General features: G+C 69.9%; 54 protein-coding genes (1 of these 54 cut by a window edge). 28 read left to right on the forward strand and 26 right to left on the reverse strand.

The genetic code is table 11. The features are described from left to right. Positions 1-101 precede the first annotated feature (101 nt). Genes ACFOYW_RS17845 through ACFOYW_RS17865 form a run of 5 tightly spaced genes read right to left on the reverse strand, consistent with a single transcriptional unit; the run spans position 102 to position 5,431 of the window. Entirely contained in the window at positions 102-1,514 is a 1,413-nt protein-coding gene (locus ACFOYW_RS17845; protein WP_390232208.1) for a DUF58 domain-containing protein, read from the reverse strand. A 35-nt stretch (positions 1,515-1,549) separates the two neighbouring features. Continuing rightward, positions 1,550-2,512: an AAA family ATPase gene (locus tag ACFOYW_RS17850; RefSeq protein WP_390232211.1), complete on the reverse strand. Its 963-nt coding sequence runs from the start codon at positions 2,510-2,512 to the stop codon at positions 1,550-1,552. After that, on the reverse strand, positions 2,509-3,612 hold the full coding sequence (locus ACFOYW_RS17855; protein WP_390232214.1) for a hypothetical protein: 1,104 nt from the start codon (positions 3,610-3,612) through the stop codon (positions 2,509-2,511). The genes ACFOYW_RS17850 and ACFOYW_RS17855 overlap by 4 nt, the downstream gene beginning before the upstream one ends. After that, positions 3,609-4,274 (reverse strand): DUF4129 domain-containing protein, encoded by a 666-nt coding sequence (locus tag ACFOYW_RS17860; RefSeq protein ID WP_390232216.1) that lies wholly within the window; start codon positions 4,272-4,274, stop codon positions 3,609-3,611. Before ACFOYW_RS17860 ends, ACFOYW_RS17855 begins: the two co-directional genes overlap by 4 nt. Next, positions 4,271-5,431: a hypothetical protein gene (locus tag ACFOYW_RS17865; protein WP_390232219.1), complete on the reverse strand. Its 1,161-nt coding sequence runs from the start codon at positions 5,429-5,431 to the stop codon at positions 4,271-4,273. The genes ACFOYW_RS17860 and ACFOYW_RS17865 overlap by 4 nt, the downstream gene beginning before the upstream one ends. A 60-nt stretch (positions 5,432-5,491) precedes the next feature. Here ACFOYW_RS17865 and mtrA point away from each other — a divergent pair, with 60 nt between their 5' ends. The 6 genes from mtrA (at position 5,492) to secA (ending at position 14,147) form a co-directional block, all read left to right on the forward strand. Continuing rightward, a complete protein-coding gene (gene mtrA / locus ACFOYW_RS17870) occupies positions 5,492-6,175 on the forward strand; it encodes an MtrAB system response regulator MtrA (protein ID WP_390232222.1) in 684 nt (227 codons plus the stop codon). 30 nt (positions 6,176-6,205) lie between these two features. After that, a complete protein-coding gene (gene mtrB, locus ACFOYW_RS17875) occupies positions 6,206-7,831 on the forward strand; it encodes an MtrAB system histidine kinase MtrB (RefSeq protein WP_390232225.1) in 1,626 nt (541 codons plus the stop codon). Continuing rightward, positions 7,828-9,537 (forward strand): GerMN domain-containing protein, encoded by a 1,710-nt coding sequence (locus ACFOYW_RS17880; protein WP_390232228.1) that lies wholly within the window; start codon positions 7,828-7,830, stop codon positions 9,535-9,537. Before mtrB ends, ACFOYW_RS17880 begins: the two co-directional genes overlap by 4 nt. Before the next feature lie 90 nt (positions 9,538-9,627). After that, positions 9,628-10,338: a ComF family protein gene (locus ACFOYW_RS17885; RefSeq protein ID WP_390232230.1), complete on the forward strand. Its 711-nt coding sequence runs from the start codon at positions 9,628-9,630 to the stop codon at positions 10,336-10,338. Between the two features lie 110 nt (positions 10,339-10,448). Beyond that, on the forward strand, positions 10,449-11,156 hold the full coding sequence (gene hpf, locus ACFOYW_RS17890; RefSeq protein WP_390232233.1) for a ribosome hibernation-promoting factor, HPF/YfiA family: 708 nt from the start codon (positions 10,449-10,451) through the stop codon (positions 11,154-11,156). 180 nt (positions 11,157-11,336) lie between these two features. Then, positions 11,337-14,147 carry a preprotein translocase subunit SecA gene (gene secA / locus ACFOYW_RS17895; protein WP_390232236.1) on the forward strand — a complete coding sequence of 937 codons (2,811 nt, stop codon included), beginning with the start codon at positions 11,337-11,339 and terminating at the stop codon, positions 14,145-14,147. A gap of 40 nt (positions 14,148-14,187) precedes the next feature. Here secA and ACFOYW_RS17900 read toward each other — a convergent pair whose 3' ends face one another. Beyond that, entirely contained in the window at positions 14,188-14,595 is a 408-nt protein-coding gene (locus ACFOYW_RS17900) for an Rv3235 family protein (protein WP_390232239.1), read from the reverse strand. An 87-nt stretch (positions 14,596-14,682) separates the two neighbouring features. On the opposite strand from ACFOYW_RS17900, the gene ACFOYW_RS17905 reads away from it, so the two are divergent. Next, on the forward strand, positions 14,683-15,321 hold the full coding sequence (locus tag ACFOYW_RS17905; RefSeq protein WP_390232241.1) for a hypothetical protein: 639 nt from the start codon (positions 14,683-14,685) through the stop codon (positions 15,319-15,321). 6 nt (positions 15,322-15,327) lie between these two features. Here the strand turns inward: ACFOYW_RS17905 and ACFOYW_RS17910 are convergent, their stop codons facing one another. Beyond that, positions 15,328-15,600 (reverse strand): helix-turn-helix domain-containing protein, encoded by a 273-nt coding sequence (locus ACFOYW_RS17910; RefSeq protein WP_390232244.1) that lies wholly within the window; start codon positions 15,598-15,600, stop codon positions 15,328-15,330. 87 nt (positions 15,601-15,687) lie between these two features. On the opposite strand from ACFOYW_RS17910, the gene ACFOYW_RS17915 reads away from it, so the two are divergent. From ACFOYW_RS17915 to ACFOYW_RS17925, 3 genes are read left to right on the forward strand one after another with little or no spacing between them, the layout of a single operon-like run. Beyond that, on the forward strand, positions 15,688-16,326 hold the full coding sequence (locus ACFOYW_RS17915; RefSeq protein ID WP_390232247.1) for a hypothetical protein: 639 nt from the start codon (positions 15,688-15,690) through the stop codon (positions 16,324-16,326). A gap of 1 nt (position 16,327) precedes the next feature. Beyond that, positions 16,328-17,623: an AAA family ATPase gene (locus tag ACFOYW_RS17920; RefSeq protein WP_390232250.1), complete on the forward strand. Its 1,296-nt coding sequence runs from the start codon at positions 16,328-16,330 to the stop codon at positions 17,621-17,623. Next, complete coding sequence (locus tag ACFOYW_RS17925; protein WP_390232251.1) at positions 17,607-19,103, forward strand: sensor histidine kinase; 1,497 nt, start codon at positions 17,607-17,609, stop codon at positions 19,101-19,103. Before ACFOYW_RS17920 ends, ACFOYW_RS17925 begins: the two co-directional genes overlap by 17 nt. 27 nt (positions 19,104-19,130) lie before the next feature. Here the strand turns inward: ACFOYW_RS17925 and ACFOYW_RS17930 are convergent, their stop codons facing one another. Then, entirely contained in the window at positions 19,131-19,379 is a 249-nt protein-coding gene (locus ACFOYW_RS17930) for a WhiB family transcriptional regulator (protein WP_390232254.1), read from the reverse strand. Between the two features lie 290 nt (positions 19,380-19,669). Here ACFOYW_RS17930 and ACFOYW_RS17935 point away from each other — a divergent pair, with 290 nt between their 5' ends. Next, a complete protein-coding gene (locus ACFOYW_RS17935; protein WP_390232256.1) occupies positions 19,670-20,002 on the forward strand; it encodes a hypothetical protein in 333 nt (110 codons plus the stop codon). Here the strand turns inward: ACFOYW_RS17935 and bcp are convergent. From bcp to aroA, 4 genes are all read right to left on the reverse strand, one after another. Beyond that, complete coding sequence (gene bcp / locus ACFOYW_RS17940; protein ID WP_390232259.1) at positions 19,999-20,490, reverse strand: thioredoxin-dependent thiol peroxidase; 492 nt, start codon at positions 20,488-20,490, stop codon at positions 19,999-20,001. The two genes, ACFOYW_RS17935 and bcp, sit on opposite strands and share 4 nt — an antisense overlap. 22 nt (positions 20,491-20,512) lie before the next feature. Then, positions 20,513-21,595, reverse strand: a complete 1,083-nt coding sequence (locus tag ACFOYW_RS17945) for a LacI family DNA-binding transcriptional regulator (RefSeq protein ID WP_390232262.1) — start codon at positions 21,593-21,595, stop codon at positions 20,513-20,515. A 136-nt stretch (positions 21,596-21,731) separates the two neighbouring features. Next, complete coding sequence (gene rsgA, locus ACFOYW_RS17950) at positions 21,732-22,823, reverse strand: ribosome small subunit-dependent GTPase A (protein WP_390232264.1); 1,092 nt, start codon at positions 22,821-22,823, stop codon at positions 21,732-21,734. After that, complete coding sequence (gene aroA, locus ACFOYW_RS17955) at positions 22,820-24,262, reverse strand: 3-phosphoshikimate 1-carboxyvinyltransferase (RefSeq protein ID WP_390232267.1); 1,443 nt, start codon at positions 24,260-24,262, stop codon at positions 22,820-22,822. Before aroA ends, rsgA begins: the two co-directional genes overlap by 4 nt. A 119-nt stretch (positions 24,263-24,381) precedes the next feature. On the opposite strand from aroA, the gene ACFOYW_RS17960 reads away from it, so the two are divergent. Both ACFOYW_RS17960 and ACFOYW_RS17965 read left to right on the forward strand, forming a co-directional pair. Then, positions 24,382-25,026, forward strand: coding sequence for a sigma-70 family RNA polymerase sigma factor (locus ACFOYW_RS17960; RefSeq protein WP_390232269.1), 645 nt, complete (start codon positions 24,382-24,384; stop codon positions 25,024-25,026). Beyond that, positions 25,023-25,262: a zf-HC2 domain-containing protein gene (locus tag ACFOYW_RS17965; RefSeq protein ID WP_390232272.1), complete on the forward strand. Its 240-nt coding sequence runs from the start codon at positions 25,023-25,025 to the stop codon at positions 25,260-25,262. The genes ACFOYW_RS17960 and ACFOYW_RS17965 overlap by 4 nt, the downstream gene beginning before the upstream one ends. A 42-nt stretch (positions 25,263-25,304) precedes the next feature. Here the strand turns inward: ACFOYW_RS17965 and ACFOYW_RS17970 are convergent, their stop codons facing one another. Next, complete coding sequence (locus ACFOYW_RS17970; protein ID WP_390232274.1) at positions 25,305-29,024, reverse strand: multifunctional oxoglutarate decarboxylase/oxoglutarate dehydrogenase thiamine pyrophosphate-binding subunit/dihydrolipoyllysine-residue succinyltransferase subunit; 3,720 nt, start codon at positions 29,022-29,024, stop codon at positions 25,305-25,307. Positions 29,025-29,177: 153 nt separating this feature from the next. Between ACFOYW_RS17970 and guaB1 the strand changes: the two genes are divergently transcribed. Beyond that, on the forward strand, positions 29,178-30,617 hold the full coding sequence (guaB1, locus tag ACFOYW_RS17975) for a GMP reductase (protein WP_390232277.1): 1,440 nt from the start codon (positions 29,178-29,180) through the stop codon (positions 30,615-30,617). 50 nt (positions 30,618-30,667) lie between these two features. Here guaB1 and ACFOYW_RS17980 read toward each other — a convergent pair whose 3' ends face one another. Further along, a complete protein-coding gene (locus ACFOYW_RS17980; protein WP_390232279.1) occupies positions 30,668-31,666 on the reverse strand; it encodes a type IV toxin-antitoxin system AbiEi family antitoxin domain-containing protein in 999 nt (332 codons plus the stop codon). 299 nt (positions 31,667-31,965) lie between these two features. Between ACFOYW_RS17980 and ACFOYW_RS17985 the strand changes: the two genes are divergently transcribed. Both ACFOYW_RS17985 and ACFOYW_RS17990 read left to right on the forward strand, forming a co-directional pair. Then, entirely contained in the window at positions 31,966-33,321 is a 1,356-nt protein-coding gene (locus ACFOYW_RS17985; RefSeq protein ID WP_390232282.1) for a hemolysin family protein, read from the forward strand. Beyond that, positions 33,314-34,381: a hemolysin family protein gene (locus ACFOYW_RS17990; RefSeq protein WP_390232285.1), complete on the forward strand. Its 1,068-nt coding sequence runs from the start codon at positions 33,314-33,316 to the stop codon at positions 34,379-34,381. Before ACFOYW_RS17985 ends, ACFOYW_RS17990 begins: the two co-directional genes overlap by 8 nt. On the opposite strand, the gene ACFOYW_RS17995 is transcribed toward ACFOYW_RS17990, so the two are convergent. Together ACFOYW_RS17995 and ACFOYW_RS18000 are read right to left on the reverse strand one after the other, a co-directional pair. Beyond that, positions 34,378-35,475 (reverse strand): NADH:flavin oxidoreductase/NADH oxidase, encoded by a 1,098-nt coding sequence (locus tag ACFOYW_RS17995; protein ID WP_390232287.1) that lies wholly within the window; start codon positions 35,473-35,475, stop codon positions 34,378-34,380. The two genes, ACFOYW_RS17990 and ACFOYW_RS17995, sit on opposite strands and share 4 nt — an antisense overlap. Further along, a complete protein-coding gene (locus ACFOYW_RS18000; protein WP_390232290.1) occupies positions 35,472-36,101 on the reverse strand; it encodes an HAD family hydrolase in 630 nt (209 codons plus the stop codon). Before ACFOYW_RS18000 ends, ACFOYW_RS17995 begins: the two co-directional genes overlap by 4 nt. Positions 36,102-36,124: 23 nt before the next feature. On the opposite strand from ACFOYW_RS18000, the gene ACFOYW_RS18005 reads away from it, so the two are divergent. From ACFOYW_RS18005 to ACFOYW_RS18040, 8 genes are all read left to right on the forward strand, one after another. After that, positions 36,125-36,985, forward strand: a complete 861-nt coding sequence (locus tag ACFOYW_RS18005; protein ID WP_390232293.1) for an ADP-dependent NAD(P)H-hydrate dehydratase — start codon at positions 36,125-36,127, stop codon at positions 36,983-36,985. Then, the gene (locus ACFOYW_RS18010; protein WP_390232296.1) at positions 36,927-37,331 is read left to right on the forward strand and encodes a copper amine oxidase; all 405 of its coding nucleotides are present in this window, start codon (positions 36,927-36,929) and stop codon (positions 37,329-37,331) included. The genes ACFOYW_RS18005 and ACFOYW_RS18010 overlap by 59 nt, the downstream gene beginning before the upstream one ends. Continuing rightward, entirely contained in the window at positions 37,315-37,800 is a 486-nt protein-coding gene (locus ACFOYW_RS18015) for a hypothetical protein (RefSeq protein ID WP_390232299.1), read from the forward strand. Before ACFOYW_RS18010 ends, ACFOYW_RS18015 begins: the two co-directional genes overlap by 17 nt. A 33-nt stretch (positions 37,801-37,833) precedes the next feature. Continuing rightward, on the forward strand, positions 37,834-39,063 hold the full coding sequence (locus ACFOYW_RS18020; protein WP_390232302.1) for a glycosyltransferase 87 family protein: 1,230 nt from the start codon (positions 37,834-37,836) through the stop codon (positions 39,061-39,063). Further along, positions 39,060-39,365 carry a thiamine-binding protein gene (locus ACFOYW_RS18025; RefSeq protein WP_390232304.1) on the forward strand — a complete coding sequence of 102 codons (306 nt, stop codon included), beginning with the start codon at positions 39,060-39,062 and terminating at the stop codon, positions 39,363-39,365. Before ACFOYW_RS18020 ends, ACFOYW_RS18025 begins: the two co-directional genes overlap by 4 nt. 3 nt (positions 39,366-39,368) lie before the next feature. Beyond that, entirely contained in the window at positions 39,369-39,875 is a 507-nt protein-coding gene (locus tag ACFOYW_RS18030; RefSeq protein ID WP_390232307.1) for a VanZ family protein, read from the forward strand. Positions 39,876-39,917: 42 nt separating this feature from the next. Continuing rightward, positions 39,918-41,189 carry an MFS transporter gene (locus ACFOYW_RS18035; protein ID WP_390232310.1) on the forward strand — a complete coding sequence of 424 codons (1,272 nt, stop codon included), beginning with the start codon at positions 39,918-39,920 and terminating at the stop codon, positions 41,187-41,189. 88 nt (positions 41,190-41,277) lie between these two features. Next, positions 41,278-41,913, forward strand: coding sequence for a DUF2510 domain-containing protein (locus ACFOYW_RS18040; protein ID WP_390232312.1), 636 nt, complete (start codon positions 41,278-41,280; stop codon positions 41,911-41,913). 199 nt (positions 41,914-42,112) lie between these two features. On the opposite strand, the gene ACFOYW_RS18045 is transcribed toward ACFOYW_RS18040, so the two are convergent. The 5 genes from ACFOYW_RS18045 to ACFOYW_RS18065 all read right to left on the reverse strand — a co-directional run bounded on the left by ACFOYW_RS18045 (position 42,113) and on the right by ACFOYW_RS18065 (position 47,887). Next, positions 42,113-42,760 carry a response regulator gene (locus ACFOYW_RS18045; protein ID WP_390232315.1) on the reverse strand — a complete coding sequence of 216 codons (648 nt, stop codon included), beginning with the start codon at positions 42,758-42,760 and terminating at the stop codon, positions 42,113-42,115. 37 nt (positions 42,761-42,797) lie between these two features. Further along, positions 42,798-43,961, reverse strand: coding sequence for a hypothetical protein (locus ACFOYW_RS18050; RefSeq protein WP_390232318.1), 1,164 nt, complete (start codon positions 43,959-43,961; stop codon positions 42,798-42,800). Beyond that, positions 43,958-45,118, reverse strand: a complete 1,161-nt coding sequence (locus ACFOYW_RS18055) for a sensor histidine kinase (RefSeq protein ID WP_390232321.1) — start codon at positions 45,116-45,118, stop codon at positions 43,958-43,960. Before ACFOYW_RS18055 ends, ACFOYW_RS18050 begins: the two co-directional genes overlap by 4 nt. Continuing rightward, the gene (gene metX, locus ACFOYW_RS18060) at positions 45,115-46,353 is read right to left on the reverse strand and encodes a homoserine O-acetyltransferase MetX (protein ID WP_390232323.1); all 1,239 of its coding nucleotides are present in this window, start codon (positions 46,351-46,353) and stop codon (positions 45,115-45,117) included. Before metX ends, ACFOYW_RS18055 begins: the two co-directional genes overlap by 4 nt. A 205-nt stretch (positions 46,354-46,558) precedes the next feature. After that, positions 46,559-47,887 (reverse strand): bifunctional o-acetylhomoserine/o-acetylserine sulfhydrylase, encoded by a 1,329-nt coding sequence (locus tag ACFOYW_RS18065; protein ID WP_390232325.1) that lies wholly within the window; start codon positions 47,885-47,887, stop codon positions 46,559-46,561. A 162-nt stretch (positions 47,888-48,049) separates the two neighbouring features. Between ACFOYW_RS18065 and ACFOYW_RS18070 the strand changes: the two genes are divergently transcribed. Next, positions 48,050-48,826: an SDR family oxidoreductase gene (locus ACFOYW_RS18070; RefSeq protein ID WP_390232328.1), complete on the forward strand. Its 777-nt coding sequence runs from the start codon at positions 48,050-48,052 to the stop codon at positions 48,824-48,826. An 82-nt stretch (positions 48,827-48,908) separates the two neighbouring features. Here ACFOYW_RS18070 and ACFOYW_RS18075 read toward each other — a convergent pair whose 3' ends face one another. Next, complete coding sequence (locus ACFOYW_RS18075) at positions 48,909-49,604, reverse strand: uracil-DNA glycosylase (RefSeq protein WP_390232331.1); 696 nt, start codon at positions 49,602-49,604, stop codon at positions 48,909-48,911. A gap of 162 nt (positions 49,605-49,766) precedes the next feature. Between ACFOYW_RS18075 and ACFOYW_RS18080 the strand changes: the two genes are divergently transcribed. Both ACFOYW_RS18080 and ACFOYW_RS18085 read left to right on the forward strand, forming a co-directional pair. Beyond that, the gene (locus ACFOYW_RS18080; RefSeq protein ID WP_390232334.1) at positions 49,767-50,936 is read left to right on the forward strand and encodes an acyl-CoA dehydrogenase family protein; all 1,170 of its coding nucleotides are present in this window, start codon (positions 49,767-49,769) and stop codon (positions 50,934-50,936) included. A gap of 84 nt (positions 50,937-51,020) precedes the next feature. Further along, positions 51,021-51,608 carry a GNAT family N-acetyltransferase gene (locus tag ACFOYW_RS18085; RefSeq protein WP_390232337.1) on the forward strand — a complete coding sequence of 196 codons (588 nt, stop codon included), beginning with the start codon at positions 51,021-51,023 and terminating at the stop codon, positions 51,606-51,608. A 45-nt stretch (positions 51,609-51,653) separates the two neighbouring features. Here the strand turns inward: ACFOYW_RS18085 and ACFOYW_RS18090 are convergent, their stop codons facing one another. Genes ACFOYW_RS18090 through ACFOYW_RS18100 form a run of 3 tightly spaced genes read right to left on the reverse strand, consistent with a single transcriptional unit; the run spans position 51,654 to position 53,787 of the window. After that, positions 51,654-52,430 carry a hypothetical protein gene (locus tag ACFOYW_RS18090; RefSeq protein ID WP_390232340.1) on the reverse strand — a complete coding sequence of 259 codons (777 nt, stop codon included), beginning with the start codon at positions 52,428-52,430 and terminating at the stop codon, positions 51,654-51,656. Then, positions 52,427-53,401, reverse strand: a complete 975-nt coding sequence (locus ACFOYW_RS18095) for an ABC transporter ATP-binding protein (protein ID WP_390232343.1) — start codon at positions 53,399-53,401, stop codon at positions 52,427-52,429. The genes ACFOYW_RS18090 and ACFOYW_RS18095 overlap by 4 nt, the downstream gene beginning before the upstream one ends. Then, positions 53,398-53,787 (reverse strand): GntR family transcriptional regulator, encoded by a 390-nt coding sequence (locus tag ACFOYW_RS18100; RefSeq protein ID WP_390232346.1) that lies wholly within the window; start codon positions 53,785-53,787, stop codon positions 53,398-53,400. Before ACFOYW_RS18100 ends, ACFOYW_RS18095 begins: the two co-directional genes overlap by 4 nt. 133 nt (positions 53,788-53,920) lie before the next feature. On the opposite strand from ACFOYW_RS18100, the gene ACFOYW_RS18105 reads away from it, so the two are divergent. Next, positions 53,921-55,147, forward strand: a complete 1,227-nt coding sequence (locus ACFOYW_RS18105; RefSeq protein WP_390232349.1) for an ROK family protein — start codon at positions 53,921-53,923, stop codon at positions 55,145-55,147. On the opposite strand, the gene ACFOYW_RS18110 is transcribed toward ACFOYW_RS18105, so the two are convergent. Continuing rightward, on the reverse strand, positions 55,130-55,609 hold the final stretch of the coding sequence (locus ACFOYW_RS18110) for an MFS transporter (protein WP_390232352.1). Its footprint extends 801 nt past the window's final position; the window shows 480 of its 1,281 coding nt (coding positions 802-1,281); its start codon lies off the right edge, out of view; its stop codon occupies positions 55,130-55,132. The two genes, ACFOYW_RS18105 and ACFOYW_RS18110, sit on opposite strands and share 18 nt — an antisense overlap.

Consider the following 55,609-nt stretch of genomic DNA (forward strand, 5'->3'; position numbering starts at 1 on the left):
TTGCCCGCCTTCATCGACCATTACAACCTAGACAGAGCCCACCTCGGCATCGAAGGCAAACCACCCATCGACCGAATCAACAACGGTCGAGGTCAGTACAGCTAGAGCCGTCCCTGCGCCTTGAGAGCGAGGTACGCGTCGGTGACGGCCGGTGGCAGTTCCTCGGGGGTGCCGGTGACGACGTGCGCGCCGAGCCCGCGCACCGCCTCGGTGAGCCGTGCCGTGTCGAGCAGTGCGCGCTCGGCCGCGGCGGCGCGGTAGACCTCTGCGCGGTCGCCGAGAGCGGTCGCCGCGGTGGCGACCGTCGGATCGGTGACGGATGCCACGAGCACGGTGTGCTTCGCGGTGAGCTGCCCGAGCACTGCGAGCATCCCCCGTGCGGCTCCGATCGAGTCGAGTGAGGTCAGCAGCACGACGAGGGAACGCTGCGCGCTCAGCTGACGGATCAGGCCAGGGACGGCCGGCCAGCCCATCTCGATCAGTTCGGGGTGAACGGATGCGAGGGCCTCGACCTCGCGGGCGAGCAGCTCGGCGCCCGACGCGCCGTGCACTCGCGCACGGACTCTGCGGTCGTAGGCGAGCAGCTCGACCCGGTCGCCCGCGCGGTCGGCGATGACCGACAGCAGCAGGGATGCCTCGATGGCCGTGTCGAGCCGCGGCTCGTCGCCGATCCGCGCAGCCGAGGTACGGCTGGAGTCGACGACGATCACGATGCGCCGGTCCCGCTCGGGGCGCCAGGTGCGCACCATCAGCTCAGGCATCGGCCGCGCCGGGGCGCCCGTGCCGTCGTCGGCCGTTCGACCGCCGACCTGCCGCGCCTGCCCAGGCGCCGGCGCGCTCGCGGGCGGCGCGATCACGGTGGCGCGACGCGCGGTCGCCCGCCAGTCGATGCTTCGCACGTCGTCGCCGCGCACGTACTCGCGCAGCGAGTCGAACTCGGTGCCCTGACCGCGGATCATCACCGCGGTGCGCCCGTCGAGCTCACGCAGCCTCGCGAGCCGCGACGGCACGTGCTTGCGAGACAGGAACGGCGGCAGTACGCGCAACCGCCCGGGCGCCGCGAGCACGGCCTGGCGTGCGGCGAGGCCCAGCGGCCCGAACGAGCGCACCGTGATCTGCTCGACGACGCGCTCGCCGCGCCGCGTCGGCGTGAGGGCGAGCGTCACTGCGCGCCGCTCGCCGCGCGGCACGCGTACCCGCTGCCGGGTCGTCGCGGCACCGGCGGACGGTTGCCACGCGTCGCGCACGGTCGCGCGGAGCATCCGCTGGCCGAGATTCGTGAGCAGCAGCGTCGCGGACACCTGTTCCCCGAGACGTACGCGCGCCGGCAGCTCGCGCGAGACCGCGAGCATGCGCGGCCGCGCCGCGAGCCCGACGTCGATGCCTGCGAGGATCGCGCACAGCACCACCCACACGGCGAGCACGCCCCAGGCCCACACGCCGGTGCGGCCGAGCACTACGAGCGGGACGAGCCCCAGGCCGACCACCAGGGCAAACCGCCCCGTCAGTGCCATTCGCCGACCCTCATCGCGACAACGGCCCGCGCCATCTAGATCGGCACCTGCACCTGCTGCAGGATCGACTGCAGAATCGCGTCGGGCGTGACCTGCTCGAGCTCGGCCTCTGGCCGCAACTGAATTCGGTGCCGCCACACGGACACCGCCATCGCCTTCACATGGTCAGGGGTGATCGCGTCGTAGCCCGACAACCACGCCCAGGACTTCGCCGCGGCGAGCAGGGCGGTCGCGCCGCGCGGACTCACCCCGAGGCGCACCGATGGCGACTGGCGCGTGGCGCGGGCGAGATCGACGACGTAGCCGAGCACGTCGTCGCGAGCACCGACGCGGGTGACGGAGGCGCGGGCCGCCGCGATCTCGGCCGCGCCGATCACGGCGGTCACGCCGGCGGCGCCGAGAGCGCGCGGATCGAACCCGGCCGAGTGCCGGCGCAGCACCTCGAGCTCGGTGTCGCGCTCGGGCAGCGGCAACGTCACCTTGAGCAGGAAGCGATCGAGCTGCGCCTCGGGCAGCGGGTACGTGCCCTCGTATTCGATCGGGTTCTGCGTCGCCGCGACGATGAACGGCTCGGGCAGCCGGTGCGAGACGCCGTCGACGGACACCTGGCGTTCCTCCATCGCCTCCAGCAGCGCCGACTGGGTCTTCGGCGGAGTGCGGTTGATCTCGTCGGCGAGCAGGATGTTCGTGAACACGGGCCCCTCGCGGAACTCGAAGCGCGCCGTCGCCGGGTCGAACACGACGGAGCCGGTGATGTCGCCCGGCATCAGGTCGGGGGTGAACTGCACCCGCGTGGTCTCGAGCGCGAGCGCGGCCGAGAGCGAGCGCACGAGCAGGGTCTTCGCCACGCCCGGCACGCCCTCGAGCAGCACGTGGCCGTTCGCGAGCAGAGCGATGATGAGGCCGCTCACCGCGCCCCCCTGGCCGACCACCGCCTTCCCGACCTCGTCGCGCACTCGCGCGAATGCGTGCCTGAGCTGATCATCTTCCGCTGTCATCGTCGGTGTCCTTGGTTCCCCTCTGGGTCGGGTGCGGTGCGGGCCGTGTCGGGTTGTGGAGCCGGCGCCGTCGAGGTCGGCACCGGTCGTGGGTCAGCCGCGCCCTCGATCGCCCTGACGCGCTGGGCGAGATCGAGCAGGTCGCGATCGTTTCGCGGCGAGGCCTCGAGCAGCACTGCGCGCACCTCGCGGGGGTCGATGCCCGTCTGCGCTGCCACGGCGGCACAGACCGTGAGCACGGGGGCTCCCGGCCCGAGGCCGAGCCGTTTCGCGAGGCGGCCCACGGCGCCCATGCGCAGCGCGTCGAGGGCATGCAGACGCGCATCGGACCGCTGATAGAGCCGGGCCCGCCCATCGAGCGCTTCGCTGGCGCGGACAGCGACGGGCAGGTCTTCGACGACGAGCGGGCCGAATCTGCGCCCGCGCCAGACGGCGGCCACGACGGCAGTGAGGCCGCCCAGTACGACGAGAGGCGTGACCCAGCCCGGGGTGAGGTCGGCGATGGTCGCGGGCGTGCCCGCGCTCGAGTCGGCGATCGTGGGCGTGTACCAGACGAGGCGCGAGCGGGCTCCGAACAGCCGGACGGCGTTGCCCGCGTTGTCGCCGTGCAGGATGCTGCCGTTCTCCAGTGCCGTGGCCGCGCTCACGATGCGCACGTCGCGGCCGGCCTCGAGCAGCGGCTGCTCAACGCCGGGAACGGGTGCGATCAGCACGATCCGGCCGGGGAGTTTCGCGTCGTGCGCGATGCGCTTGAGAGAGAGGTACCCGCTCGGGTCGTAGATCGCGACGGTGACGTCATCGGGACTCGCGCCCGCGGTGGCGCGCTCGGCCGCACCGAGGGTCGAGGCCGAGCGCACCTCGACGCCGTGGGCGCGCAGCACGTTGAGCAGCGCTTTGGCGCCGCTCGGCGTCGAACTCGACGGATCGAGCGGTGGGCTCTGCTGCGTCGACTGGCCCACGAGCAGCAGCGCGAGTATCGCCGCCACGAAGATGACGGCCGCGCCGACCAGCCAGCCGCGGCCGGCGCGCGCCCGCTGGCCGAGGCTCGGCGACAGCACCTCGGCCGCGGCGGGAGCGCGGCCGGCACTCGTGGCCGTCACCGCACGGCCCCTGCGAAGGCCGGCGTCGTGCGCAGCAGGCGCTCGTCGAGAGCCCGCAGCCGATCGTGCTCACCCGCCGACATGCGGCGACCGAGATAGCGCGCTGCGTCGAACGTGGTCGCGGCGGCGCGCAGAGCGCCGTCCTCGGCGGGGAAGACGGCGGCCGCGGCCAACGCGACTTCGTGGGCGGTCGTGCCGGGTCGCACGGCGACGACCGTGCGCTCCGCGAGCGACGCCGCGATCGCGCGGAAGCGCTCGATCACGGCGAGCTCCCAGTCGCCTCTGCCCGTAGCGCGGTCCGCGGCAGCGCGCAGCTGTGCGGCGGTGCGGGTGTCGGCGACCTCGCCCGCGAGGCGCTCTGCACGCGCGCGCCGGTTCAGACGCGGCAGCCCGAACCGCAGCATGGCGCCGGCGATGACGACGGCCGCGAGCACCGCGCCGATCACGGCCAGCCAGGCGGATGCCCCGCTGCCGGCGCCGTGCAGGTGCAACGAACCGAACCAGTCGGCGACCCGTTGGCTGAGCAGGTCGAACCAGCTCGGTCGCGCTGCGGCGTACTCGGGCTTCGCGAGCTCGGTGCCGAGCCACCGCCGCGCCGTATCGTCGTCGGGGGTGAGCGGCGGTCTGCTGACGGAGCTCAGCAGCGCCGCGACCGGCGTCACCTCTGGTCCGGCGCGCCGCCGGGCGCCGGGGGATACGGTGCAGCGAACTGAGGGCTGAGGAACGCGGGGGTCGCGAACGGGTCCGCGAGCGGCCTGCCGAGCTGCGCGTCCTCGACGTAGCGGGTGAGCGTCAGGTCGAGCCCTTCGCGACGCATCCGCTGGTCGATGTAGACGACGACCCCCGTTCCCGCCTCGATGATCGCGGTGACCGTGCCGATGATCAGGGTCAGGATCATCAGAACGACGTAGAGCACGCCGGCGACCGCCGCCGCTGTGGTCTGGAACTGGGCCGCGGTCGGGGTGCCGGTGGGGAAGGCCGCCTGCAGGGCGAACTCGGCGATGAGGGTCACCGGAGTGCTGATGATCTGCGTCGCGACGTAGCAGATGCCGATCACGAGGATCTGGGCGCCGAATACACGCCAGAAAGCTCCGCGCGAGAGCGACCACGAGCGGGCGATGGCGGAACGGATTCCGCGTCGCTCGAGCACGATCGCGGCGCCGGCGAGGGAGGATTTGGCCCAGAGCCACGCGACGAGCACCGCGACGCCGAGCCCCGCGAGCACAGCGAGCGCGACTCCGACGACGATCATCGCGCCCGATCCGCCGGTGCTCGCGCCCGGCGCGATCACGGCCGCGGCGATGCCCGCGGGGATGAGCAGAGCGATCAGCAGACCGCCGGTGACGATCGACACGAAGCCCGCGAGTGCCCAGCGGCGGCCGCGCGTCGCCTGCCACAGCTGGCCGGCCCGCGGCTTGTGCCCGAGCGTGCCGTTGGCGACGGCGATCACGACGAGCCCCTGCAGCAGGCCGCTGCCGATGACGTTCAGTGCGACCGCGATCAGCGCGGACAGCGCGACGGTCGCGATTCCGCCCGCGAGGATCGCCGAGCGATCGGAGGTCTCGGCGTGCGCGAGTCGATACGCGAACCACGCGGTCGTCGATCCGACGAGCGCGAGCGACGCGAAGAGCACGAGCACCTGGATGAGCAGCGCGGGCCCGAACAGCGACGCGACGTGTCGGCGCATCAGCTGGAACGGCGTTCCGAGCAGCTGGCCGAAGGTCAGCGGTCGCAGCGGGATCAGCCCCGGCCGCGGCGGCGGCGCCCAGCCGGGAGGCGCTCCGTACCGGGGCGAGTCCCAGGCCGTCGGATCGCTCATACCACTAACCTAGACACGAGCAGCCCCGCGCAGGTTTTCGGGGCCGGATCTGGGGAGAACTTGTCCACTCGAATCCTCGTCGTCGACGACGACACGGCGCTCGCCGAGATGATCGGCATCGTGCTGCGCAGCGACGGCTTCGAGCCAGTGTTCTGCGCCGACGGCGCTCAGGCCGTCGACGCGTTCCGAAAGGCATCCCCCGATCTCGTGCTGCTCGACCTGATGCTGCCGGGTCTTGACGGCATCGAGGTGGCCGAGCGCATCCGATCATTCTCGGGCACCCCGATCATCATGCTCACGGCCAAGTCCGACACGGCCGACGTCGTGCGGGGCCTCGAATCCGGGGCCGACGACTACATGGTGAAGCCGTTCAACCCGAAGGAGCTCGTGGCGCGCGTGCGGGCCAGGCTGCGCCCCGCGAACCCCGGCGCACCGGCATCCGTCGTCTCGATCGGCGATCTCACGATCGACGTGTCCGCGCACGAGGTGCGCCGCGCCGACGCCCGCATCAACCTGACCCCGCTCGAGTTCGATCTGCTGCTCGCTCTCGCGAGTAAGCCGCAGCAGGTGTTCACCCGCGAGATGCTGCTCGAGCAGGTCTGGGGCTACCACTACAAGGCTGACACGCGCCTCGTGAACGTGCACGTGCAGCGCCTGCGGGCGAAGGTCGAGCACGACCCCGACAACCCGAAGGTCGTGCAGACGGTGCGTGGGGTGGGGTACCGCGCCGGCTACTCGGGCTGATTCGTCGGTGCCGCGCTTACTCTTGGGCCGATGACAACGGCAGCGCTCAGACCCCGGGCCGCGCAGTGGCGCAACCCGGCCAACTGGCCCGCCGCGATCGTGCACGTCTGGGCGGTGTCGCTGCAGTTCCGCACCGTACTCATCACGGTCTGCCTGTCTGGCGTTGCGATCCTCATCACGGGCCTCGTCGTGTCGTACACGGTCGGCAACGATCTCTACTCCTCGCGCCTCAGCGAGGCGCTGCGCGATGCGAGCCGCGCGCAGCAGCACGTGCAGTCGAGCCTCGACGCGGCGGACGCGAGCGATCCGAGCTCAGTGCTCGCCCTCGGCACGACCGTCAGCACGGCGGTGCAGGATTCCTCCTCCAGCCGTCTGATCGCAATGAAGCGGGCACCCGGCCAGCCGGAGAATCCGCAGGCGCCGACCGACTTCACCGTCGGCATCTCGCCGACCCTCATCTCGAGTGCGCTGTCCGCGGCGGTGGCGAAGAACTCGGACACGCTCTACTCCCAGTCGGTCGCGCTCCCGGTCGACACGGGCGGCGCGAGCTCGGCGACGCACCCTGGGGTCCTCGTGGGGGCGCAGATCCACCTGCCCGCGGCGGGCACCTATGAGCTGTTCCTCGGCTACGACCTGTCCGACTCCGAGCAGACGCTGAGTTTCGTCCAGCGCACGCTGCTGCTCGCAGGTCTTGCGCTCATCGCCCTGATCGGCGCGCTCACCTATGTGGTGGTCCGCTTCGTGGTCGCGCCGATCCAGCTCGCCGCGGCCACGAGCCGTCGCCTCGCGGCGGGCGATCTCGCGGTGCGCATCCCCGAAGAGGGGCAGGACGTCTTCACGTCGCTCGCGCGCTCCTTCAACGGCATGGCCGACAGCCTGCAGCGGCAGATCACGCAGCTGGCGACGCTGTCGCAGCTGCAGCAGCGCTTCGTGTCGGATGTCTCGCACGAGCTGCGCACGCCGCTCACCACCATCCGGCTCGCCTCGGAGCATCTCTACGACCGCCGCGAGGCGTTCGACGACGTCACCTCGCGCACAGCGGAGCTGCTGCACGCGCAGGTGGAGCGCTTCGACCTGCTGCTGTCCGACCTGCTCGAGATCAGCCGCTACGACGCCGGTTCGGTGTCGCTCGAACTCGAGCCGAGCAGCCTCGTGACCCTCGCCGAGGACGTCATCGACGAGTTCGGGCCGCTCGCTCGCGCCAACGGCACCGCGTTGCGTCTCGTCGCGCCGGGCGGCTACTCGTCGGTGCCGATGGATCCGCGCCGCGTGCGCCGCATCGTGCGCAACCTCATCGGCAACGCGATCGAGCACGGCGAGGGGCGTCCGATCGACATCATCGTCGACAGCAACACCACTGCGGTCGCGGTCGCCGTGCGCGATCACGGCATGGGCATGAGCGAGAGCGATCTCGGCCGCGTCTTCGACCGCTTCTGGCGCGCCGACCCGTCGCGCAAGCGGACCATCGGGGGCACGGGACTCGGCCTCGCGATCTCGCAGGAGGACGCGCTGATCCACGCCGGCGTGCTCGACGTCTGGTCGAGACCCGGCGCGGGGTCCTGCTTCCGGCTCACGCTGCCGCGGCGCCGGAGCGGCCCCATCGGCGAGTCGCCGATCCCGCTGCCGCCCGCCGATACGCAGGAGGTGGCGTCGTGAGGCCGCGTGGATTCCTCGCCGTCATCGTGGCCGTGCTCGTGGCATCCGTTCTCGCCGCGTGCGCGACGATCCCGCGCAGCGGGCCCGTGGTGCCGGGCGGCTCGGTCGAGGGTCAGGACTCGGCCTTCGGGCAGATCGACTTCCACCCGAACGCGCCGAGCACGGGGGAGACGCAGGCCGAGATCCTCTCGGGCTTCATCGAGGCGGCGGTGAGCCCCGAGAACGGCTACCAGATCGCCCGCGAGTTCCTGACGACCTCGTTCGCCGGCGAGTGGAACCCCGACGCCTCCGCGACGGTCGACGACCAGGCCAAGCGCGGCGAGCCGAAGACGGTGCCGGGAAGTGAGCTGAGCCTCGACATCTCGCCCGTCGCGTTCGTCGATCAGAGCGGCGACTACCGCACCGCGGCGTCGAGCACTCCGGTGACGCTCGACTACTCGTTCGTCAAGCAGCACGGCCAGTGGCGCATCTCGAAGGCGCCCGACGGCATCGTGATCAACTCGTCGCAGTTCCAGAGCGTCTTCAGCGCGCACGCGCTGTACTTCTACAGCCCCGACTACAAGTACCTCGTCCCCGATCTGCGCTGGTTCCCGAGCTCGCGCGCGGCGATCGCGACGCGCATCGTCAAGGCGCTTCTCGCCGGTCCGTCACCGTGGCTGCAGGGCTCCGTCGTCACCGCGTTCCCGAAGGGCGCACAGCTCGCCGGCGGCTCGGTCGTCGTGACGAGCGGCGCGGCGCAGGTCGCGCTCAGCTCGGTCGCGGGCGGCGCGGACGACACGACGATCAACCGCATGGACGAACAGCTCACCCAGAGTCTGACCACGGCCCAGTCGATCTCCTCCGTCGGGCTCTCCATCGGCGGGGTGTCCCCGCAGAGCGTGACGGGCGTGAGCGGGGCGCAGCTGAACCCTGCGGTGAGCCCGAATGCGCTCGTCTATCAGGGCGGCAAGTTCGGATTCCTCTCGGGCAAGTCCCTCGGCAACCTGAGCGGCCTCGGCGCTGGCGTCGCGGCTCTGCACCCGACCGCCGCGACGGTGACGGCCGACGCTTCGACGGCTGCGGTGCTCGCCAAGGGTGCGGTCTATGCCGTCTCCGACGCGGTCGAGGAACCTGTCCGCATCGACCACCGCGCGAACCTCATCGCCCCCTCGATCGACAACCGCGGCACCATCTGGTCGGCGACCTCGGACCCGGCGGCCGACTTCGCCGTGTCCGCGGGCGACGGCGCGACGGCCACGATCAAGGCGAGCTGGCCGGACGCCCGCACGCTCGTCGCCTTCGCCGTGTCGCGCGACGGGACGCGTCTCGCGGCGCTCGTGCGCACGATGAACGGTCAGGCGCACCTCATGGTCGCCGGCATCGTGCGCGATTCGAACGGACACCCGACCCGGCTCGGCGAAGCCGTCGACTTCGGCGATCTCGGACTCGGCACGGGCATCGCGCTCGCCTGGAGCGACGACCTGGACGTCTCCGTCCTCGGCACGAGCCCGCAGGGCGGCACCGCGATCGTGACGCAGCAGCTCGGTGGCACGCTGTCGTCGCCGATGACCGGCCCGGCGGGTGCGGTCGCCATCGCAGGCGGCAACCCGTCGACGCAGCCGTGGGTGCTCACCTCGTCCGGGGAGCTCCAGACGCCGGCCGGCAACGGCTGGCAGGAGGCCGCGTCGGGTGTCGGCATGCTGGCGGTGCAGCAGGGGCGCGACTGACTTCGGCGGCGGGTGCGTTCGGCTCACGCGCCCGGTCGTTTTCCACAGGCACCCGACAAGCGTCGGCGCGGTCGGGCAGGATGCCTGGGCATGTGGTCCCGACTTCATGGTGCTGTCCTCGACGCATGGGCGGCGCTCGCTCCGGTCGACTGCGCGGGCTGCGAAACGCCCGACCGGGCGCTCTGCGAGACCTGCCGAGCCGAGCTCGCGGCCGCAGTGCCCGCGCGACATGCGCTCACGCGCGCGGACGGCACGGAACTGCCGGTCTGGCACGCGCTCGAATACGGGGGAACGGCGCGGAGCATCCTGCTCGCCTTCAAAGACGGCGGCCGCACCGACGTTGCGCCGGCCCTCGCCGCTGTGCTGCGCCGGGTGGTGCGGGCCGCGCTCGCCGCCTCGCCGCCCGAGGCGCGCGGCCGAGTCGTTCTCGCCGGCATTCCGTCGACGCGTGCCGCATTCCGGCGCCGCGGCTATGTGCCGCTGCGACACCTCGTGACGCGCGCCGGGTACCGCGACGAGCGGATGCTGGTGGCCACCCGACAGACGCAAGATCAATCCGACTTAGATACCACAGCGCGCTTTGCGAACCGTAAAGAATCGCTGGCAGTCCGAGGCGGCCCGGTCGGGGCCTTCGTCGTGCTGCTCGACGACATCATCACGACGGGAGCCACGATTCTGGAAGCTGACCGGGCATTTCACGCAGCCGGCCATCGCGTCCTCTGCGCTGTCGCGGTCGCCCGCACGCCGCGTCGCATCCCCGCGCTCCGGGCCGACGTACAAATCGGCAGAAAATGCTCGTGACATCGCCAGAGGGTGGAACTACGGTGGGCGACACCAAGCAGGTGCGCATACCGGTTCAACCGGTCCCACCGGCAACCGCGGCGGGAACGCACCGAGAACAGGAGGTTGCGATGGAAATCGACATCGTCGGGCGCGGCGTTCAGATCACGGACCGCTTTCGCGAGTACGTGACCGAAAAGGCTGACAAGGTGTCGCACCTGGCGGAGCGGGCTCTTGTATTCGAGATCAAGCTGTCTCGCCTTGCGGGCCGAGGAGGCACCCCGGGCGATGACCGGGTCGAGCTCACGCTCGTCGGACCTGGGCCGGTCGTTCGGGCCGAGGCGACCGCGGCAGACAAGTACGCCGCCTTCGACATCGCGATCGGCCGCATCCTCGAGCGGGTGCGCCGTGCGAAGGACCGCCGCAAGGTGCATCGCGGCGGCTCGCACCGCCCGACGTCGCTGCGCGAGGCGGCCGGTGCGGGCTTCGCCGGCACCGACCTGACGCCGGCGCCGGCTGAGACGCTCGACCGCGTCGCGACCGGCGCGATCCCCGTGGCGCAGGCCGATGAGCCGGGGGCCGCCGACCACGACGACTACTGCCCCGTGGTGATCCGCACGAAGACGTTCGCCTCCGTTCCGATCTCGGTCGATGACGCCCTCTATTACATGGAGCTCGTCGGCCACGATTTCTATCTGTTCATCGACTCCGAGACCGATCGGCCGAGCGTCGTCTACCGGCGCAAGGGCTGGGACTACGGCGTGATCCAGCTCGACGACGACGCTGACGAGCTGCAAGAGGTGGCAACGGCGGCGCGCAAGCTCGAGTCGATCTCGTAGTCGCGGACTCGAACATCAGGCGGCGGATGCTTCGGCCTCCGCCGCCTGTGATGTGCTCAGGTCATGACGGCGCGCCTCGTCTAGACTTGCTGGGATTCCCGGTGGTACCGCGTACGGCCCCGCCGGCCTGCGAAGCCCGCGCCGCCGAAGCGACGGCGCTGAAAAAAATGGAGTTATTCCGTGGCCTCAGTCCTTGAAAAGGTCCTGCGCGTCGGCGAGGGCCGGCTCCTTCGCAAGCTCGAAGGGTACGCGAAGGCCGTAGGCACCCTTGAAGAAGACTTCAAGGAGCTCACCGAGGAGGAGCTTCGTAACGAGACCGTCGAGCTGCGCGAGCGCTACGCGGAGGGCGAGACGCTCGACGAGCTGCTTCCCGAGGCGTTCGCGGCGGTCCGCGAGGCCGCGCGTCGTGTGCTCGGCATGCGCCACTTCGACGTGCAGATCATGGGTGGTGCCGCACTTCATCTCGGCAACATCGCCGAGATGAAGACCGGTGAGGGCAAGACCCTCGTGGCGACGACGGCCGCGTACCTGAACGCGATTCCGAGCCGCGGCGTGCACGTCATCACGACCAACGACTTCCTCGCGAGCTACCAGAGCGAGCTGATGGGCCGCGTGTTCCGCGCGCTCGGCATGACGACCGGCGTGATCCTCGCCGGCCAGACCCCTGAAGAGCGCCGCGAGCAGTACGCGGCCGACATCACCTACGGCACGAACAACGAGTTCGGCTTCGACTACCTGCGCGACAACATGGCCTGGCAGTCGTCCGACATGGTCCAGCGCGGCCACAACTTCGCGATCGTCGACGAGGTCGACTCGATCCTCATCGACGAGGCGCGCACCCCGCTCATCATCTCGGGCCCGTCGTCGGGCGAGGCGAACCGGTGGTTCACCGAGTTCGCGCGCCTCGCCACGCGCCTCACCCCCGGCGAGGACTACGAGGTCGACGAGAAGAAGCGCACCGTCGGTGTGCTCGAGCCCGGCATCGAGAAGGTCGAGGACTACCTCGGCATCGACAACCTCTACGAGTCGGCCAACACCCCGCTGATCTCCTTCCTCAACAACGCCATCAAGGCCAACGCGCTGTTCAAGCGCGACAAGGACTACGTCGTGATGAACGACGAGGTGCTCATCGTCGATGAGCACACGGGCCGCATCCTGATGGGCCGCCGGTACAACGAGGGCATCCACCAGGCGATCGAGGCCAAGGAAGGCGTTCCGGTCAAGGCCGAGAACCAGACGCTCGCGACCGTCACGCTGCAGAACTACTTCCGTCTCTACAAGAAGCTGTCCGGCATGACCGGTACCGCCGAGACCGAGGCGGCGGAGTTCATGTCGACCTACAAGCTGGGCGTCGTCGTGATCCCGACGAACAAGCCGATGATCCGCAAGGACATGCCCGACCTCGTCTACAAGAACGAAGAGGTCAAGTTCGCGCAGGTCGTCGAAGACATCGTCGGGCGGCACGAGAAGGGTCAGCCGGTGCTGGTGGGCACGACATCCGTCGAGAAGAGCGAGTACCTCTCTCGCCTGCTCGCCAAGCGCGGTGTGCGCCACGAGGTGCTGAACGCGAAGAACCACGCGCGCGAGGCCGCGATCGTCGCCCAGGCGGGTCGTCTCGGTGCGGTCACGGTCGCGACCAACATGGCCGGCCGCGGAACCGACATCATGCTCGGCGGCAACGTCGAGTTCCTCGCGGTCGCCGAGCTGAATTCGCGCGGCCTCTCGCCGGAGGAGACGCCCGACGAGTACCAAGAGGCGTGGGACGAGACCTTCGAGAAGCTCAAAGACACCGCGACGGACGAAGCCGAGAAGGTGCGTGAGGCCGGCGGTCTGTACGTGCTCGGCACCGAGCGGCACGAATCGCGCCGCATCGACAACCAGCTGCGCGGGCGCTCCGGCCGTCAGGGCGACCCGGGCGAGAGCCGTTTCTACCTCTCGCTCACCGACGACCTCATGCGCCTCTTCAACGCCGGCGCCGCCGAGTCGCTGATGGGCCGGGCATCCACGCCCGACGACCTCGCGATCGAGTCGAAGCTGGTGTCGCGGGCGATCCGCAGCGCTCAGTCACAGGTCGAGGCGCGCAACGCCGAGATCCGCAAGAACGTCCTCAAGTACGACGACGTGCTGAACCGCCAGCGCGAGGCGATCTACAACGATCGTCGTCACATCCTCGAGGGCGACGACCTGCACGAGCGCGTGCAGAAGTTCCTCGATGACGTGGTCGACGAGATCCTCGACACGCGCACTGGCGAGGGCAACGGCGACGACTGGGACTTCGACGCCCTGTGGAGCGAGCTGAAGACGATCTACCCGGTCGGCATCACGATCGACGAGGTCATCGCCGAGGCAGGCACGAAGGGGCGGATCAACCGCGAGTTCATGCGCCGCGAGATCCTGTCCGATGCGCACCTCGCCTATGAGAGCCGCGAGGAGCAGCTCGGCTCGGACGCGATGCGCGAGCTCGAACGCCGCGTGGTGCTCTCCGTCATCGACCGTCGCTGGCGCGACCACCTCTACGAGATGGACTACCTGAAGGACGGCATCGGCCTGCGCGCCATGGCGCAGCGCGACCCGCTGGTCGAGTACCAGCGTGAAGGCTTCTCGATGTACCAGCAGATGATGGGCGCGATTCGCGAGGAGACCATCGGATTCCTGTTCAACCTCGAGGTCGAGGTCACGCAGGCACCGGGTGAGCTCGCGGGCGTGGCGGCCAAGGGCCTCGGTGAGTCGCACGAGCAGGCCGGCCTGTCGTACTCCGCGCCGAGCGACTCGGGCGGTGTCGAGGTGCGCAACCAGGGCGGTCAGGTCGACCGGGCGGCGACGGAGCGCGCCGAGCGCGCAGCCAGGCGGCGCGAACTCCAGCAGCAGGCAGACGACCGCCCGCCGCAGCAGCAGGGTGGTTCGCGCGGAGCGTTCGGGCAGCGCACCGAGGGCGACGCCCCCGAGCCGTCGAACCGCGCCGAACGCCGCGCGCAGAACCGCAAGCGTTAGCGGTCGCTCGGCCGCGCCGAGAAGCTCGGCGCTGATGTTCTCACAGCACCGAGATCGAGGTCGCGCGCCAGCGCCGATCAAGACCTTCGAGGCGTAGGGCGACGGCCCGCACGCGCTGCGGCATCTGCACGACGACGGTCGCCTCGCGGACACCGGGGCACGGCTCGAACACGCGGATCGACATCAGTGCGAAGCGCGGGCGCAGCATCGTCGTGCCTTTGAGCGCCCGCGAGCGCGCCGCGAAACTGACGCGTCGTGCCAGCGTCGTGTACACGTCGTCGGTGACCCAGCGCGCGATCTGCTCCAGTTCGCGCGCGCCGGCGATGATCTCGATCACGCAGTGCACGAGGTTCCGGATCAGTGGCTCCGGGTCTGGCAGGTCAGTGGTGCGCTGTACACCGAAGAACTCGTCTTCGTCGAAGCGCTCGCGGCGTTGTGCTGTCGTCATGGGCCCCCCTTGGTGTGCGAACCGGCAGATGTGCCGGGCGGGTGCTGTGACGATGGCATCCGCGTCGGGCGCAGAGCCAGAGCAGATATGACCTGGGGACAGCGCGAGCGCAGCGAGACGCGCCCGAGCTACCGTCGGGGCATGCGCTTCGACCTGCTCTTCGATGACCTCGAGGCCCAGCTGGAGGCGGAACACGCAGCGACCGCGGCGGGCGAGCTGGTCGAGCACGAACGCCTGCGCGCCGCCCGCACCACGCTGCGCGACCGCATCGCCGTGCTCGCGATGGCGCCGGCGGCGATCCGCGTGAGGCTCACCGACGATGCGCCGATCGAGCTGGTGCCGACGTCCGTGGGGCGTGACTGGTTCGCCGCCGAGCTGCCGGGCGCCGGCGAGGCGATCGTGCCGATCGCGGCGGTGCGGGGCATCGTGATCGATGAGGCTCAGCTCGGCGCGAGTCGTGAGCGGATGCCTGAGGCAGCGCCGCGGGCCGGCCTATCCGCCAGGCTCGGCGTCGGCGTGGTGCTGCGTGACCTGGCCCGTCGCCGCGTCGCGCTGGACGTCATGAGCCCGGGGGAGGCCGCACCGGTGCACGGCACGATCGACCGCGTGGGCAGCGACCACTTCGACCTCGCGGTGCACGAGCGCGGCTCGACCCCACGTGCTTCGGGGGTGCACGAACATCGGATCGTGTCGCTCGCCGCCGTGGCGTTTCTGCGTCTCGGGTAGCCCTGCTCAGTCCCCGGCGGGGGCGGGAGCGGAGAGCTCGGCGAGACTCGCGAAATCGGACTGCTGCCAGAGGGCGTGGCGGCGCTGCCGCTCATAGAGCTCGGCGATGTAGGACTCGAGCACGTCGCGCTCGATGCGCCACTGGGTGCCGACACGGATCGACGGCAGCTCGCCGCTCTCAAGCAGCGAGGTCACGTCGGCAAGCTCGACGTTGAGCACCTCGGCGCAGTCGGCCGGTGTGAGGAAGCGCGTTGCGCCGGCCGCGAATTGGCTCACCATGTAACCATTCTGGCGGTCATGCAGGCATCCGCCTCCGGGTGTGGATAACTTTCCGGGCGCCGGCCGCGACTTCGGCACCATGGGGGCATGATCACGGCCACCCCGGTCCCGCGACCGCGTCCGACGTGGCGCGAGCCGCGCTTTCTGCTCGGGCTGCTGCTGGTCGTCGTGTCCGTGGTGGGCGTCGCCGGTCTCGTGGCAGTGTCAGACCGCAGCGTGCGGGCGTTCGCCGCCCGGCACGTACTCGTCGCGGGCGACGAGCTCACGACCGACGACGTCGTTCCGGTGCGCGTGCGCCTCGGTCAGACCGGCGCCGCGTACCTGATGAGCGCCCCGCGCTCCGGAGCGGTGGTCACGCGCACGGTCGCGCGCGGCGAGCTGATTCCGCTCAGCGCTGTCGGCGAGGCCTCCGCGCAGACGGAGACGAGCGTCGTCGTCGCGCTGGGCGGCGCTCTACCCGGGGCTGTCGACGCCGGGGCCACGGTCGACGTGTGGGCGGCTGCGCCGAGCGCCCAGAACGGCGGCTCGCTCAGATTCGACGCACCCAGCGTGCGTGTCTCTGCCGCCACGGTCGTGCGCGTTCTGCGCGATAGCGGGCTCGGTGCGGGCGACGCTGTCTCGGTCGAACTGCGCGTGCCGAACGACTCCGCCGCCGAGCTGATCGAGGCGGTCACCAACGACTTCGCCATCACGCTGGTTCCGCACCGCCTCTCGGTCGGCGAGTGAGATGGCGCGGCTCGCATTCAGCCTCGAACGACGACCCGAGGCCGTTCTCGTGCCGGGGGCGGTCGATGCCGGGCATGTGATCGTCAGCCGCGTGCAGACCGCGGGCGAGTTGGCGGCGGCCCTCGCTGCGCACGAGATCGACCTCGCTGTCGTCTCCGCGACCCGCGCGCGGCTGACTCGCGAACTCGTGGTGGCCGCCGAAACCGCGGGCACCCGCCTGGTCGTGCTCGCCGTCTCGGCCGACGAGCACACGGTCGCCGCGCAGGCGGGTGGTCCCGACGCCCTCTCCGAGCCGGCTTCGTGGCGCGAGCTCGAAGAGGTGCTGGCCACGACGGCGGCGTCCGGCCCTCCGACGACCGAGGGTGCCGGGCTTCGCGGGGAGGCATCCGTCGTCGCCGTCTGGGGGCCGGCCGGGGCGCCGGGCCGCAGCTCGCTCGCCATCGCGATGGCCGCGGAGCTCGCCGATCTCGGGCGCACCGTCGCGCTGATCGATGCGGATACGCACGGTGGCAGCGTGGCGGTCTGGCTCGGTCTGCTTGACGAGGTGCCGGGCTTCGCCTCCGCGTGCCGGCTCGCCGGGAACGACGCTCTCTCTCGCGCCGAGTTCGATCGAGTGGCGCACTACGTGCCGGTACGCAGGGGCGTGCTCGCCGTTCTCACCGGTATCGCGCGCCCCAGCAGGTGGCCCGAGCTGAGCGGTGAGCGCGTCGCTCGCACGATCGATGCGGTGGCCGGCTGGTTCGACGACGTCGTGATCGACGTCGGCTTCAACCTCGAGGCCGACGAAGAGATCGTGAGCGACTTTCTCGCACCGCGGCGTAACGCGGCGACGCTCAGCGCACTCGAGCGGGCGACGCGGGTCGTAGCGGTCGGGCTTGCGGACCCGGTGGGACTGTCGCGGCTGATGCGGCACCACCCTGATGCGGTGGCGGCCGCACCTGGCGCACGTCACAGCGTCGTCGCCAATCGCGTGCGTCCCGGCGTGGCCGGGGCCGCGGCGGAAGGCCAGGTGGCGCAGGCGCTGCACCGCTTCGGCGGCATCGCAGCCGCGGCACTCGTTCCCGATGATCCGGCGGCGTTCGACGCGGCGATGCTCAGAGCGTCGCCGCTCGGCACGGTGGCTCCGCGTTCCCCCGCACGGCTCGCGATTCGAGCGTTCGTCGAGCAGGCGGTGCTCGGTCTCGAGCCGCAGTCGTCGCGGCGCGGGCGCCGATCGCCGGGCCGTGGCGGCGCCCGCCGGGTGCCCAGCCGAGTGGTGCACGCGACCCTAGACTTGAGCCGTGTCGACCCTCAGTGACTTGGTCATCGCCCACGGCCGCTCCACTCCGGAAGACATCGAGTGGATGCACATGCTGGTCGGCGACGCCCAGCTGCTGGCCGACCTGGCCTTCGCCGACATCGTGCTGTGGGTTCCGACCGAAGACGGCTTCATCGCGATCGCGCACTCGCGCCCCTCGAGCGCCGCGACTCTCTTCTATCGCGACATCGTCGGCCAGCAGATCCGGCCCGAGTGGCGCCCCCAGGCCACCGAGGCGCTCGAGACGGGCCGCATCGTCGACTCGAGCGCGCCCGAGTGGTACGAGGAGACACCGACCCGAGTGCGCGCCGTGCCGGTGCTGCGGCGGCTCGGCTCGACCTCGTCCAAGACGACGGATGCTCCGATCGCAGTGCTGACGCGGCACACGAACCTGTCCGAGGCGCGCACCCCTGGCCGGCAGGAGCTGACCTTCAACGACTGCGCGAACGACCTCTTCGGCATGATCGCCACGGGGGATTTCCCCGATCTGGGCGCACCGAGCGGTCCGAGGCGCGGTGCTCCACGAGCATCCGATGGTCTGATCCGCCTCGACGTCGAAGGCATCACGACGTTCGCGAGCCCGAACGCGCTCTCCGCGTTCAACCGGATCGGCTTCACCGACGAGCTCGAGGGCGAGTCGCTCGCTGAGGTGACCACGCGTCTGCTGATCGGGCACGCAGCCGTCGATGAGTCGCTGCCGCTCGTCGTCACGGGGCGTGCCCCGTGGCGCACCGACATCGACGTGCGCGGAGTCACGGTGTCGCTGCGCGCGATCCCGATCCGGAATCGCGGCGAGAGGGTCGGCGCCATCGTCCTCGTGCGCGACGTCACCGAGTTGCGCCACCAGGAGCGCGAGCTGATCACGAAAGACGCGACGATCCGCGAGATCCACCACCGCGTCAAGAACAACCTCCAGACCGTGGCGTCGCTGCTGCGCATCCAGGCCCGGCGCTCGCACTCGGATGAGGCGAAAGACGCGCTCGGTCAGGCGCAGCGGCGCGTCGCGGCGATCGCCGTCGTGCACGACACCCTCTCCGAGGGGCTCGCGCAGGCCGTCGATTTCGACGACGTCTTCGACCGCGTGCTGCTGCTCATCACCGAGGTCGCCTCGGGCCACAACACGTCGGTGCGCCCCGTCAAGAAGGGGCGCTTCGGCGTGCTGCCGAGCGAATACGCGACGCCGCTCGCGCTGGCGCTCACCGAGTTGGTGACCAACGCCGTCGAGCACGGGCTCGCCGATCGCTCAGGCGAGGTGCAGATCATCGCAGAGCGTGACGAGGCGCAGTTGCGCGTCAAGATCGTCGACGATGGCGTCGGACTGCCTGAGGGCAAGGTCGGCAGCGGTCTCGGAACGCAGATCGTGCGCACCCTGATTCAGGGCGAGCTGGGTGGTTCGATCGACTGGCACACCATGATGGGTGCCGGCACCGAGGTGACGGTGGAGATTCCTCTGCGCTACCTCAGCGTCAGCAGCTCGTGAGCCGCGCGGCGAGGCGGGGAGGCTGCGCTACGCCGAGCGGCGTGCGCGGGCCGCGCGGCGCTTGAGGGCGCGGCGCTCGTCTTCGGACAGGCCGCCCCAGACGCCCGAGTCCTGGCCGGTCTCGAGGGCGTACTGCAGGCAGATCTCAGTCACGGGGCAGCGGCCGCAGACAAGCTTGGCTTTCTCGATCTGGTCGACGGCGGGGCCGGTGTTGCCGATCGGGAAGAACAGTTCGGGGTCAGCGGTGAGACATGCGGCTTTGTCGCGCCAGTCCATGCGGATGCTCCTTTTTGTTGCTGGGGACCGAGGCGGCGAAGGGGTTTGGCGCTACTTCGGTGAACAGAAATGACCGGAAACAGGGCCGAAGATCTGTGGGGATATCAGACCTGCCCACTGCCCTGTGAGCGCATTACCGGACTCGGATATTCTCCCATGGGGGGCGGACGCAGATCAATAGTTTTGAATGGGATAACCCTGTGAACACAAGCATGAAACCTGCATCTGCTAGGGGCGCCCGCGGGGCGTTGGCAGTGCTGGCGGCGATCGTGACGGTCGAAGCCGTCTTGGTGATCATTGCAACAGTACTCACCGTCGGCGTGTTCGTCGCGCGTGGCGCGAAGGTCGAGTCCGACGGGATCGCCTACCTCGTGTGCCTGGTGATCGGGTGCCTGTGGGTCGTCGCCGCCGCGCTCGGCGCGTGGCTGGCTCGCGGCTGGTCGCGCGGCCTCGTCATCACCTGGCAGCTCATCCAGCTCGCCGTCGGCGTCGGAGCGATGCAGGGTCTGCTCGCCGGACCGCTCATCGGCGTCGTGCTGCTCGTGCTGGGGCTCGCCGGCATCGTCCTCGTGCTCACGCCGTCAGTGAGCAGGAGCCTCGGCCGCGAGCCGCGGGGAAGCTAGCGCAGCAGGCCGAGCTCGCGCCGGAGCATGTCGAAGTGCCCCTTGGCCTTGACGTTGTACAGGGCGTGTTGGAGCACGCCGTCAGGGCCGATGACGAACGTCGAGCGCAGCACGCCGACGACGGTCTTGCCGTAGAGCTGCTTCTCGCCCCACGCGCCGTAGGCCCGATGCACCTCGAGGCTCTCGTCGGACAGCAGGGGGAAGTCGAGGTGCTCCTGCTCGGCGAACGTCGCGAGCTTCGCGACGGGGTCCTTCGAGATGCCGAGCACCGTGAAGCCGGCATCCGCCAGCTCGGCGCGCCCGTCGCGGAAGTCGCACGCCTGCGTCGTGCACGCGGGCGTGAGCGCGGCAGGGTAGAAATACACGATCACCCCGCGTCCGGCGAAGTCGGTCAGCGAGATGATGCGGCCGTTCGCGTCGGGCAACGCGAAACCAGGGGCGATGTCGCCGGGCGCGAGCCGATCGGCGACGAGGTCAGCGGAGGTCACCTCTCGACCCTAGCCCGGCACGTCAGGTGAGCGGCGCGCGCGTGCTGGTGCCGCGTACCCGCAACTCGCTGGCGTTCGGCCCGATGTCTGCCGCGAGAGCACCGTCGACGGCACGAGCTCCAGCCGCAGCGGCGCCCAGTGCCCCGCCGTCGGCGGTTTCGGCGCCATCACCATCGGCGAGAAGAGCGAGCAGCATCGCGGCGCTGCGCCGGCCGGCCCGGTCGGGGAAGCGTTCGAGGGCGGAGATGGCGGGGGAGGCGAACTGGCAGAGCATCGAGTCGTCCCAGCTGAGCAGAGCGATCTCGCCCACGTCGCGAGAGGCGAGCGCGCGCAGGCCCGCCACGGCCATCACGTCGTTGGAGAAGATCAGCGCGGTGGGCCGGGCATCCGAATCGAGCAGCTCGTTGACGCGCGCATATGCGGAGTCGTACGTGTAGTCGGCCTCGGCGAAGCGCGCGCTCATGCCCCGCGCGGCCGCCTCGGTGTGCACGGCCTGCGTGCGGTCGAGCTCATGGGTGAGGTGCAGGGGGCCCGTCACGTGTCCGATGCGCCGGTGACCGAGCTGGTGCAGATGCTCGACGAGCAGCGCTGCGTCGCGGTGCTGGTCCTCGATGCGCTCGGTGCCCGGCTCGTCGGTGGGCAGCACGCCGTGCAGCACGAACGGCATGCCGAGGCGTGTGAGCTGCGCAGGTCGCGGGTCATCGGTCGTGCGGTCGAGGACGATGACGCCGTCGACGCGGCGCTCAGCCGCCCAGCGCTCGTACACCGCGATGTCGCGCCCAGGCGCCGTGCCGACCATGCGCAGCAGCAGGCTCTGGCCTGCCGCCGTCAGCACGTCCTCGACGCCTTCGAGCAGGCGCATGTAGTACGGCTCGGCGCCGAGCAGCGCCGGGTCGCGGCGCAGCACCATGCCGATGGCATCCGCTCGCGAGCGCGAGAGCGCGCGGGCCGAGAACGATGGGCGCCAGCCCAGCTCACGAGCGAGTGCGAGCACCCGGTCACGGGTCTGGTCGCTGACCCCGGACTGGCCGTTCAGAGCGTACGAGACGGATGCCTTTGAAATCCCGAGCTGCTCCGCGAGATGCGCGATGGTCACCCGTTCCATTGCGCGCCTCCCTGCGACAGACCCACGAGGGGTCACCTCGATGCTAGCGACGTTCGCGGGGTCGGGACCCGAACTGGTGCTTTCGCCGCGCGCCACGTCACGCCGGCCTCGAGCGGACTCGGATAGCGCGGGTGGCTCACTGAGCATCGGCGGATGCCTGACCGGTGCCGCTGCCGGCGCCCGGGGCCAGGGTGAGCAGCAGGCGCTGCAGGGAGTCGAGACGGATCGGCCCGGCGGCCCCAAGGGCTCCCGCCGCGATCGCCTCTGCGATCGCGCAGTCCGGCGCGTCGGGCAGGTGGGTGCAGCCGCGGGGACAGTTCTCGGCGAGCCGGTTCAGGTCGGGGAAGCCGCGGAGGATGTTCGCCGGGTCGACGTGCCCGAGGCCGAACGAGCGCACGCCCGGCGTATCGATGATCCACCCGCGCCCGGCGTCCGTCTGGACACGAAGCGAGACAGTGGACGACGAGGTGTGCCGACCACGGCCGGTCACCTCATTGACGTGGCCCGTCGCGCGATCGGCGCTCGGCACGAGAGCGTTCACGAGCGTCGACTTGCCGACGCCCGAGTGCCCGACCGCCACCGTCGTGTGGCCGACGAGAGCTGCGGCGAGCTCGTCGGTCGGCATCGCATCGCGGGCGCTCGTGAAGAGCTGCAGGTGGTCGAGCGCCCCGAAGTTCGCGAGGAACGGCGCAGGGTCGACGAGATCGGTCTTCGTGATGACGATCAACGGGTCGATGCCGGCGTCGTAGGCGGCGACGAGATACCTGTCGACGAGACGTACGCGCGGCTCGGGGTTCGCGGCGGCGATCACGATGAGCATCTGGTCGGCGTTCGCGACGATCACCCGCTCGACGGCATCCGTATCATCCGCTGAGCGGCGCAGCAGAGTCGTGCGCTCGCCGATGCGCACGATGCGGGCGAGCGTGCCGTCCTCCCCGGTCGTGTCGCCGACCATGTCGACGCGGTCGCCGGTGACGATCGCCTGCCGTCGCAGCTCGCGTGCCCGGGAGGCCGTGAGCTGGTGCTCGTCGGGCTGATCCTCATCGAGCAGCACGGTGTAGCGCCCGCGATCGACACCGAGCACACGGCCGGTCAGCGCATCGTCGTGCTCCGGCCGCTGCTTCGTGCGGGGGCGGGTGCCCTTCGGGTTCGGGCGGACCCGGACGGAGGACTCGTCGTACTCGCCGTACGGCTCCTCGTCATCGTCGGCGTCCGACCACCAGCTCACGGAAGCGATACGCCCTCGGCCGGTGCCGTGAGCATCCGCTGCCACAGCTCGGGGAACTGCGGCAGCGTCTTCGCGGTTGCGCCGATGTCGTGGATCTCGACGCCAGGCACGACCAGCCCGATCAGCGCGCCAGCGGTCGACATGCGGTGGTCCTTATGGCTCTTCCAGATGCCGCCGTGCAGGGTGCGCGGCTCGATGCGCAGGCCGTCTTCCAGCTCGGTGACCGCGCCGCCGAGTCCGTTGATCTCAGCAGCGAGGGCGGCGAGCCGGTCGGTCTCGTGATTCCGGATGTGGCCGATTCCCGTGATCTCGCTCGGGCCGTCGGCCAGCGCGGCGAGGGCCGCAAGAGCCGGGGCGAGCTCGCCGCCCGTCGTCAGATCGAGGGTGACACCACGGATGCGTTCGCCGCCGCGCACCGTGAGCCGGTCGCCGTCGAGGCTCACCTCGGCACCGAACAGCGGCAGATACCTCGCCAGGTCGGCACCCACCTGAGTCGTCTCCCCGGGCCAGCCGCTGAGCGTGACCCGGCCGCCCGTCGCCACCGCCGCCGCGAGGAACGGCGCCGCGTTCGACAGATCGGGCTCGATCGCCACGTCCCGCGCGCCGATGAGCTGCGGCTCGACCACCCACGTGCCGAGCGCGGGGGATGAGACCGTGACGCCGCGGGCCGCGAGCGCCGCGATGGTCATCTCAATGTGCGGCAGGCTCGGCAGGCGCTCGCCTGAGTGGTGCAGCACGAGGCCGTTCTCGAAGCGCGGCGCCGAGAGCAGCAGGCCGGAGACGAACTGACTCGAGCTGGACGCGTCGATCGTGATCTCGCCACCGGCGACCCGCCCCGTGCCGTGGATCGTGAACGGCAGTGCACCGCGGCCCTCATCGGCGAGGTCCACGCCGAGCGCGTGCAGCGCATCGACCATCGCCGTCATCGGGCGCCCGCGCGCGGAATCGTCGGCATCGATCGTGACGGGGCCGAGAGCGAGTGCCGCGACCGGCGGAATGAACCGCATCACGGTGCCGGCCTGGCCCGCATCGATGGTCGTGGAACCGGTCAGCTCGGCAGCCGGCGTGATGCGAAGGTCGGCGCCGAAGTAGTGCGCAGGGGTCGCCGGACGCGACGACCCAGTGGGTCGTCTCTGCGATCCGTGCGGATCAACCTCTGCGTGATCCGGCATCCGTTCGATACCCACGCCGAGCGAGGTGAGCGCCTCGACCATGCGGTCGCTGTCCTGCGAGTGCAGGGGAGCGCTGAGCACCGACGGGCCGTCGGCAAGAGCGGCGAGCACGAGCTCGCGATTGGTCTGCGACTTCGACCCGGGCAGCGTCACGTCGGCGTCGACCGGGGACGTCGCGCTGGGCGCCGGCCACAGCTCGTTGCTCGGCACCGGTTCGTTGTCGCCGTAGGGATCGAACTCGGGCCTGGAATAGGTGCGGATCTGCATCGGTTGCAGAATAGCGGGCCAGTCGTACGGATGGCCCCGCGACGGAGAGGATGCGTGTGTCGACAGCACTGCTTGAGCGACCCGATGAGGCCTGCCGCCCGGTCGTAGACTTGGCCGCAATGAGCGACGACTTCGAGTCCACGAGCGCGTCCGCAGAGCCGCAGTCAGGTGAAGTACTGGCCGAGCCGGAAGCGCTGCCCTTCGAGGTGCAGGCGCTTCCGTTCATGGACCAGCTTTATGCGGCGGCGCTGCGTATGACCCGCAACCCCGCAGACGCCCAAGACCTTGTGCAGGAGACCTTCGTGAAGGCCTTCGCCGCCTGGGCGCAGTTCAAGCAGGGCACCAACCTCAAGGCGTGGCTGTACCGCATTCTGACGAACACGTTCATCAACAACTACCGCAAGAAGCAGCGCGAGCCCTACCAGAGCCCCATCGAAGACCTTGAGGACTGGCAGCTCGGCGGTGCGGAGTCGACCACCGCGCGCTCGGCGCGTTCGGCCGAGGTCGAGGCGATCGACCATCTGCCCGACTCCGCAGTGAAAGACGCGCTGCAGGCGATTCCCGAAGACTTCAGGATGGCCGTGTACTTCGCCGACGTCGAAGGATTCTCGTACCAGGAGATCGCCGACATCATGAAGACCCCTATCGGCACCGTGATGAGCCGTCTGCACCGTGGCAGGCGCATGCTTCGCGAACTGCTCGCCGACTACGCCGGCGAGCGCGGCATCGCGGCGCGAACTTCACCCGTCAGGAGCACCAAATGACCGACTGTGGCTGCGATAAAGCCAAGCACGACCTCGAAGAATACTTGCACCACGAACTGCTCGCCGATGAGGCCGCAGACATTCGTGACCACCTCGCCACCTGCTCGAGCTGCTCGAACGAGCACCAGGTGGGCGTCGTGCTGATCGAGGCCGTGCAGCGAGCCTGCCGCGAGACCGCGCCGGAAGAGCTCCGCGCGCAGGTGCTCACGCGCATCCGCGCCCTGCAGACGCACTGAGTCTGTCGTCGTGCCGGTCCTCGCCCGGCACGACGAACAAGCTCAGCCCAGCGTCAGCGCCTTCCGCAGCACCTCGGCCTGCTCGACGGCGTGGCGCTTGGCTGTGCCGACAGCGGGCGAAGCGGATGCCTGGCGCGACGCGAGCGAGAACGACCGCTTGCCGGCGCGCCGGGCCTCGTCGACCATGTACGGCGCGGCGCCCTGGTTCTCAGGCTCGTCCTGCACCCACATGAGCTCGGCGTTCGGGTACTGCGCCACCACGGCGCCGAACTCGTCGTCGGGGAACGGGTAGAACTGCTCGAGCCGTACGACCGCGATGCGCGGATCGGGGTTCTTCGCGAGCTCCGCCTTGAGGTCGTAGTAGATCTTGCCGGCGCACACGAGCACGCGGGCGACGGAGGCCTTGTCCGACGCATCCGCATCATCGATCACGGGCTGGAATCGACCCGACGTGAAGTCGGCGAGCTCGCTCGTCGCGCCACGCAGACGCAGCATCGCCTTCGGAGTGAACACGATGAGCGGCTTGCGCGGCCGCGCGTACGCCTGGCGGCGCAGCAGGTGGAAGTACGAAGCGGGCGTCGACGGGCGCGAGATCGTCATGTTGTTCTGCGCGGCGAGCTGCAGGTACCGCTCGATGCGCGCCGAGGAGTGGTCGGGGCCCTGGCCCTCATAGCCGTGCGGCAGCAGCAGCACGACCGATGAGCGCTGGCTCCACTTCTGCTCGCTCGCCGCGATGTACTCGTCGATCACGGTCTGGGCGCCGTTGGCGAAATCTCCGTACTGCGCTTCCCACGCGACGAGCGCCTCGGGGCGCTCGACCGAGTAGCCGTACTCGAAGCCCATCGCCGCGTACTCGGACAGCAGCGAGTCGTAGATGAAGAACCGGCCCTGGTGCTCGGACAGGTTCGAGAGCGGCACCCACTCCTGGCCGTTGGCCTGGTCGTGGAAGACCGCGTGACGCTGGGCGAAGGTGCCTCGGCGCGAGTCCTGGCCGACAAGGCGCACCGGCGTGCCCTCGAGCACGAGCGAGCCGAAGGCGAGCAGTTCGGCGAAGCCCCAGTCGACGCCGCCCTGACGGCTCATCTCGACGCGCTTCTTGAGCAGCGAGGTGAGCTTCTTGTGCACGGTGAATCCGACGGGCGGGTTGTCGAAGGCGTCGCCGATCGCGTGCACGACGGATTCCGCGACACCGGTCGACTCGAGCTCGCCCCCGAGGGACTCTTCGGCCCGGGGCTGCTGGGTGATGATCGGGATCGGCGAGGTCTGTGCCTCGTGCGTCTCGGCGAACGCGCGCTCGAGGCGAGCCTGGAAGTCGCGATGCGCTTCCTCGTACTCCTCCTGCGTGATGTCGCCACGGCCGACGAGTGCCTCGGTGTACAGCTTGCGCGTCGAGCGCTTCGCCTCGATGAGGCCGTACATGAGGGGCTGCGTCATCGACGGGTCGTCGCCCTCGTTGTGCCCGCGGCGGCGGTAGCAGATGAGGTCGATGAAGACGTCGCTGCCGAACTCCTGCCGGTACTCGAACGCGAGCTTCGCGACGCGCACGACCGCCTCGGGGTCGTCGCCGTTCACGTGCAGGATCGGCGCCTGGACCGTCTTCGCGACATCCGTCGAGTAGACGCTGCTGCGCGCCTCGCTCGGCGACGTCGTGAAACCGACCTGGTTGTTGATGTTGACGTGGATCGTGCCGCCGGTGCGGTAGGCCCGCAGCTGCGACATCTGCAGCACCTCGACGTTGATGCCCTGGCCGGCGAGCGCGGCGTCGCCGTGCACGAGCACGGGCAGCGTCGTGTACGTGGCCGGCGGGCGACGGTCCTGCTTGGCGCGAACGATGCCCTCGAGCACGCCGTTGACGACCTCGAGGTGGGACGGGTTCGCCGCCACGTAGACCGGCACCTCTTTGCCGTCGGGCGACAGGAACGTGCCCTCGGTGCCCAGGTGGTACTTCACGTCGCCGGTGCCGGCGAGTTCGAACTCGCCCTCGAACTCACGGAAGATCTGACCGTAGGTCTTGCCCGCGATGTTGGTGAGCACGTTGAGGCGGCCGCGGTGGGCCATGCCGATCGCGACGCCGTCGAGCTCGGCATCCGCCGCGCCCTGCAGCAGTTCGTCGATCAGCGGAATCGTCGACTCGCCGCCCTCGAGGCTGAAGCGCTTCTGGCCGACGTACTTGGTCTGCAGGAAGGTCTCGAAGGCCTCGGCCTCGTTGAGCTTCGTGAGAATGTGCAGCTGCTCGTCGTGGCCGGGCTTCACGTACGGGCGCTCGAGCTTGTCCTGGAACCACTTGCGCTGCGCCGGGTCCTGGATGTGCATGTATTCGATGCCGACGGTGCGGCAGTACGAGTCGCGCAGCACGCCGAGGATGTCGCGCAGCTTCATCTCGCCGTAGTTGCCGGCGAACCCGCCCGCGACGAACTTGCGCTCGAGGTCCCAGAAGGTGAGCCCGTGGGTCGCGATCTCAAGGTCGGGGTGGGTGCGCTGCTTGTACTCGAGCGGGTCGATGTCGGCCATCAGGTGGCCGCGCACGCGGTACGAGTTGATCAGCTCGTGCACGCGAGCCGTCTTGTTGACCTGGTGGGCGAGGTCGACGTTGATGTCCTGCGCCCAGAGAATCGGCTCGTAGGGGATGCGCAGGGCCGCGAAGATCTCCTGGTAGAAGTCGTGGCCGCCGAGCAGCAGCTCGTGCACGATCTTCAGGAACTCGCCGGAGCCCGCACCCTGGATCACGCGGTGGTCGTACGTGCTCGTCAGCGTGATCGTCTTCGAGATGCCGAGGTCGTTCAGCGTCTCCGGGCTCGAACCCTGGAACTCGGCCGGATACTCGAGCGCGCCCGCGCCGATGATGCAACCCTGGCCCTTCATCAGCCGCGGCACCGAGTGCACCGTGCCGATGCCGCCCGGGTTGGTGAGGCTGACGGACGCTCCGGCGAAGTCATCCGCCGTCAGCTTGTTGGCCCGCGCCCGCTTGACCAGGTCTTCGTACGCGGCCAGGTAGTCGGTGAAGCCGAGCGTCTCGGCGCGCTTGATCGCGGGGACCAGCAGCGACCTCGTGCCGTCGGGCTTGGGCAGGTCGATCGCGATGCCGAGACCGATGTGAGCCGGCTTCACGAGCGACGGCTTGCCGTCGACGACGTCGTAGTAGACGTTCTGGCTCGGGAACTGCTTCAGCGCCTGGATGAGCGCCCACCCGATGAGATGGGTGAAGCTCACCTTGCCACCGCGACTGCGGGCCATGTGGTTGTTGATGACGATGCGGTTGTCGATCATCAGCTTCGCCGGGAGCGTGCGCACGCTCGTCGCGGTCGGGACTGTGAGGCTCACGTCCATGTTGGTCGCGAGCGACTTGGCCATGCCGCGCAGCGGCGTCACGTCGTTGGCCGTCGCGGGTGCGTCGTTCTTGGGGGAGGCCGCAGGCGCGTCGGCGGGAACCGGCGTCGGGCGCGGTGCGACCGACGTGGTGCGCGCGACGGGCGGCTGAGTCGGCGGGACCGCGACCGGCGTGGTCTGCGTGGCGGACGCGGACTCCGCGGCGGCAGATGCCTCGGTCGGTGCGGGCCCCTGAGCAGGAGCGGCGGCGGGAGCCGCGGGTGCCTGAGCGGGAGCGGCGGCGACCCCGTTGTCGGCCTTCTTCTGCTCGAGAATCGGCCACCACGACTGGTCCACCGAGTTCTTGTCGGCGAGGTACTGCTCAAAGAGCTCTTCGACGAGCCAGTCGTTGGCTCCGAACTTTCCCTCTTCCGTGCCCGTCAACTGGCTTGCCACAGCCTATCGCCCACCTTCTCCATTGACGTCAGGTATTGCCTCGTGCGGGGCATGCGCGGCTTCCGGGTCGCAGCGCCCAACGACTCTTAAGCCTAGACCCGTCGTGCGATCGGCACGTGCCGCGGGTGCGCTCGGCGGAATACCTTTGGAGTCATGAGGTTCTACGGCGACTCGCCCCAGCACGACCTGACGTATTCCGATGTGTTCCTGGTCCCGAGCCGCTCCGACGTCACGAGCCGTCTGGACGTCGATCTCGCGCCGGGGGACGGCACCGGCGCCACGATCCCGATCGTCGCGAGCAACATGAACTCGGTCACGGGCCCGCGACTCGCGGCGACGCTGGCGCGCCGGGGCGGCCTCGGGGTGCTGCCCCAGGACATGCACCCGCAGGAGCTCGCGGAGAGCATCCGCTGGGTCAAGCAGCAGCCGACCGCCTACGACTCGCCGATCGTGATGTCGCCCGACGAGACCGCCGCCGACGCGCTCACGCACATCCCCGCGACCGCCGGCGTCGGCGTGGTGCTGCACGACGCGGCCGGTGAATATGCCGGGACCGTGCTCGCCTCGCGGCTCGCTACTGTGCCGGCGGATGCCCGGCTCGGCGACCTCGTTCACGGAGCGGCCACGTCCCTCGAGGCCGAGGACGTGCCGGACGGGCGCGCCGCCTTCGACCTGCTCGATGCGGCGGGAATCGACTTCGCCCCTGTGCTCGCCAACGGGCGGGTGATCGGCACTCTGTCGAAGACGTCTGCGCTGCGCTCCACCATCTATCCGCCCGCCGTCGACGGCGAGGGTCGGCTGCGCATCGCCGCGGCGATCGGCATCAACGGCGACGTCGTCGGGCGCGCGCGGGCCCTGCGCGACGCCGGCGTCGACGTGCTCGTGCTCGACACCGCGCACGGCGACCAGGAGGGCATGCGACGGGCTCTCGGTGCGGTGTCCGGTCTCGACCTCGGGCTGCCGCTCGTCGCGGGGAACGTCGTGACCGCCTCGGCCGTTGAAGACCTGGTCGCCGAAGGCGCGAACATCCTGAAGGTGGGCGTCGGGCCCGGCGCCATGTGCACGACCCGCATGATGACCGCCGTCGGCCGCCCGCAGTTCTCGGCGGTGCTCGAGACCGCGGAAGCGGCGCGCGAACTCGGCGCGTCGGTGTGGGCGGACGGCGGGGTGCGGTACCCGCGCGACGTCGCCCTCGCGTTGGCGGCGGGCGCGGCATCCGTCATGATCGGCTCGTGGTTCGCGGGCACCATCGAGTCGCCCGGGCTGTTGCGCACGGATGCCTCGGGCAAGCTCTACAAGGAGAGCTGGGGCATGGCGTCGACGAAGGCGGTGCAGGCGCGGTTCGAGCGGCTGTCGGCCTATGACCGCGCGCGCAAGGAGCTCTTCGCCGAGGGGATCTCGTCGTCGAAGATCTACCTCGACCCCATGCGGCCGTCGGTCGAGGACCTGCTCGACATGATCACGACCGGCCTGCGGTCGTCGTTCACCTACGCCGGGGCGCGAAGCGTGGCCGACTTCCACGACCGCGCTCTCGTCGGTCTGCAGTCCGCCGCCGGCTACGAGGAGGGCAAGGCCCTCCCCGTCAGCTGGTAGCCGCCGAGCCGCGCCGAGCGTTGCGCTACACCTACGGGATCGCGCGACACTCACACCTGGGGCGGCATGCCGTAGCTGTAGCGCGACCGCGGCCGTGCAGGCAGACCGGCATCGACGAGCAGCCGCGCCAGTCGGCGAGGCGCCCTGAGATACGGCGTGTCCCAGCGGGCGAATCGGGGACCGCGAGCACGGATTCGGTCTTCTCGCGTCTTCTCGGCGAGGACCACTTGGTCCACCGATCGACCTCGCGTGAACTCGGCCTTGATGAACTTGACGTAGCCGTCGAACTCGCCGACCAGATCGTGCTCGGGCCACCAGAAATCCGTGTCACCGATATGGCCTTCGGCGTCGAACCACGGCTGCTGGAGAACCGGCGGGGGAAAACCGAGCTCGTGGATCAGGACGCGACTGTGGGATTCCCGAACCGAGTCTGAGAGAGGGCTGGCGAATTCGGCTACACGGCGCATCTTCACGAAGCGAGAACGGCCGCGCTGATACTCGAGTTCGGCCGCGAGTTCGTCCACCGACATCAGCGGCGTAGGCCGCCGCTTCCGGTGTAACGCCGCATCCGCGACAGCGACACCCTGGGCGAAGCTCGAGGTGCGAGCGAGGTCGACGATGGTGCGGGGTACCGACGTGATGAGGAATCCGCTCATCTCGACGACTTCATCGTCGCGTAGCGCGGCGCCGTAGCGGCGGACGTTGCCGGTCGAGCGGCCGCCGGACGCCGGCGGAATGGTGACCTCGACCTGATGCGGCCACGGACCGAGCCGTGGCAGCCCGGTCAGCACCGCGGCGGCATTGTGGGAGAAGACGACGTCGTCAGCGAGAGAGGCCGCGATGCCGATGACGAACGCTTCGAATCGCTCATCGGGACTCTTCGATTGCCAGATCTCTGTCGTGGCATAGACGCCACGCGAGAGCTTCACTCGGAATTCTCGCTCGACATCGCGGCGGATCGCATCGGACTCGATGGCGCGCCCGCGTGCGTCGGTGGTCAGATCGAGGCCGAGCTCCATGGCTCGCGCGGCAGCGTGACTTCGGGACATGCCGATTACTGTGGCCGACCCGCTGCAGGCACCCGCTGGGCGAAAGGTCTCACTCGTGGAGAACTGTGCCCGATCCCGTGCTGTGCCGGGGAAGTCGGCCGGCGCAGCGACCCACCGTGCGCGCTACACCTGCGGCATGGCGCAACTCGCGGGGGTGGCGCGGGAGGCCGCAACTGTAGCGCGCGGCAGGAAGTTAGAGGAAGCGGCGGCAGCGCTCGGTACACTTGCCGCCATATGGACGCGGCCCCGGCTAGACCCAGCGGGCACGGCTGTGCCATGACCGCGGGGGGCGTGCGCCCGTGACCGCCATCGTCGAGCTCATCGCGGGGCTCGTTCTGACCGTGGCCACGGGGTTCTTCGTCGCGAGCGAGTTCACGCTCGTGAACCTCGACCGGGCTGACCTCGAGGCGCGGCGCGAGCGCGGCGAGACCCGCCTCGGCATGACCATCGCGGCGCTGCGCCACACGTCGACGCATCTGTCGAGCGCGCAGCTCGGCATCACGCTGACGACGCTGCTCACGGGCTTCCTGCTCGAGCCGTCGATCGGCGCGCTGTTCCAGCCCGTGTGGCTGGCCATGGACATGACGGATGCCGTGGCATCCGTCGTCTCGTCGATCGTCGCGATCGTGCTCGCCACGCTCGTGTCGATGATTCTCGGCGAACTGGTGCCGAAGAGCTTCGCGCTCGCCGTGCCGCTCGCGACGGCACGCATCGTGATCCCGTTCCAGACCGGGTTCACGACGGTGTTCCGGCCCGCGGTCGCGCTCCTCAACGCGAGCGCCGGCGCGGTGCTCACGGTGTTCGGGGTCGAGGCGAAGGAAGAGCTCTCCGGCGCGCGCAGCGCCGAAGAGCTGAGCTCCCTCGTGCGCCGCTCGGCCGAGCAGGGGGTGCTCGAGCAGGACACCGCGAGCCTGCTCGACCGCACCCTGCTCTTCTCGGGCCGCGTCGCGAGCGATGTGATGACGCCGCGACCCCAGCTCGAGGTCGTGAAGCGCGACGACACCGCCGACACGGTCATCGCTCTCGCCCGGGAATCCGGGTTCTCGCGTTTCCCCGTCGTCGACGACGATATCGACGACATCGCGGGGATCGTGCACGTCAAGCAGGCGGTCGCGGTGCCGCGCGAGCGTCGCGTGCGGGTTCCGGTGAGCGCCTTGCAGACCGAGGCGCTGCGGGTGCCGGAGACCATGCACCTCGATGCGCTCCTCGCCGAGCTGCGCGCGCGCAGCCTGCAGATGGCCGTCGTCGTCGATGAGTACGGTGGCACGGCCGGTGTCGCGACGCTCGAGGACCTGATCGAGGAACTCGTGGGCGAGGTCGCCGACGAGCACGACACGGGCGCCGTCGACAGCGTGCTGACGCCGGGTCCGCGCGGGGAGATCGAGTTCAGCGGCCTGCTGCGGCCCGACGAGCTGCGCGACAGGGCCGCCGTCACCGTGCCCGAGGACGAGCGCTACGAGACCGTGGCCGGTTTCGTCATGGCCGAGCTCGGCAGACTCCCCGAGGTCGGCGACGAGGTGGCGCTCACGGGCGGAACGCTGCGCGTCACGGCCCTCGACGGGCGGCGCATCGACCGGATCAGCTTCCGGCCGGCGCTCGAGCCGATCGCACGTCTCGAACCGCGCAAGGACAAGGACGGGGTGACGGATGCCTGATTGGGCCGGGATCCTCTGGCTGTTCGTGCTGCTGCTCGGCAACGCGTTCTTCGTCGGGGCCGAGTTCGCGGTGATCAGCGCGCGGCGCTCCCAGGTCGAGCCGGCCGCGGAGCGCGGCAAGCGCAGCGCGAAGACGGCGCTGTACGCGATGGAGCACGCGACGCTGATGCTCGCGACCACGCAGCTCGGCATCACGGTGTGCTCGCTGCTGATCCTCAATGTGTCGGAGCCGGCGATCCATCACCTGCTCGCGGCCCCGCTGCAGCTCACCGGCATGAACGACGGCGCGATCGAGGTGACCGCGTTCATCATCACGCTGGTGATCGTGTCGTTCCTGCACGTGGTGCTCGGCGAGACCGTGCCGAAGAACCTGTCGTTCTCCTTTCCGGACCGTGCCGTCGTGCTGCTCGCGCCCCCGCTCGTCGCCATCGGGCGCGTCTTCGGGCCGATCACGCACGCGCTCAACTGGACGGCCAACGGCGTCGTACGCCTTGTCGGCCTCACCCCGCGCGACGAAGCGGTGTCGACGTTCACCCTCGAAGAGGTCGAGACCATCGTCGAGCAGTCCACGCGCGAGGGGGTGCTGCAGGACTCGACCGGCGCGCTCACGGCCGCCTTCGAGTTCAGCTCGAAGACCGCACGCGAGGTGAGCGTGCCGCTCGAGAAGCTCGTGCGGCTGCCCGAGTCGACGACGCCGGCAGACGTGGAGCGCGCCGTCGCGAAGTTCGGGTTCAGCCGCTACATCATCGAGGATGCTGCGGGCTCGCCCATCGGCTACGTTCACCTGAAGGACGTGCTCGGCCTCGAGGGCGCGCAGTTCGCCGAACCCGTGCCCGCGGCGCGCGTGCGGCGTTTCGTCGATGTGGCCGCCGACGCCGAGATCGAGGATGTGCTCGCGCAGCTGCAGCGCTCCGCGACCCACCTCGCGCGGGTGACGGATTCCTCAACCGTGGCGTCTGCGCCGGGAGCGTCGCCGCAGCACACCGTGGGTGTGCTGTTCCTCGAGGACATCCTTGAGGAGCTCGTGGGCGAGGTGCACGACGCGACGCGTCGCGCTTAGCGCGGGCGGGCGCGCTCGTACTGCGGCTGCCAGAGCGCGCCGTCATCGACGCCGAGCTCGCGTGCCCAGCGCTGCGGCGTGCGCGGGTCGCGCAGGATCTCGCGAGCGATGAGCACGGCATCCGCCTGCCCGGTCGCGACGATCTGCTCAGCCTGGGCGCCGCTCGTGATGATGCCCACCGCGCCGACGGGCACCTCGCCGAGCGAGCGGACGTACTGAGCGAAGCGCACCTGGTAGCCGGGGCCGACCGGGATCGACGCCGGCACGTTCCCGCCCGTCGAGACGTCGAAGAAGTGCGCGCCGGCCTGCGCGGCCCAGCGCGAGACGGTCGCGGTGTCGGATTCGTTCCAGCCACCGTCGGCCCAGTCCGTGGCGGAGAACCGCACGAAGATCGCTGGCCCCGCGCCGGGGCCGTCGGCGACAGCATCCGTCACGGCATCGATGACCCGCAGCAGCAGTCGCGCGCGATTCTCGAGCGACCCGCCGTATTCGTCGTCGCGCTGGTTCGACAGCGGCGAGAGGAACTGATGCAGCAGGTAGCCGTGCGCGGCGTGGAGTTCGAGCACGTCGAAGCCGGCGGCCGTCGCACGCCGCGCCGCCGCGCCGAAGTCCGCCACGACCTTGTCGAGGCCGGCGGCATCGAGTGCCGCGGGCGCGTCGTAGCCGGGGTACGCGATCGCCGACGGGCCGAGGGGCACCCAGCCGCCGTCGGACTCGGGAACCGTGCCGTGCCGGCCCTCGAAGCCCCACGGCGCATACGTCGACGCTTTGCGGCCGGCGTGCTGCAGCTGAATGCCCGCCTTCGCCCCGCGCTCATGCACGAACCCGACGATGCGCGCCCAGGCCGCGGCCTGAGCGTCGTTCCAGACACCGGCGTCCTGCGGCGAGATGCGCCCCTCGGGGCTCACGGCCGTGGCCTCGGTCATGACGAGGGCGGCGCCGCTCGAGGCGAGCGAGCCCAGATGCATGAGATGCCAGTCGGTCGGGACACCGTCGCGCTGGGCGACCGAGTACTGGCACATCGGTGCGACGAAGACGCGGTTGGCGAAGGTGACGGGGCCGAGGGTGATCGGGGTGAACAGCTGGGAGGTCATGAGTCCTTGGCGAGTGAGGTGAGGAACGCGCGGAGCGAGGCGGCATCGGTGAACACGTGGCCCGTGATGCCGAGAGCCTCGGCACCGACGATGTTGTCCGCCCTGTTGTCCGTGAACACCATCTCGGCCGCGGTGATTCCGAGGTCGTCGAGCACGTGCCGGTAGATCGCCGCCTCGGGCTTCAGCAGCCTGAGCTCGCCCGAGACGTAGAACGCCTCGAACCAGTCGGAGAGCGGCCCGTGCCGGAAGTAGGAGCCGAAGTCGGCGCCGGCGTTCGAGAGCAGGGCGAGCCGCGTGCCGCCCGCCTTGAGGTCGGCGAGCACCTCGATCGTGCCGGGGTTCACCGAGAGCCACGAGCGGAAGTCGGCGGCCCACAGCTCGTGGATGCGCGCATCGCTCCAGGTCACGCCGAGTTCGTCGGCGATGGCGAGCCAGTAGGCGCGCACACCGTGCGTGCCCTGGTCGAGCCCGTTGCGGTGTGCGAAGTACGCGCGCCAGAACGGCTCGGCCGGTACCCCCGCGAGCGCGAGGATCGTCGCGCGATCGGCATCGGTCGGCGTCCACGAGATCACCTCGCCGTAGTCGAAGACGACGGTGCGACCGGGAAGAGAGATGGGCGAGCTCACACCCCCGAACCTATCGTGGTGACATGACGGCTGAGCGGGTGTGGACGGCAGACGATGCGGCACGGATGCTCCGAGCGCCGGTCGCGGGCGACGACAAGTACACGCGCGGCGTGCTCGGCGTCGCGACGGGGTCGGAGGCGTTCCCCGGCGCCGCCGTGCTGGGCGTCGAAGGCGCGATCCGCGCGGGTGCCGGCATGGTGCGCTACCTCGGTCCCGCGACGCCGACCGGTCTCGTGCTGCACCGGCGCCCAGAGGTCGTGCTCGGCGAGGGGCGAGTGCAGGCGTGGCTCGTCGGCTCGGGAATGCCCGGGGCGGCCGACCGCACGCAGACGGATCAGCAGCGTGTCGGCCTCGCCTTCAATGACGGCGTGCCCGTCGTGGCCGACGCCGGCGCGCTCGACCGCATCGACGCGGCGACGGCCCCGGTGGTCATCACGCCACACTACCGCGAGCTCGAACGGGCGCTGGACCGGTCGAGTGCGGCTCTCACGGCCGCCGAGATCGCCGCGGATGCCTCGACGGCCGCGGCTCGCGCCGCGGAGGCGCTCGGCGTGACGGTCCTGCTCAAGGGCGCGACGACGTATGTCGCGGCGCCGGGTGCCGAGCCGATCTCCGTCGCGCTCGGCACCCACTGGCTTGCCACTGCCGGCAGCGGCGACGTGCTCGGCGGCATTCTCGGGGCGTTCGTGGCGGGCGGCACAGACCTCATCGGGCAACGCGGCCACGACGCGCTCGCCGAACTCGCCGCAACGGCGGCCGCGGTGCACGGGCTCGCGGGCGTCGCGGCGTCCGCCGGTGGTCCGATCGCCGCGCTCGACATCGCGCATGCCGTGCCGGCCGTCATCGCAGGGCTGCTGCGAGGCGGCGGCAATCCTCCGCGATGAGCTCGAGCAGCGCGTCGGGCTCGGCAAGGCGCTGCGAGGGCAGCGCGAGGGCGACGCCGGCGATGAGGGCGCCGTCGTCGCGGCCGATCGGAACCTTGACGGTGACGACATCGTGCTGTGGACTACGTTCGGTCTCACGCACTTTCCTCGCCCCGAGGACTGGCCCGTCATGCCGACCGATTACGTCAAGTTCACGATGAAGCCGTACGGATTCTTCGACCGAAACCCGGCGCTGAACATCAAGGCGACCGAGTCGGACCACTGCGGTCCCGCGCACGCCGGCCACTCGGCCAATGCCGGGCACGCGGGCCACGTGGCCCACGACGGACATGACCACCAGCACTGAGCTCGTCCGCCGTTCGGCGAGCCGCCGGGTCGCGTGGCGCGGCCCGGCGGCCATGGCCGTCATGGTGCTCGGAATGGCCGACAGCATGGCCCCCGCCCACGTGCTGCCGAGCGTCATGTGGGTGGCCGTCGAGCTCGGAGCGGCGATCGTGGTCGCCGTCCCGGGCCGCGGCGCGCGGTGCTGCACGCCGCTCGCCGCGCACCGCGCGCTCGGGCTGATCGCCATGGCGGTGCTCACGGTCGCGATGGCGGGCATGACGAGCATGAGCACGGATGCCTCGACCCCGGGCACCGGGCAGACCGCCATGGCCGGCATGGGTGACCGTGTCGCCCTGCTGCCGGTCGCGCTCGGCGCCGCGGCGCTCTACGCCGGCTGGTCGCTGTGGCGCGCACGGGCTCATGAGGGGCGCCTCGAGATGCTGGTGGCTGCAGCATCCGTCACGCTGATGGGTGCTTTCGCGATCGCGTGACTCGGGCGATTCCCGGGAGGCTATGGTGGGGCCATGCGCGCCCTGGTCAGACGTCGTTCCCTGCTCTGGCCGGCGTTCATCGCGGTTCACCTCGTGCTGGCCGCCATCTGCCTCGTCCCGGGGCCCACGGGGGCGTCGTTCAACGACGTGACCGGCTTTTACCGGGTCTGGATCGACAACGCACTCCATGGCTACGGCTGGCCCGCGATCGATGCGCCGTGGGTGTACCCCATCGTCGCGCTCGTTCCGATGCTGATCCCGAGGATGGCCGGCGACGCCGGGTACGGCGCACTCTGGCTGCTGCTCGTCAGCCTGCTGAACGCGGCCGCGTTCGCGAGTCTGCTGAGCCGCCCCTCGGTATCTCGGGTACGCGCGGCGTGGTACTGGCTGATCGCGCTGATCGCGCTCGGCCCGGTATCGCTCGGGCGCCTCGACATCGTCTCGGTCGCGCTCGCGGTGCTCGGCATCGTCGCGCTCGAGACGCGCCCGTGGCTCGCCGGCGTGCTCCTGGCCATCGGCGCCTGGGTGAAGTTCTGGCCGGTTGCGCTGATCGCCGCCGCGGTGGTCGCGGCGAAGGAACGGTGGCGCGTGCTCGTCGGCGCCGTCGGCGCGAGCGTCGTCATCGTGGCTCTGGCGCTCTGGGTGCTGCGCGCACGCTTCCTCTTCAGCTTCATCGGTCAGCAATCCGGGCGCGGCCTGCAGATCGAGTCGGTGTTCGCGACGCCGCTGCTCTGGGGCGTCTGGGCCGGAGTGCCCGGGCTCAAGATCTACTACGACACGGGCATCTACACGTTCCAGGTCGCGGGGCCCGGAGCGGCCGCGCTCGCCGCGGCGGCCGACTGGGCGATGCCGCTCGCCGTGGCCGTGGCCATCATCGTCGGGGTGATCGCGGTCGTGCGGCGCGCCGAGCCGCGGTACGTCGTGGCGCTGCTCGGGCTCGCGCTCACGGTCGGCTTCTGCGTGTTCGACAAAGTCGGCTCGCCGCAGTACCAGACGTGGTTCCCCGTGCCCGTGATGCTCGGCATGATGGTCGCCGGGCGGCGGTTCCGCCTGCCGGCGATCCTCGTCATGATCTCGCTCGCTCTGACACAGCTGATCTATCCGTGGTTCTACGAGGGACTGACAGGGGCGCAGGCTACGGTCATCGGACTCGTCACCGTGCGCAATGTGCTCGATGTCGTGATCTTCGCGTGGGCACTCGTCGCCCTCTGGAGCGCGGGCGCGCGGCGCACATCGCCGAGAAGAAGGGGAAAGACAGCATGATCGTCGCATTTTCAGTCGCTCCGTCGGGCGGGGCATCCGCCACCGACGACGGTTCGGTGCACGACGCGGTCGCAGCGGCCGTACGGGTCGTGCGCGAGTCGGGTCTGCCGAACCGCACCTCGTCGATGTTCACGGAGATCGAGGGGGAGTGGGACGAGGTGTTCGACGTGGTCAAGCGTGCGACGGAGGCGGTGCTGCCGTTCGGCACCCGGGTCTCGCTCGTCCTGAAGGCGGACATCCGCCCGGGTCGCACCGGCGAGCTCGACGGGAAGATCGCGCGCCTCGAGGCGGCTCTGGAGTAGCGGATGCGCGAACCGCCGAAGAGCCATGCCCGCCTGTGGCTGTCACTGGTCCTGCTGGGCGCCTATTCGGTGGTCGTGCTGCTGATCACGATGTCGCCGATCCCGGTCGACAGGCGCTACCGGAACGCGATCAGCACCGTGCTCGCCATCGCACACCGCCACGGCGTTCCCGAGTGGTTCGGCTACCTGCCGCTCGAGTTCACGACGAACATCGCCATGTTCGTGCCGCTCGGATTCCTGCTCGCGCTGGCATTGCCGCGGAGCCTCTGGTGGACCGTGCTGCTCATCACGCCGGCCTTCTCGGCGGGCATCGAGCTCACGCAGGGCGCATTCCTTCCCCAGCGCGTCGCCGACATCGGCGACGTCGTCGCGAACGGCATCGGCGGCTGGCTCGGGGCCTTCGCCTCCGTGGCGCTGCGCGCCATCGTGGGCGCGCGCGACAAGACCGTGCTGCGGCGCGCGATCTGGGAGTACGAGCAGGTGCGGGCCGCGCGAAGTCTGGCCGAATAGGCGCGCTCGAATCGTTTCGACGCCCGCCGTACAATCGAGCCCATGACTCGCACCGACGCAGGGTCGGCGGCGATGTCCCCGACTCGCATCCGCTTCGCGCTGGTCGCCCTCGCGCTCGGCGGCTTCGCGATCGGGTCGACCGAGTTCGTCGCCATGGGTCTGCTGCCCGACATCGCGCATTCGATGCTGCCCGGCATCTGGGCGCGCAGCCACGAAGACGCGAATGCTCACGCCGGCCTGATGGTGAGCGCCTACGCGCTCGGCGTGGTCGTGGGTGCGCCGACCATCGCGGCGAGTGCCGCCAGACTTCCGCGGAAGCGGCTGCTGATGTGGCTGCTCGTCGCGTTCACGCTCACGACCGTCGCGGCGGCGCTTGCGCCGAACTTCCCGACGCTCCTGCTGTTCCGCTTCCTCTGCGGTCTGCCGCACGGGGCGTACTTCGGCATCGCGTCGCTCGTCGCGGCCTCGCTGATGGGCGAGGGCAAGCGAGCACGCGGTGTCGCCTTCGTGCTCACGGGTCTCACTGTCGCGAACATCGTCGGCGTGCCCGCCATCACCTGGGTCGGTGAGACCTACGGATGGCGCGCCGCCTACCTTTGCGTCGCGGGCCTCTTCGCCCTCACCTTCATCGCGGTCAGCGCGGCCATGCCGTGGCAGCCGGGCAATCCCGGGCAGACGCTGCGGCGTGAGCTGTCGGCGTTCCGGCACCCGCAGCTGTGGTTCGCCCTCGGCATGGCGGCGATCGGATTCGGCGGATTCTTCGCCCTGTACACCTACGTCGCCCCGCTCGTGACCGACGTGGCCCACCTGCCGCAGCAGCCGTGGGTCCCGCTCGCGCTGGTCGCCTGCGGCATCGGCATGTTCGTCGGCAACCTCATCGGCGGTCACAGCGCGGACCGCTCGGTGCAGCGCACGATCCTCGCGGCGTTCCTCGCGGTCATGGCGACCCTCGCCTTCACGGGTCTGTTCGCGCGGACTCCGGCACTGCTGATCCTCGGCATCTTCCTCGTGGGCGCTGCGTCGTCGGTGGTGTCGCCGGCCGTGCAGACGCGCCTCATGGATGTCGCGCACGACGCCCAGTCGATCGCAGCGGCACTCAACCATTCCGCGTTCAACCTCGGGAACTCGCTCGGCGCCTCCCTCGGGGGCGTGGTCGTCGGGCTCGGCCTCGGGTACCGCGCCCCGATCTGGCTGGGCATCGGGCTCACCGTGCTCGGACTGATCATCGCCGTGGTGTCGTTCTCGATCGAACGGCGGTCGGGGCGGCTGCGAGCCCGCACGCGCCCCCTCAACCTCACGGTTCCCTCGCACTGACGCACTGACGCGCTGCGCAGCCGTTCAGACGGCGCTCATTCGCGTCAAGGCCGTGCCACAGGCATCCGTCACCCGATAGCGTCGTGGCGTGAGCAACGTGCCTCCGGGGTGGTACCCGGACCCCTGGCAGCAGGCCGCCCAGCGATTCTGGGACGGCAACGAATGGACGCATCGCGTCAGCGGGGGAGGCCCGCGCGCCGAGCGGCCGCGGCTGGCCGAGGGGGCCCCGATCTACGGCCCGTTCGTGTGGATCATCGCGTTGCTGCCCCTGCTCAGCGGAATTCTCGTGTGGTTCGTGCACATCGACCTCGCGCCGCTCACGGCCTACGTGCGCGAGGTGCAGTCGGCGCAGGCACTCGGTCTTCCGGCCCCGCAGCCGCACTTCAACACCTACACGCTGTTCGGCCCGGGCTACACCGTCACGTCATTGCTCGGGCTGCTGAGCTACGTCGCCGCGATCGTGCTCGCCTATTTCGACCAGCGGCGGCTCGAGCGGGTCGGCGTCGTCCGGCCGTTCCAGTGGGCATGGGCGTTCCTCACGCCGATCGTGTACGTGATCGGCCGCAGCGTCATCGTGCGCCGGGTCGCCGCGCCGCGTGGCCTCACGCCCCTCTGGGTGATGATCGGCAGCTACGTCGTGGCCCTGATCTCGTCGATGGTCTGGGTGATCCAGTTCGTGGCACAGCTGAGCAGCCAGCTCAGCCAGCTGACGCCGCACGCCTGAGCGCTCGCGCAACTGTGCCCGCTCAGCGCACCACTGTGCCCGCTTAGCCCGGCGCTGTGCCCGCTTAGCCCGGCACTGTGCCCGTTTGGCGCTTCTGTGCCCCGTGTAGCGGGAACAATTGCGTCAACCGGGCACAGTCACGGCCGACGTGTGACGCGGCCGACGTGTGACGCGGCCGACGTGTGACGCGGCCGACGCGTCAGTCGTTGTGGAGCAGGATGCCGTCGGCGATCGCGCGCTTCCGCAGCGCGACCTTCGTGCCGACGTCGAAGCCGGCGAGGCGGTACTTCTCGCGAATGCGCTTCAGGTAGCTCTTCGCCGTCTCGTCGCTGATGCCGAGCTTGAACGCCACCGACTTCACCGGCTCACCCGCGCCGTACAGCGCCATGACGCGGCGCTCCTGCGCGGACAGCTTCGGGCTCGACCCCTCGGTCTCGCCGAGCACGACCTCGAGCTCGGCCGAGATGAACGACTCGCCCTGCACGGCCGCGCGGACCGCCTCGGCGATCATCGCAGCGTCTTCGCTCTTCACGACGTACCCGAGGGCGCCGGCCGCGAGCGCCTCGCGTACGACGTTCGGGTCGGAGAGCGCGCTCATCAGCACGGTGCGGGTACCGGCGGTCTTGAGGGCCGACAGCTTCACCGAGATCGGGATGTTGTCCTTCAGGTCGACGTCGAGCAGCACCACGTCGACGGGGAACGCCGGACTCGTCAGCAGCTCAGGCCACGTGGCGATGGCGGCGACGACCTCGATGTCATCGGCTGCGTTGCGGATCCACTCGGTGAGCGCGCCGAGGATCATGCGGTGGTCGTCGACGATTGCGATCCTGATGGGTTGACCAGTCACTGGATTCCTTCTCTCGGGATGTCGTCGCACTCGGGGGTCAGCGGTCGGCGACCAGGTCGAGGGCGCAGTCGACGTCGACTCTTAGCGTAGGGGTGCTATATACGTCCGTATAGCGACCCACTCTGCTGATAGCCTGCCATGCCGCCGGATCAACCCGGCGTTTCGGCACACCGATGAGCTCGAGCGTGACCGCGAGACGCTGTTGTGCGCCGACGTTGTTTCGGCGCACCGTGACCGTCAGCGCCTGTGCGACCCGCTCGCCGTCGCCCGCCAGCATCCAGATGCCGGTGAGCAGGCCGTCCCGCTGATCGGGTGCGAGGCTCGCGGCGAGACCGTCGGGGTCGTCGATCGTCGAGATCGCGCCGAACACGGTCGATTCGGTGAGCGCGTGGTGCAGCCAGGTCTCGCTCTTGCGCGCGACGAGGTTCATGCGCAGCTGCGTCGCGATCGTCGACGCGCTGTCGGCGAGCGACTCGCTGAGGGGAAGCGGGGTGCGCCCGCTCGCGACGTCGTCGAGCAGCTGCTCGGCCTGCATGTCGAGGCGCACGAGCTGCTCGGATGCCGTCTGGCCGAGGCTCGTGGCGGCCGCGCTGGTCGTGCCCTTCGCCTGCGACAGGTCGGACTGGAACTCGACCATGTTCCGGAACGCCCGCACCGTGGCGACGCCGACGATGGGCGGCGCGAGAGCCAGCGCGAGAGACACGATGCCGGGCGCGAGATCGGGGTCGAGGGCGCCGGGTGCCGTCACCACGATGTCGACTGCCAGCAGGATGCCGAGCGCCGCGATCGCCAGGGTGATGCTGCGTTCGCGCTGATGCGCGGTGGCGAACATCGCGATTCCGGAACCCACACCGATCGCCGCGGTCGGATACGGGCCGGACACCCCGTTGCCGACCTGGTCGAGCACACCGAAGACGTCGAGCACGATGACGGCGCCGAACACGATGCGCGCGATCGTCCACCACGAGGTGGGCAGGCGAACCCGCCGTGCCGCGCCGAGCTGCGTGAGCGTGACGACGGCGAGCAGGAGCGCCCACGCCGCGATGTCGAGCGGCAGCATCGGGTAGCGGCGCGCGTCGAACAGGAAGAAGAGAAGGCAGACGGCGAGGATCACATCGGCGGCGAGGTTGATGCCGATCGCGAGGCGTTCAGTGCTGGGCGCGGATTCCTCGCCGCGCCGCTGCGGCATGGCATGGCTCACTTGGGCACCTCCAGCACGACCGTCGTGCCGCTGCCCGGGGCGGAGAACAGCCGCGCGTCGCCGCCCACGTCGCGCAGGCGCGCGACGATCGACTCGGTGAAGCCGAGCCGGCCGTGCGGGATGTCCTCGGCGGAGAATCCCACGCCGTCGTCGGTGACCATCGCTCGCACGCTCGAGTCGTCGTCGGTGATCGTGACGTGCGCCTCGCCCACCCCGGAGTGCCGTCGCACGTTCTCGAGGCTCTCGGCGAGGGCGAGCAGGAAGGCGTCGAGCGTGTCACTCGGCAGCAGCACCTGCCCCTTGCCGTGCCAGGTCACCTCGAGTCCCATGCGGCGGAACCGCTGCTTCACCGACTCGAGCGTGTTGCCGAGCGTGGATTCCTCGACCGGCCGCAGCTTGTACTCACCGCTCGCCTCGGGGTTCGGCGTGTACCCCATGCGCAGCTGGCGCAGCAGCGCAGCATCTTGACCGGCCTGCTCGCGCAGCGCCTGCTCGCTCACCCCGACGCCCGAGTGCGCGAGCAGGGTGAGCGTCGCGAGCACCGTGTCGTGCAGCAGCCGCGCGCCCTGCCGCCGACGCGCTTCAGTCTCGCTCGCGACCCGCTCGGCCCGGTAGGCGTCGCTCATCGCCGAGATGCGCAGCATCGCCTGCGGCACGATGCGCCCCAGCCAGAGAGCGAGCACGGCGCAGAACGCCCAGCCGCCGAGGCCGATCACGATCGCATGGAACGTGTAGGCCGCGTGCGTGTCCCTCAAGAACAGGGCGGTGAGCGACGCCACCAGGCTCAGCACGAACAGGACGATGCGCGGGCCCGTCGTCAGCAGCATGATGCCAAGCGCCCCGACCACGCCGCCCGCGATGACGCCGAGCGCATACGAAGTGGCCGTGTTCGTCGGGTCGACACCACCCGTCGCAACGCGGAGGGAGGCGACCGCGAGGACTTCGAGCACGACCACCCACCAGATGCTCGTCGAGGCGCTCAGCCGCAGGAATCCGATCAGCACCGCGACCAGCAGCGCCGCGACCGCGATCTCGCGGCCCGTCGACAGCGCGTACGGCAGAATCAGGCAGAGCAGCGCGGTCAGCGCCGACAGCATGCCCGTGACCCGGGCTGCCGCCGCGAGAAGGCGGTCGCGCTCCTTGGCGATGCGATTCATTCAGGCACGTGGTCTTGTCGGGTCGGGGGCATGGCGGCGAGCAGCCGAGCGAGCTGTTCGCCGATGAGTTCGTCTTCGATGAGGAACCCATCATGACCGTACTCCGACCGGATGACGACCGCGTTTCCGCCGTCGAGGCCGCCGGGCACGCCGGCCGCGATCTCGCGCTGGCCCTCGACCGGGAAGAGGCGGTCGCTGTCGATGCCGACGACGAGCGTGCGCGCCGTGACGCGCTCCAGTGCCGCCGCGACACCGCCGCGGCCGCGGCCGACGTCGTGCGAGTTCATCGCCTGAACGACCGTGACATAACTGTTCGCGTCGAAGCGTCGGGTGAACTTATTGCCGTGGAAGTCGAGGTACGACTCGACGGCGAAACGGCCGCCCCCGCCGAACGGGCTGATGTCGCTCTGCCAGCTGCGGGCGAACCGCGCATTGAGCTCGTCAGGGCTGCGGTAGTTGAGCAGCGCCATGCGACGCGCCAGCGCGAGCCCACGATGCGGACCCTCACCGTCGGCCTGGTCGTAATAGTCGCCACCACGGAAATGCGGATCGGTGCGCACCGCCTCGAGCTGCACCGAGTTGAGCGCCACCTGATCAGCGGTCGTCACCGGAGGGGCGGCGATGACACCGAGGCGCTCGACGCGATCCGGGTGGCTCACCGCCCACTCGAGCGCGCTCATGCCGCCCATCGACCCGCCGACCACAGCCGCCCACCGCCCGATGCCGAGCTCATCGGCGAAGCGCACCTGCGCCTCGACCTGATCGCGGATCGTCGTGAACGGGAAGCGAGGCCCCCACGGCTCGCCGTCAGGAGCGATGGATGCCGGACCCGTCGTGCCCTGGCACCCGCCCAGCATGTTGGGCACCACGACGAACCACCGGTCCGTGTCGATCGCCTTGCCCGGGCCGATGATGCCCTGCCACCAGCCCGAGGTCGGGTGACCCGGCCCCGCCTCGCCGACGGCATGGCTGTCGCCCGTGAGCGCATGTTCGATGAGGACGGCGTTCGAGGCATCCGCGTTCAATTCCCCCCATGCCTCATATGCGACCCGTACGTACGGCAGCGACTGCCCGCTCTCGAACGTGAACGGCCCGAGACCCACGAAGCGGCGATTGCCCACTGGATCGCTCTCTCGCCACGCGCCCGTGGCCGGTGGCTTGCCGAGCAGCGAGCGGAACTGCGCGTCGGTGACGAAACTCGACGGCACAGTGTCTTCAACGGTCTGCCACTCCATAAGGCGATTGTGCCAAGGAGTGGCAGACCGTCAGGGCTTTGTGACGGGTGCTACGCCGTCCGGCTGTGTTTGTTTGCGTGGCCCTGCCGGCCGCGGTGCGTTACGCCGTGCGGGCTGTGTTTGTTTGCGCGGCCCTGCCGGCCGCGGTGCGTTACGCCGTGCGGGCTGTGTTTGTTTGTTTGCGCGGCCCGCCGGCCGCGGTGCGTTACGCCGTCCTGGCGGCTTGAGCCACCGCGCTCGCCGCGGCGAGAGCGTTCTCGAGGTCCTGCTTCAGGTCGTCGACGTTCTCGAGGCCGACCGAGAGGCGCACGAGGCCCGGCGTGACGCCGCTCGTGAGCTGCTGCTCGGGGGTGAGCTGCGAGTGCGTCGTCGACGCGGGGTGGATCACGAGGGAGCGCACGTCGCCGATGTTCGCGAGGTGGCTGAACAGCTGCAGGCTGTCGACGAAGGCCTTCCCGGCGTCCACGCCGCCCTTGAGCTCGAACGACAGCACGGCACCCGCGCCCTTCGGCGTGTACTTGTTCGCCGCCGCGTACCAGGGGCTCGTAGGGAGGCCCGCGTAGTTGACGGACGCCACGTCGGAGTGGCGCTCGAGGAACTCCGCGATCTCCTGAGCGTTCTGCACGTGGCGCTCGACGCGCAGCGACAGCGTCTCGAGGCCCTGGATCAGGAGCCACGCCGAGATCGGCGCGATCGCCGGCCCCAGGTCGCGCAGCAGCTGCACCCGCGCCTTGATGATGAAGGCGAGCGAGTCGCCGACCGCCTGCGTGTACTGCACGCCGTGGTACGACTCGTCGGGCTCGTTGAGGCCCGGGAACTTGTCGGCGTGCTCCGACCAGGGGAAACGGCCGCCGTCGACGATGACGCCGCCGATGGTCGTGCCGTGGCCGCCGATGAACTTCGTCGCCGAGTGGATCACGATGTCCGCGCCGTGCTCGAAGGGGCGCAGCAGATATGGGGTGCCGATCGTGTTGTCGACGATGAGAGGCACGCCGTTCGCGTGCGCGATGCCCGCGACCGTCTCGAGGTCGAGGATGTTGACCTTCGGGTTGCCGATCGTCTCCGCAAAGAACAGCTTCGTGTTCGGGCGCACCGCCGCGCGCCACTCGTCGGGGTCGTCCTGGTCGACGACGAAGGTGGTCTCGATGCCGAGCTTCGCGAGCGTGTACTTGAACAGGTTGTACGTGCCGCCGTAGATCGACGCCGACGAGACGATGTGATCGCCGGCCTGCGCGATGTTCAGCACGGCTGACGTCTCGGCCGCTTGGCCCGAGGCGAGCAGCAGTGCTCCGGAGCCGCCCTCGAGCGCCGCGAGGCGCTCTTCGACGACGGCCTGCGTCGGGTTCTGGATGCGGGTGTAGATGTTGCCGAACTCGGCGAGGGCGAACAGGTTCTTCGCGTGGTCCGCGTCGTTGAAGACGTACGAAGTGGTCTGGTAGATCGGCGTCGCGCGAGCGTTCGTCGTCGGGTCGGGCGCCGCGCCCGCGTGGATCTGTTTGGTCTCGAACTGCCAGTTCGTCGGGTCGAGGGTCATGGTGATGCCTCCTGCGGTGGCTGAATGGGTCGGGTTGAGGGACTGGGTGGTCTGCGATGTGGCACCGACACTAGAAGCGTGGCATCCGTGCCGCAAAGGGGTGCTGACATACGCAGTCACACGTGCCTTCGCGGTGACACGGCCGCGCGACATGATGGAGTCATGGCGGATGCGAAAAGAGTCGTTGTCACGGGTGCGAGTTCGGGAATCGGTGAGGCGACGGCGCGGCTGTTCGCCGAGCACGGCTGGCGGGTCGTCGGCGTCGCGCGACGTGCCGACCGGCTGGCGGCGCTCGCCGCGGCCACGGGCGCTGAGACGTTCGTCGCGGATGTGACCGAGGAAGCGGATGTCGCGCAGCTCGCATCCTGGCTGGGGGAGAGCGGCGGTGTCGACGCGCTCATCAACGTGGCCGGCGGCGCCCGCGGCACGGACCCCGTGCCCGAGCTCTCGATCGATGACCTGCGATGGATGCTCGACGTGAACGTCATCGGCGTCGTGCGCGTGACGCAGGCCCTGCTGCCGCTGCTTCGCGAGGCTGCCCGGCGGTCCGGCTCCGCCGACATCCTGACCGTCTCGTCGACCGCGGGTCTGCAGGCCTACGCCGGGGGTGGCGGCTACAACGCGGCGAAGTTCGCCGTGCACGGCCTGTTCGGCGCGCTGCGGCTCGACCTCAAGGGCGAGCCGATCAGGGTCATCGAGGTCGCGCCGGGAATGGTGCACACCGAGGAGTTCTCACTCAACCGTCTCGGCGACGCCGGGAAGGCCGATGCCGTGTACGAGGGGGTCGACCACCCGCTCACGGGCGAGGACGTGGCATCCGTCATCGTCGCGGCCCTCGAGCAGCCGTGGTACGTCGACCAGGACCTGATCGTGCTGCGGCCGATCGCTCAGGCCGCCCAGTTCGCGGTGCATCGCGGTCCGCTCACCCCCAAGGCCTAGGACTCGGGGAGAGAACGCACGATCGGGGAGAGAATCCGGCACGGCCGGTCTCCCCGATCGTGCGTTCTCTCCCCTGGGTGAGTCAGGCGAGCGCCCAGTCCACCGGCGGCGCGCCCTGCTCGGCCAGGAGCGCGTTGGCCCGGCTGAAGGGACGCGAGCCGAAGAATCCGCTCGATGCCGACAGCGGCGACGGATGCGCCGAGGCGATGATCGGCGTCTCACCGAGCAACGGCCGCAGCGTGCCCGCGTCGCGGCCCCACAGGATCGCGACCAGCGGGGCGTCGCGCGCGACGAGCGTGCGGATCGCGTGCTCGGTGACGGCTTCCCAGCCCTTGCCGCGGTGCGAGGCGGCGGCCCCGGGCCGTACGGTCAGCACCCGGTTCAGCAGCATGACGCCGTGCTCGCTCCACGCCGTGAGGTCGCCGTGCGAGGGCACCGGAACCTCGAGGTCCTTGTGCAGCTCGCGGTAGATGTTCTGCAGCGAGCGCGGCACGGGGCGCACGTGCCGCTCGACGGCGAACGAGAGGCCGATCGGATGCCCGGGCGTCGGGTACGGGTCCTGGCCGACGATCAGCACCCGCACGTCCGCGAGCGGGTACGAGAAGGCGCGCAGGACGTTCGCGCCGGCCGGCAGATAGCCGCGCCCGGCCGCGTTCTCGGCGCGCAGCCACTCGCCCATCGCGGCGATCTGGCCGGCGACGGGCTCGAGCGCCTGCGCCCAGCCGGGGTCCATCGCACCCTCGGCGGCGAGCTGCGACAAGGACTTCGCGGGGGCCATGCGGGCAAGGTTATCGGGTGGTCGGTGTTGCGATTCCACAAGTCGGCTCGGCGTATGCGGCGCGGGTGAATAGTGATCCCACAGCAAGCTGCACGCACGGCCCCGCGCGTGCGTAACCTCTCCCCGGCGTGCGCCCAGATCGACAACAGGGAGGACCTCGCGATGGAGCGAGACATTTACGACGAAGACCACGAAGACTTCCGCGGCCTGGTGAAGGACTTCATCAAGCGGCACGTCACCAACGAGGCGATTCAGCGCTGGGACGCCGAGGGCGAGATCGACCGGGCGGCGATGAGAGCGGCCGCCGAGGCGGGCATCCTCGGCCTGTCCGTACCGGAGGAGTTCGGCGGTGGCGGCATGCTGCGGGACTACCGCTATCGCGCCGTCGTAGGCGAAGAGATCATCGCGGTCGGCGGAGGCTCGCTGGCCGGCGCCTTCGGCATCCAGGACGACCTCGCCGTGCCGTACCTCGTGCACATGGGCACCGAGGAGCAGAAGGCCAAGTGGCTGCCGCGCATGGCGACGGCCGAGGTCATCGGCGCGCTCGCCATGACGGAGCCCGGCGCGGGGTCCGACCTGCGCGGCATCTCGACCACGGCGAAGAAGGTCGAGGGCGGCTACGTCATCAACGGAGCGAAGACGTTCATCTCGAGCGGCAAGACCGCCGATCTGGTCGTCACGTTCGTGAAGACGGGGGAGGGCAACCGGCCGGATGCCTTCAGCATCGTCCTCATCGAGAACGGCATGGACGGCTTCGACCACGGCAAGAAGCTGAGCAAGCTCGGCTCCCACGGCCACGACACCGCCGAGCTGTCGTTCACCGACGTGTTCGTCCCCGAGGAGAACCTGCTGGGCGGCCAGGAGGGGCGCGGCTTCGTCCAGCTCATGATGAACCTGCCCCTCGAGCGCCTTTCGATCGGCGTGGCCGGCGCGTGCGCGGCGCAGGCCGCCCTCGCCTGGACCGTCGACTACACGAAGAGCCGCGAGGCGTTCGGCCAGCGGATCATCGACTTCCAGAACACGCGGTTCAAGCTCGCCGACGTCGCCGCGACCGTCGACGCGCTGTGGGCGTACGTCGACCGCGCGCTGCTCGCCTACAAGGACGGCAAGCTGTCGGCCGAGGAGGCCGCGAAGGTCAAGTTCTGGGCGAGCGAGCGCGAATGGGAGGTGCTCGACACCTGCCTGCAGCTGCACGGCGGCTACGGCTACATGAACGAGTATCCGATCACCCGCGCGTTCGCCGACGCGCGCGTGCACCGCATCTACGGCGGCACGAACGAGATCATGCGCGACATCGTGAGCCGCCAGCTCGCGGGCAAGCCCGGAGCGTAGGCGACGGCAACTGAGGGGCGACGATCGATCGGATCGCCGCCCCTCTGTGGTGTCGCGGGTCGCTGGGCACGACAGAATAGGCGTGTGCTGGAAGAGGAGTATCAGACGCGGCGGGTGCTGCCGCCCCACCTTCGCAAGCCGGCGCCCGAAGAGGCGCCGTTCTCGTACAGCATCCGCGAGGCGGTCCCCGAAGATCTGCCGCATGTTCGTGAGATCTACAACTACTACGTGACCAACTCGACGGTCACCTTCGACGACAAGCCGATGACGCTGCGCGCGTGGCGCACGAAGTACGACCACATCCGCAAGGCGAAGATGCCGTTCCTCGTGGCCGAGAGCCCGAACGGGCAGATCCTCGGGTACACGCTCGTCTCGCCGTGGTCGGCGAAGGCCGGGTACCGGTACACGGTCGAGAACTCGATCTACCTGGGGCCGGCCGCGACCGGGAAGGGACTCGGCACGCCGTTGCTCGAGGTGCTGCTCGACAAGTGCCGTGAAGCGGGCATCCGTGAGGTGATCGCCGTGATCGCCGATCAGGGGGCCGAGGCGTCGATCCGCATGCACGAGAAGCTCGGCTTCAAAGAGGTCGGGCGCATGGGCCGCGTCGGGTTCAAGTTCGGCCGGTGGCTCGGCACGGTGACGATGCAGAAGTCGCTGCGCGGCAAGCGCTAGCCAACGTGGCCGGCGCAGTGCGGTGAGCGTCGTGGCCGGCGCGCCTCAGCTCTTCGGCGTGGCGCGGCGCAGGGCCACGTAGCCGATGACCGCGAAGATCGCGGCCGGAAGCAGGAGCCACGCGGCGAACCCGGCCGGTCCGACGGCGACGAACCAGTTTCCGAGCCGCAGCCACGAGTTCGTGAAGGTGATGAGCGCCGCGGCGCCGACGAACACCAGCAGGAGCGCCAAGCCGATGACGAAGGTGCCGTTCATCCGCCACCGCACGAAGGCGGCGCCGAATACCGACCCGACGCAGAGCATGAAGAAGATGCCGGCGAAGAACGTCAGCAGACGCTCGCCGACATTGCCGGTGCCGTAGACGAGACCATGGAAGAGCACCGAGTGGAGGCCCCAGCCGTGCGTCCACTGCTCGAGGTACGACATCACCGTGCAGATCACCGAGAAGCCGGCCGACTGCAGGAAGAACATGAGCCCGGTCCCGAGCGCGAAGTCGCGCCGCGTCGAGGACATGCCGAGGGCGTAGGCGAAGGTCAGGTTCATCGCCTGCACGGCGAAGATCACCTGGTAGGGCAGAAAATACACGAGGCCGGGGGAGTAGCCCTGCCCGCTGTCGGCGTTGTGCCCCGTCGCGTGGACGATGAGGACCTGCACGAAGAGGAAGACCGCGAAGATGCTCGCGAGGGTGCCGAGAGGGGCGTACAGCGAGTTGACGCGGTTGGCGTAGTGCAGCCGCACGATGCGCCAGATGCGCGCCGAGGCGCTGGGCGCGTGGGCGGCGCTGCTTCGAGCGCCGGGTTCGATGAGCGTGACGGCGGTCATCGCGATGCTCCTTCGCGGCTGCGGCGGGGCGAGCCCGCGGTGGTGAAACCTGAGGGTGCGGCATCCGCTGCGCCGAGTGCGCCGCCGGTGCGGCGCACGATCAGCTGCTGCAGTGATACCGGAGTGAGTTCGAGGCCGGCGTTCACGGCATCCGTTCTCACGCTGTCATCGACCCCGTCGACCAGAACGGATGCCGTTCGGCCCAGCTCCTCGCGGTGAAGTACCTCGACTCGGCGCCGCGCGACGAACGCGTCGATGTCGGGCTTGCTGCCGACGATGCTCGCGGCGCGGCCGCGCAGCTCGTCGGCAGGCGCGTCGAGAACGATGCGGCCCTGGTCGATCACGATGACGTGCTCGAGCAGATTCGCGACCTCGTCGATCAGGTGCGTGCTGAGCACCACCGTGCGCGGGAACTCCGCGTAGTCGGCGAGCAGGCGGTCGTAGAAGATCTGCCGGGCGACCGCGTCGAGACCGAGATAGGGCTCGTCGAAGAAGGTGAGCGGCGCGCGGCTCGCGAGCCCGACGATCACGCCGACGGCCGAGAGCTGGCCCCGGCTCAGCTTCTTGATGCCGCGGTTCAGCGGCAGGCGGAAATCGTCGGCGAGCCGGCCGGCGAACTCGGCATCCCAGTTCTCGAAGAACCACGGAGCCGTGCGCAGCACGTGCTTGGGCTTGAAGTTGTCGGGGTAGCGCTGGCTCTCCTTGACGAAGGAGATGCGCTGCAGCACTGCGGCGTTCTCTCCGGGCGTCTGGCCGAACACCCTGACGTGCCCGCTCGACGGAAAGTCCTGCCCCGTCAGTACGTGCATGAGCGTCGTCTTGCCGGCGCCGTTGCGGCCGAGCAGACCCGTGATCGAACCGGCAGGGATCGTCACCGAGACGTCGTCGAGCGCGGTCATCGAGCCGAAGCGCTTGGTGAGCCCGCGAACCTCGATCGCGGGGTCGGCGGGAGGGGGAGTGTGATTGTTCATGTCCGGTCCTCGTTGGCCGCGGCCATGGCTGCGGGACTAGTGGATGTGATCAAGCCGGCGAGTGTCGTGGAGTCGATGCCGAGCTTCGATGCCTCGACGAGCAGGGGACGTACGAAGTCGTCGACGAACTGGGTGCGGCGGCTCGCGATGAGGCGATCGCGTGCGCCCGTGGCGACGAACATGCCGATGCCCCGTTTCTTGTAGAGGATGCCCGTGTCGACCAGGAGGTTGACCCCTTTGCCGGCCGTCGCGGGGTTGATGCGGTGGAAGGCGGCGAACTCGTTCGTCGATGGCACCTGGGATTCCTCGGCCAGGCTGCCGTCGATGATGTCGTTCTCGATCTGCTCGGCGATCTGGAGGAAGATCGGCTTCCCGTCGTCGATCACGCGAGCCCCGTTGATTGGTTCATTACTCGAGTAATGAACCACCGAACGAAGGCTTTGTCAAGTCATCCTTGCGCTGGTCGGCCGGTGGTGGGCTATGCTCGCTCCAACGTTTCTATTCAGGCTGAGAGGAACTATGGCAGCGGCCTCGTTGACGCGTGGTTACAACCGCAGCGTCGCGCTTTCATCGATCATCTCGGCCGTGGAACTCGACCGGCCCAGACTGGTGGCCGAGACCGGTCTCAGCCAGGCGACCGTCTTCCGGGTCGTCGACGATCTCATGCAGGACGGCCTCGTCGTCGAGACGGACGCGTCGCCCAGGGTGGGCCCGGGGCGCAACGCCACCCGGATCAGGTTCAACGAGTCGCACGCGATGGTGGTCGGCGTCGACCTAGGAGGCACGAACTGCCGGCTCGTGCTGTCGGACGCGCTCGGGAACACCCTCGGCAGGCTCGTCGACACGACGCCGGTGGCGCTGTCGGGCAGCGAGCTCGCCGACTGGCTCGCGGGTCACGTGTTCGAGCTGACTGCCCGCTACGGACAGGGTGCCGAGCTCGGCGCCGTCGGCATCGGCCTCCCCGGTGCGGTCGCGGGCGACAAGGAGCACGTCATCGCCTCCGTGAACCTGCCCCAGATCGCCGGCACCGAGTTCATCGACTGCCTAAGCGAGGCGACGGGGGTGCCGACCGCGGTCGACAACGACTCGAACCTCGCCCTCGTGGGGGAGTTGCAGTACGGCGCGGTGCCCCGCGGCGGCACGGTCGCGCTGCTCGTCATCGGCACAGGGCTCAGCGCCGCGGTCGCCGTCGACGGCCGCGTGCTCTCCGGGCGCGAGGGAGTGCTCGGCGAGTTCGGCCGCCTGCCGCTCTACGGCAGCGGGTACCGCGTGCGCGACCTCGTCTCCGGTGCGGGGCTGGTGGCCTACGCGGCGGATCAGGGTTATGACGTCTCATCCACGCGCGAGCTGTTCGCCAAGCCGCACAAGTACCGCCGCGTGCTCGACGAGGTGTATCGCGCGCTCACCCACCTCGCGTCGATCATGTCGATCGCCTACGAGCCGCAGTCGATCGTCGTCACGGGCGGCTTCTCCGAATCGCTCGACGAGGCATCGCTCGCACGGATCGCGGCGCAGGTCGAGACGAGCGTCAGCGTGCGCACGAGCATCCACCACTCGAGCCTGGGGGAGGCCGCCGGTCTGCTCGGCGCGATGTCGCTCGGCCTGTCGAACCTCTATCACGGCATCGGGGTCTACCGCGACGATCTCGCGGCGATCAGGAGCGACTCGGCGGCAGTCATCCGCTCGTTCGAGGCGAGCGCGCCGGAGCGGGAACCGATCAGGCTGCCGCTACGCAGCGTCGTCTAGGGCGCCCTGCGCGCCGCTGTTCGCTCCGCGTCGCCCCTGGCGCAGCACTGGCGCGGCGAGCCCCGCGGCGACGACGAGCACGGGCACGATCAGCAGGGCATGCAGAATGCCGGTTCCGCCGGCGACGAATCCGATGAGGGGTGGCCCGACGAGGGAGCCCGAGTAGCCGATCGCCGCGACGACCGCGATGCGCTCCGGCGCTCGCGCGGGCTCGTCGCCGGCCGCCGACATGCCGACCGGGAAGGCGAGGGCGATGCCGAGGCCCCACAGCGCCGCCCCGCCGAGGGCGGACGCGGCATTCGGAGCGAAGACGAACAGCAGGATGCCCGCGAGCGCCGTGACCGCCGATGCCCGCACGGTCTGCGTTCGGCCGAGACGGGTGAGGACTCGCGGTCCGAACAGCCGCGCGACGACGACGGCGACCGAGCACACGTCCGTGGTCGCGGCGGCGAGGCCCTGGGC

Origin of the sequence: Gryllotalpicola reticulitermitis (assembly GCF_042651345.1) — a bacterium.
In the GTDB taxonomy this organism is placed as follows: Bacteria; Actinomycetota; Actinomycetes; order Actinomycetales; family Microbacteriaceae; genus Gryllotalpicola; species Gryllotalpicola reticulitermitis.

What these genes read in the sequence shown, in the direction of transcription:
- ACFOYW_RS17845 (WP_390232208.1), bottom strand. Translation starts at nt 1,514, where the DNA reads ATGGCACTGACGGGGCGGTTTGCCCTGGTGGTCGGCCTGGGGCTCGTC.
- ACFOYW_RS17850 (WP_390232211.1), bottom strand. Translation starts at nt 2,512, where the DNA reads ATGACAGCGGAAGATGATCAGCTCAGGCACGCATTCGCGCGAGTGCGC.
- ACFOYW_RS17865 (WP_390232219.1), bottom strand. Translation starts at nt 5,431, where the DNA reads ATGAGCGATCCGACGGCCTGGGACTCGCCCCGGTACGGAGCGCCTCCC.
- mtrB (WP_390232225.1), top strand. Translation starts at nt 6,206, where the DNA reads ATGACAACGGCAGCGCTCAGACCCCGGGCCGCGCAGTGGCGCAACCCG.
- ACFOYW_RS17885 (WP_390232230.1), top strand. Translation starts at nt 9,628, where the DNA reads ATGTGGTCCCGACTTCATGGTGCTGTCCTCGACGCATGGGCGGCGCTC.
- hpf (WP_390232233.1), top strand. Translation starts at nt 10,449, where the DNA reads ATGGAAATCGACATCGTCGGGCGCGGCGTTCAGATCACGGACCGCTTT.
- ACFOYW_RS17900 (WP_390232239.1), bottom strand. Translation starts at nt 14,595, where the DNA reads ATGACGACAGCACAACGCCGCGAGCGCTTCGACGAAGACGAGTTCTTC.
- ACFOYW_RS17905 (WP_390232241.1), top strand. Translation starts at nt 14,683, where the DNA reads ATGACCTGGGGACAGCGCGAGCGCAGCGAGACGCGCCCGAGCTACCGT.
- ACFOYW_RS17910 (WP_390232244.1), bottom strand. Translation starts at nt 15,600, where the DNA reads ATGGTGAGCCAATTCGCGGCCGGCGCAACGCGCTTCCTCACACCGGCC.
- ACFOYW_RS17915 (WP_390232247.1), top strand. Translation starts at nt 15,688, where the DNA reads ATGATCACGGCCACCCCGGTCCCGCGACCGCGTCCGACGTGGCGCGAG.
- ACFOYW_RS17920 (WP_390232250.1), top strand. Translation starts at nt 16,328, where the DNA reads ATGGCGCGGCTCGCATTCAGCCTCGAACGACGACCCGAGGCCGTTCTC.
- ACFOYW_RS17930 (WP_390232254.1), bottom strand. Translation starts at nt 19,379, where the DNA reads ATGGACTGGCGCGACAAAGCCGCATGTCTCACCGCTGACCCCGAACTG.
- ACFOYW_RS17945 (WP_390232262.1), bottom strand. Translation starts at nt 21,595, where the DNA reads ATGGAACGGGTGACCATCGCGCATCTCGCGGAGCAGCTCGGGATTTCA.
- aroA (WP_390232267.1), bottom strand. Translation starts at nt 24,262, where the DNA reads ATGCAGATCCGCACCTATTCCAGGCCCGAGTTCGATCCCTACGGCGAC.
- ACFOYW_RS17960 (WP_390232269.1), top strand. Translation starts at nt 24,382, where the DNA reads ATGAGCGACGACTTCGAGTCCACGAGCGCGTCCGCAGAGCCGCAGTCA.
- ACFOYW_RS17965 (WP_390232272.1), top strand. Translation starts at nt 25,023, where the DNA reads ATGACCGACTGTGGCTGCGATAAAGCCAAGCACGACCTCGAAGAATAC.
- guaB1 (WP_390232277.1), top strand. Translation starts at nt 29,178, where the DNA reads ATGAGGTTCTACGGCGACTCGCCCCAGCACGACCTGACGTATTCCGAT.
- ACFOYW_RS17980 (WP_390232279.1), bottom strand. Translation starts at nt 31,666, where the DNA reads ATGTCCCGAAGTCACGCTGCCGCGCGAGCCATGGAGCTCGGCCTCGAT.
- ACFOYW_RS17990 (WP_390232285.1), top strand. Translation starts at nt 33,314, where the DNA reads ATGCCTGATTGGGCCGGGATCCTCTGGCTGTTCGTGCTGCTGCTCGGC.
- ACFOYW_RS17995 (WP_390232287.1), bottom strand. Translation starts at nt 35,475, where the DNA reads ATGACCTCCCAGCTGTTCACCCCGATCACCCTCGGCCCCGTCACCTTC.
- ACFOYW_RS18005 (WP_390232293.1), top strand. Translation starts at nt 36,125, where the DNA reads ATGACGGCTGAGCGGGTGTGGACGGCAGACGATGCGGCACGGATGCTC.
- ACFOYW_RS18010 (WP_390232296.1), top strand. Translation starts at nt 36,927, where the DNA reads ATGCCGTGCCGGCCGTCATCGCAGGGCTGCTGCGAGGCGGCGGCAATC.
- ACFOYW_RS18015 (WP_390232299.1), top strand. Translation starts at nt 37,315, where the DNA reads ATGACCACCAGCACTGAGCTCGTCCGCCGTTCGGCGAGCCGCCGGGTC.
- ACFOYW_RS18020 (WP_390232302.1), top strand. Translation starts at nt 37,834, where the DNA reads ATGCGCGCCCTGGTCAGACGTCGTTCCCTGCTCTGGCCGGCGTTCATC.
- ACFOYW_RS18025 (WP_390232304.1), top strand. Translation starts at nt 39,060, where the DNA reads ATGATCGTCGCATTTTCAGTCGCTCCGTCGGGCGGGGCATCCGCCACC.
- ACFOYW_RS18030 (WP_390232307.1), top strand. Translation starts at nt 39,369, where the DNA reads ATGCGCGAACCGCCGAAGAGCCATGCCCGCCTGTGGCTGTCACTGGTC.
- ACFOYW_RS18035 (WP_390232310.1), top strand. Translation starts at nt 39,918, where the DNA reads ATGACTCGCACCGACGCAGGGTCGGCGGCGATGTCCCCGACTCGCATC.
- ACFOYW_RS18055 (WP_390232321.1), bottom strand. Translation starts at nt 45,118, where the DNA reads ATGAATCGCATCGCCAAGGAGCGCGACCGCCTTCTCGCGGCGGCAGCC.
- metX (WP_390232323.1), bottom strand. Translation starts at nt 46,353, where the DNA reads ATGGAGTGGCAGACCGTTGAAGACACTGTGCCGTCGAGTTTCGTCACC.
- ACFOYW_RS18065 (WP_390232325.1), bottom strand. Translation starts at nt 47,887, where the DNA reads ATGACCCTCGACCCGACGAACTGGCAGTTCGAGACCAAACAGATCCAC.
- ACFOYW_RS18070 (WP_390232328.1), top strand. Translation starts at nt 48,050, where the DNA reads ATGGCGGATGCGAAAAGAGTCGTTGTCACGGGTGCGAGTTCGGGAATC.
- ACFOYW_RS18075 (WP_390232331.1), bottom strand. Translation starts at nt 49,604, where the DNA reads ATGGCCCCCGCGAAGTCCTTGTCGCAGCTCGCCGCCGAGGGTGCGATG.
- ACFOYW_RS18080 (WP_390232334.1), top strand. Translation starts at nt 49,767, where the DNA reads ATGGAGCGAGACATTTACGACGAAGACCACGAAGACTTCCGCGGCCTG.
- ACFOYW_RS18090 (WP_390232340.1), bottom strand. Translation starts at nt 52,430, where the DNA reads ATGACCGCCGTCACGCTCATCGAACCCGGCGCTCGAAGCAGCGCCGCC.
- ACFOYW_RS18095 (WP_390232343.1), bottom strand. Translation starts at nt 53,401, where the DNA reads ATGAACAATCACACTCCCCCTCCCGCCGACCCCGCGATCGAGGTTCGC.
- ACFOYW_RS18105 (WP_390232349.1), top strand. Translation starts at nt 53,921, where the DNA reads ATGGCAGCGGCCTCGTTGACGCGTGGTTACAACCGCAGCGTCGCGCTT.